The following is a 57,671-nucleotide window of genomic DNA, read 5'->3' on the forward strand; positions in this document are numbered from 1 at the left end:
GGAAAGCCGGATGCGGGAAATCTGCACGTCCGGTTTGACGAGGGGGTGGGGCTACGGCCCCACCCTACTCTACTGGTCACGATTCATTTTTGACCACGGAAGGGCACGGGATTTCACGGAAGAAGATGCGCTTGCGGTACTATGGTTGCTCCTCCTCTTCCCTATTCGCTTTGACAAACAGAGGTTGAGCCTTGTCCTACAGCCGTACATCCCTGATCGTCCTTGCATCGCTTTTGCTCTTGGCGCTGCTCCTCGCCGCCTTGCCCGGCACCGCGGATGTCAACGTGTGGAAGATGTGGGTCGATAATCTGAATCGGCTGGGCTTCGTGCAGGGCTTCACCACCGGCGAAGGACACATTCTCCAGCCGCCGCTGGGCATGCTGCTGCTGGTCCTCGCGCACAATGCTTCCGCCTGGATTGGACTGCCCGACCACGTGTGGCCCGCGTGGGGACTCACGAGCTTTGATTTGAGTCTGTGGCTGGCGCTGGTGGCCAGTGCGCTGGCCGTGCGCCACGTGACGCGAAGCCCCTGGCTCGCCGTGGCTTTCGTCGCGGCATTCCTGCTGAATGGCGTGGTCTATGGCTATTTCGACATCTACTGCGTGCCCTTCTGGCTCCTGGGCATGCACGCCAGCACCGAAGAAAAGCCGGGGCGCGCGGCCTTCCTGTTGCTCATCGCGGTGTTGATCAAATGGCAATTCCTGGTCTTCGTCCCCTTTGTTGGGCTGCATTTTCTGCGTGGGCTTTTCCAGTCGCCGATGGAGATCCGCGCCATCGCAAGACGCGCGATGCCGTACCTTCCCGCCGTGTTGCTGCTGGCCGTCGTGCTGCTCCTGCTCGGGCGCGGTTCCATGCTCTCCCTCGCGCGGGGCGCGGCCCACGACACCCTCAGCGGCTACGCCATGAACCTGGGCTGGCTCCTCACCTGGGCCATGCACGTCGTCTGGCCGGATAGCTACGGCCCGCTGCAAAACGGCTACATCGACGTGATTCGCACACAGGACACGCGGGTGCTGGGCCTGTTGAAGGTGCTTTTCTATTCGACCTTCGCGCTGGCCCTCTGGCGACAATGGCGCGCGCCTTCGACGCCGGAAAACTTGTGGCGTTTCATGCTCGCGGGTTATCTGTCCTATTTTCTCTTCAACAAAGGCGCCCACGAGAATCACCTCGTGCCCACGATGCTGGTGGCCGGCTACCTGGCCTGGCGGGAGAGGAAATGGCTTTCAGTAGCGGTTGCCTTCGCGGTGCTTACGAACCTGAACATGTACTTCTTCTATGGGCTGGATGGCGTGGATCGGGGGAATGCTCGGGTCGTGTGGGGTATGGACTGGTCGCTGCCGCTGGCGGTGGTGTATGTGGTCGTGGTGGGGCAGATCTATCTGAAACTGTTGGGGCCGTGGCCAGGGTTCCAGGGACGGCGGCGACGACATTAGTGCGCCCACACGGGCAGGCGGTAGATCGTGAACTGCGTTGACGCGAAGACCTCCTCCAGATCGCTGAATTCGGATTGGGCCGCCCAGTCCCGTTGTTCCCCTTCCGCGAGCACATAGGCCACGCGCCAGGCCTTCGCCGCTTCTTTGAAGGTCTTTTCATCTTTTTCCCGCAGTGCGGTCCACAAGAGCTCCCGGGCCTCCGCCCGTGGGGCATAAGGTACATAGAGGCTGGAAAAGTAGGGGTCATTCGCAACCACGCGTCTGCCCGCGGCGGCCACGCAGTAGAGCCCAGGCCGATCATTGCTGAGGAACACGGCGCCGGGTTTGGTGTTCTCCACGATCCAGTAGTAAGGCGCGAAACTGTCCAACTGATCCAGGCGACGCAGGGCCACGCCGTGATCCCGGGTGAAGCCGTGCCACACGCGAAAGTCTCTGTAGTTCGTTGCGAACAAGACGGCGGCAAGCGCGACGACGCCGAGCACGCGGACCAACGACATCATTTTCTTGCGCTCGCCCGAGAGCGAACCTGTCAGAATGCGTTCCACGATCCAGACGAGTCCCAGCGCAAAGAGAAGGTGCCCTATCGCGATGAGGTAGAGCACGTAGTGGTAGCCTGGATTGATCTGGGGCAGCGTCATGCCGTGCCGCGCGGCCCACTGGGCGAGCAGGCTGTACAGCAGAAAGGCGGAAGCGACGGCGAGCCATGTCGGGACAACCTCCTTGACGAAACGTGGTAGCGCGCGGAAGAAGATCGCGATCAGGCCGACGACCATGAAGGCGCTCTTGAAGCTGATCAGGTCTGTAAGAATGCTCGGCAGGTTTTCCAGCGCGGCGCCTTCCCAAACCCATTCGGTGGGCCTGGGATTGACGACGTGAAGGTGGTATCGATAGAGAATCGAGATGGTGAAGGGAAGACTGACAACGAAAGCGACAACCAATGCGACGCCGAGGCGGGTTGAGCGCGCCAGCGCGGAAGAGCGCTGTCCCGCGCGCGCTTCCCGCAGCGTGGACAAGGTCGCAGTGATGACCATAATCGCGCCGAGGAGCACGGCGGGCGCGGTGTGGCCCAGAAAGGTGAGTCCGAGGAGGCATCCCGCCGCGAGGGCGGAGCGCAGGGACGCGCTGCGCAGGTGAACGACCCAGGCGAGGAGGGTGGCGTAGAAAAGCGCCTGGGAAAGGTGGGGCGCGAGGAGCCAGGGGGAATAGCCGGCCGAAACGAAACTGGGCCTGTCCTGCGGCAGAAGGAACAGGAATGACACCAGAGCGAGCAGCGCGATCCACGCGTCGGTGAGATACCAGACCAGAACAAAGAACGCGATGGGTACGATGAGATTGAGCCAGGGGGCCATACGCACGTTGGCCAGGGGCGGCGGCACATCCGCGGCCCAGGCTCCCGCCGCGATGAGTGCGCCGGTGAGGGGGTTGTACCACAGCCATTCGTCCGCGTAGAGGTAGTCGGCCGGATAGTCGCCGTCGAGGATGATTTGGGCGAGGGCGATATCGCGATAGGCGTCGTTGCCGGGGTGCCACTGCAAGTCGCGGGTGGTGCGCAGCCCGTGAAACAGGGCCACGGCGAGAAAGAAACCCGCGATCGCGAGGGGCGCGAAAGGCGCGACGCGGGACATGCGGGGCGAAGTTTCTACTTGATCAGCGGGCATGCGCGCCACCTTACGTGGTGGCGCGAAGGGGATGCAACTTGCGTTGGAGATGCGGGGAAAGCCCCCGGTTGCACTTCCCCACCACCCCGCGCTGCTGGTCCGGTCCGTTTTTCAGCCGCCGAAGGCATCGCGGAAGAGGGTGATTGTGGGTGCGCCCTGGTCGGGCATGATCACGCTGACGATGTCGAAGCGGTAGTAGACTGTGGGGTCGTCGGCCTGGTCGATGTAGCGCTGGGCCGCGCTTCGGATGTGCTGTTGCTTGCGCGGGCCGACGGAATCCTCCGGGGGAAAATCGTCCAGCACTTTGCGTGTTCGAACCTCCACGAAAGCAATGGTGTCGCCCTCGCGGGCGATGATGTCGATTTCGTACTTGCCCAGGAAGCGGTTGCGCTCCAGGATGCGGTAGCCCTGCTTCTTCAGGAAGCGCGCGGCGGCGTCTTCCCCCCGCCGGCCGAGGGGCTTGGGCTCACGCCTCCACCACATCGGCCCCGGCTCTTGCTTCCTGCTCCTCGTCGTAGGAGTCCTCGCCATAATCCGCGTCGGTGCGCTCGCGCGCGAAGAGGCGGATTTCGCCATAGGTACTGTGCTGGTGGCAGCGGATGCGGCGCATGCGACACAGTTCCAGGATGGCCAGGAGGCAGCACACGAGATGGACCTTCTGGGTATTGTCCGCCTTCAGGTCGGCCCAGGACAGGCTCTCCCGATCCTGGAGCAACTCCTGGATATAGGCGATTTTTTCATCCACGGAAGCGCCTTCCAGTTCCACTTCGTGGAAGGGCTTGGCGGACACGTAGCGGAGGATCGCGCGGATGGCTTTCATGAGGTCGTAGAGGGTGATGTCCAGCAGACCGTCGTCCTCGTCGGGATCGGCCTCCACCTTGGGCTTGGCGGAGCGGGGGAAGTAGTCTTCGGCGATTTCACCGCGGCGCGCGAGGGCCAGGGACAGATCACGGTACTTCCGGTACTCCAGCAGCTTTTCGACCAGCTCGAGGCGCGGATCGTCCTCCTCGATCTCTTCCTCTTCCTCCTCCACCACGTCGACGGGAAGGATCATCTTCGATTTGATCTGGATCAGGGTGGCGGCCATCACCAGGAAATCGCCCGCCGCGTCCAGGTTGTCGTAGGTCATCATTTCCAGGAAGCGGAGGTACTGCTCCGTTACCTTGACGATGGGGATGTCGAAGATATCGATTTCCTGGGACTTAATCAGGTACAGGAGCACCTCGAAGGGCCCCTCGAACTTTTCCAGCTCCAGGCGCAGGACTTCATCGGGAATTTCGTCCTCGATGCCCTCGATGATGATGGGGCCGTCCTTCTCCAGATCATGGGGATCGGCGGCCTCGGGCTTGCTGCCCGCTTCTTTTTTGGGTGCTTTGCTCAAACGAAATGCCTGGGGTTGTATGAAACGACAACCCGCACCAGCGCTGGAAATGAGGGATGGCACGGGGAAGGCGGTCTAAGTGGGTTGTGTAGCGGCCTGACGACCACGGGCATGATCGTAGCGCGTTGGCCGGGCCGATAGCAACCGGGCGGGAAATGGACCTATTGGCCGTTTCGCGGTCTAAGCGCCCTTGCGCTGAGCGAATCGCCGTTCACGGCTTCTCGCCAGGCGGTAGGTGGATTCGAGATTCAGCCAGTAGTGTGCGTCCAAGCCGAGGGTCTCTTCGAGTTGAAGTGCGATGTCCGCGGTAAGCTGCGCCTTGCCGTGGAGGAGGCGGTTCAGGTTCTCTGGATCGCGGCCTATCGCGACGGCGAATTCGGCCAGGGACAGCCCTCGGGCGTCAAGCTCATCTTGGAGATACTCTCCCGGCGGAAAAGCCTCGGCGGGGATTCGCCTCGCCACGCCTGTCTCTTGTGCTCGCATTAGTGATAGTCCTCGATGGCCATTACGACAACGACTTTTTGCTCCAGGGAGCCTTCGAGCCGGAGGATCAGTCGAAACTGGCTGTTGAGTCGCATGGAATGCTGACCCTCGCGGTTGCCCTTAAGTTTTTCAAAGTGCAACCCCTTGCTCAACCGGAAGATCCGTTCGTCGGGGGCATTTCGAATCATGTTCAGGCATTTTCGAAAGGCTCTGACGACGCCGGGTGAGAGCCCCGCGTCGAATTCCGGATCCACTTCCAGGCGATCCAAGTCATCGTCCTCGAATTCCACATTCATCGTCGTTACAGTATATCCCATGATCCGGGAAGTGGCAACCGCCCGATTATTCCCCGTATTTGCCTTCTCCCAGGGGCTCCTGTTAGTATCAAAGCCAGATTACCATGGGATACATGCGGCGGGACCATTCGGACGCTGCGGGTTGGCCGTGAAATACAAGTGTCATTCGGTGCGCGGGCCGCCCGGATTGACTGGAGAATACTTGGATGGATTTGCGTAAGCGCATTGCCCTCATGGGCTTGTTGGTCCTCAGCCTTGGCAGCCTGGACGCTTTTGCCCAGTGGACCTGGACGCCCCAGACGGGCCGCTGGGTCAACTTGAAGCGCCTGCCGAAGGAAACGCCCCAGCTCCAGTTGGAGTATGCCCGCAGCCTCCTGCTGGAGGGAAAATACGACAACGCCTGGCGCGAGACCCGCAAGTTCACCCAGTTCTACGAGGACAGCGAGTTCCGGGACGACAACCAGTTCCTCCGGGGCGAGATCCGCGTGGCCCAGGGCAAGTGGCTGGAAGGGGCGAAGGAGTTTCAGACGCTGATCGCCACCTATCCGGAAACGGATCACTACGACGAAGCCATCGCCAAGCAATACGAGATCGGCGATTTATATTTCGAGCGCGGCCAGAGGAAAATGGACGAGAAGTGGACCCTGTGGAAGAAGCGCCCGCTGAAGCGCGCGGTGGAGGTCTACTCCATGGTGGTGGAAAACCAGCCCTTCACCTCGGAAGCCGCTCGGGCCCAGTACCAGATTGGCCTGTGCCGCTATACCACGGAAAACTATCTTGAAGCGGCCTTCGACTACCGCCGCGTGATCGAAGACTACGCCGGTTCCGACTGGGTGGACGAGGCGAGCTATGGTCTGGCCATGTGCTACTACGACATGTCCCTGCCGGCGGACTATGACCAGACCCCGAGCCAGCTCACCATCGACGCGGTGGAGAGTTTCGCCAGCCGCTACCCCGACGATGAGCGCCTGCCCGACCTGCGCGTGAAACAGGCGGAGATGCAGGAGCGCATCGCCCAGCAGCAACTGCTGACAGCGAAGTTCTACGAGAAGCGCCGCAAGTTCGGCTCGGCGAAGATCTACTATGAAGTGGTGGTGGACAAGTATCCGGACAGCGAAGCGGCCCAGACGGCCTCCGCCTGGCTGGAGGCCCACCAGGGCGTGGAACACATCGGCAGTCCCGCCGCCGCCACGGTAACGCTTCAATGAGCAGGTGGATTACACGTACCGCGATGACCCTGGTGGTTGGCGCGATTCTCGCGGGCTGTGGCTATACCACCCAAAGCTCGCTGGACCCCCAATATCAAACCATCGCCGTGTCGCCCTTTTATGACAAGACGCGGGAGTACGATCTCCAGGCGCCCCTGACCAACGCCGTGACCCGCAAGTTTATCAACGACAGCCGACTCGACGTGGTGGCGCCCGATCAGGCGGATCTGCTGCTGGAGGGCGTGATTCTCAACTACCAGCTCAAGGGTCTTACCTTCGATCAGAACGACGAAGTGACCCAGTACCTTCTCGTAATCACGGCGGGTGTGCGCTTGACCGATGTTCAGAAGGGCGAGGTGCTGTGGGAAGAGAAACTCATGGCCGGCGAGACCAGCTACTACACCCGCGCGGCGGGCCAGTCTTCCGATCGGCTCCGGGGCAATGCGGAGGTCTTCCTTCCGCCCGTCCGCTCTTTCGCCACCGACGAGGAAAACCGGGCCGCCGCCGAAGCGCTGGAGCAGTTGGCATCGGACATTTTCTACCGCACCGTCGAGCCCTGGCCGGAATCCTGAGAATATCCGGACCCGCGCACCTGACTTGAATTCACAGGGACATCAGGGACGGCAGAGACTGCAGAACCTCTTAACCTGCCGTCCCTGTCGTCCCTGATGTCCCTGCAACATTGTCGGCGCAACGTCGCCGCCCACAGGCCTTCGCCCCATGCACGCCAACGAACTGCTTGAACAAATCGGGAAGAAGCCTCTGCCGCCCGTGCTCCTGTTTGCGCCGGGCGCCGCGGCCTTTGGCAAGGAGCCCTGGGAACCGGCCCTGGCGGAGCGCGCCGTGGAGCGGATTATCGCCACCCACGTGGATCCGGGCATGCGCGACATGTGCCTGGGCGTGTACCACGCCGACGAAAGCAAGCCGGGCGAGATCGTGCTGGAGGCCCAGACGCTGCCTTTCCTGGTGGAGCGGCGCGTGCTCATCGTGCGCAACGCCGCGCGCTACAACGCCATGTCCGGCGAAAAGGGCTCCCCCCTTCTGCCCTTGATTGAATATATCGAGTCCCCCTCGGAAACCACGCTTCTCATCCTCATCGCGGAAACGGTGGACAAGCGCAAGAAGCTCTACAAGGCCTGCCAGAAGGGCGGGGCCATCGTGGAGTGCCCCCAACTCGATGATCGCGCCCTGACCATGTGGATCCGCGCCGAAGTCCAGAACCGCGGCAAGGATATCGACGGCGGCGCCATCAACGAACTGATCCACCGGGGCGGCAGCCGCCTGGGCGACATCAACAACGCCATCAACCTCGTCACCACTTACGTGGGCGAGGCGCCGAAAGTGACCCAGGACGATGTGGTCGCCGCCTGTGCCGATGTGGCCGAGGAGACGGTCTGGGCGCTGACCGACGCGATCGCGGCGTCGAACCCCGACAAGGCCCTGAGCACGCTGTTTCAACTGGAAGATATGGGCAAGTCGCCCGACGAAATCATGGGCCTGATCAACTGGCTCCTCGACAGCGCCTATCGCGCCATGCCGCAGACACAGGCGACCATCAAGAGTAATTTTCAAGCCCAGAAGGTGATGCCCCTGGCCAATAAGCTCGGGCTTGAAAAGCTCAAGCGGGCATTCGCATTGTGCACCGAAACCCACCTGGCCATCCGCAGCACGGGCACCGATCAGATGCTCGCGCTGGAGCTGCTGGTGATCAAACTCTCCGCACCCCGGGGCGGTGCGAAGCGACCCGTCGCCCGGGCGTAGAAGTCGCGGGTGGCGCTGGACTCCGGATTGCGAAGAAGATTTCCGGCAATCCTCGGGACTCCAAGTCGTGCCACGCGATTCGGTAACGCCGATTCGTGTGCTCAGTGAGACCAAGGCCCGATGCCGCAATCAAGAGTATGAAAGAGCGGCTCGATTCTCTTGTGGCGTCCAGAAGGTGTCGGCTGGAAGAGCGGTACCGGATCGGAATCCCGCCGTGCGGATCCGTAGTCGTTCATGGGCCGCACTTACTTGGTGACTGGCACACGAATCGGCGTTGCCAAATCGCGTGGCACGGCCCAGGGTGATCGGATTCGCGCGCCGTGTGCTTCGCGAATTTAGAACCCCGTCACCCACAACCTTGTTTGTTGCGCGGTTCCATTCGCGCTGGTACCCCGAGTTCAATTTTGATACCCTTGCTGTTCTCGGAAGAATCTGCAATCGCGGGGAGAAACCTCAGCATGGTAAAGCTCGACAAGCAGTTTGAATGCGGCCAGTGCGGCGCCTCGCTGGAATTCAACCCCGGCGCCAATCAGTTGACCTGCCCGTACTGCGGCCATGAGAATCCTATCGCCGCGCTCGACGTTGCCGTGGAAGAGCAGGACTACCACGCCGCGCTGGAAAACCTCGCCGTTACGGAGGATATGGAAGAGCGCATGGAGGTCAAGTGCGGCTCCTGCGGCGCCTCTTCCACGCTGGGGGCGAATGTGGCGGCCGACGAGTGTCCCTTCTGCGGCACGCCCATCGTGCAGGCGGCCGTAGCAAAGCGCGTATTCAAACCTCGGGGACTACTCTCGTTCAAAATTCGCCGGGAAGACGCCCAGACGGCCTTCCGCGACTGGATCCACAGCCTCTGGTTTGCCCCCAACGCGCTGAAGCAACGTGCAAAGCAGGTGGAGCGCCTTCAGGGTGTATACATGCCCTACTGGACCTTCGACTGCCAGGCTGACACGCAGTACACCGGTCAGCGCGGCGAGCACTACTGGGAAACCGAGACCTATACGGTCAATGTCAACGGCCGCAACCAGACCCAGACCCGCATGGTGCAGAAGACGCGCTGGTATCCCGCCAGTGGCCGCGTGCGCAACGGCTTCGACGATGTACTCGTCCTCGCGAGCGACTCCCTGCCCAAGGAAAAGACCGACGCCCTGGAGCCCTGGGACCTGTCCAATATTTCGCCCTACCAGGACGAGTACCTCAGTGGCTTCAAGGCCGAGAGCTACCACGTCACGCTGGAGTCGGGCTTCGAGTATGCCAAGTACCGGATGGACCCCGTCATCCGCGACACCATCCGCCACGATATTGGCGGTGACGTGCAGTTGATCCATCAGGTGTCCACGCAATACAGCCGCATCACCTTCAAGCACATCCTCCTGCCCATCTGGATCAGTGCCTACCGCTACCACAACAATATCTACCGCTTCCTCGTGAACGGACGCACCGGCGAGGTTCAGGGCGAACGTCCCTGGAGCTGGATCAAGATCACTTTCGCCGTGCTTTTCGCAGCCCTCGCCCTGGGTGGTATGTATTACGCCACGCAGATGTAACCGGTCCGTCCCGCGCTCTCAAAACGGGAGACGGTCCCGCACGCATGGGCGCGTTCCCCTGGTCCGGCGGTGATTGGTACCACCGATCCCTTGATCTGTTCTGGAGGCCTTCCGTGCAGGACAGTCCCCGTTCAGGGAACCTTTTCGACTCCCAGGGCATTCTACTCCTACGGTGCAGTGAAGCCGTGCCTACCACATATTGTGGCCGTGCGCGGCAAATCAACTACAAAGGAGAAGATCCAATGTTGCGTAAGTCACTGGCAATCATCGCCTTATCGGCCACCGCCGCCCTGCCCGCCCTCGCGGGTCCGCCCCAGCCCGAGTCCATCATTTCGGCCCTGGAAAATGCCTACAACGTCCCGAAAATTTTCTTTACGGCCAATACTACGGAAAATGTCACCCCGCTTGGCTCCGATGTGGCCGCCCAGCCCCAGAATTACGTCCAGCGCTATTGTCGCGACGGCAAAAAACTGGATGTGAGCGCAGGGGTCGCGCCGACGCTCGCCGCCGATGCCGCGATGCAATACGAGCGACTGGTGCTGACGCCCACGGCCCGGGTGGCGCTTCGCACGGGTGAAGAATCGGATTCGGTGCCCGTGGCCAAGCCTGCGGCGGAGCATGAAGCCCGCGCCTTTGCGCTGGACCTGCTCCATGGCGGCGAAGCGCTGGATGGTTACCTTGCGGGCGACCTGCAACCCCTGCCCCAGGTGCTGCGCGAAGCGAAGAGCGTAAAGGTGCGTCCGGAAACCGAAGTGGTGGGCGACACACCGTGCGTGGTGGTTGAGGCGACGTCGAAGCACGGTCTTTACACGCTGTGGCTCGATGAGAGCGACGACGCGACCCTGCGCAAAGCCGAAGTGGTGAAGAACAATGGCGACCAGTACAAGGATCTGCCGAAGCTGGGCAAAATGACCGTGGACGGCGCGCCGGTGCGGCGCACACACTTCACGATGGACAACGTGGCGGTGGAGAAGATCAACGGCAAGTCGGTGCCGGTGAGCGCGCGGATGGAAACGACCTACACCCTGAACGATGGTCGCACGCAGACAATCCGCCGCGAACACACGCGCAGCGGCATGGATCTGGATCCCGACTTTGTGGCCATCGGCGCCTTCGATCTGGAGCCCGGCGCGGGCCGGTGAATCACTTGCAACACGCCGGAAATATTATGCGCTCTCCCGCAAGGGGAACACAACACTACCTGGGTGTTATTAATATTGATACATGGAGCTGCCCCATCCGCCCACGAACGCGACCGCACTGTAACGTGAGTCGGTAGCTTCGCCCTTGATATCGCCCAGTTTCATGTAGGCCGGGCCACCCTTCACATCGGCAGCTTCCTGAACGTTCACTTCGGTTTCGTTGGTCAGATCGTTCAACGTAATCATGGCACTATCCTCCGCCCCTGCATGGGGCCTGCTCTCTCCTCACGCCGTCCACCGGCGCTTGAGCAAACGAAGCCGATTCCGTGCCAGAAATGGACGTTGCGCGTAAGATGTTGATTAAACACGCGTTTACGCGGGGAACGTATCGTAGAGTACATTCGATGGCATTCACGTGTTGGTGTAGAAACGAGACCGGGGCCTCGATTTGATGCCGTAATGCCCCAATCGCAGAAGTCCCTTTTCCAATTCCAAAAGAATAACGCCAGGATCGGGGTGCCCGATCCTGGCGTGTGAGTCTGCTCAACTTCAGGTTCGAATTTATGCGCCCTTCAGCGCCGCATACTGGCGCGCGTAGTATTCCTTGAACTCGCCGGACTTGATCTTGCGCCACCAGCCTTCGTTTTCCTGGTACCACTTTACGGTCGTGGCCATGCCGTCTTCCCAGGGCATGGCGGGCTGCCAGCCGAGGGCCTTGAGCTTGCTTGCGTCGATGGAGTAGCGGCGGTCGTGGCCGGGGCGATCGGGGACCCACTGAATGAGGGATTCGTCGCGGTCGGTGAGTTCGAGAATCTTGCGGGTGAGCTCGATGTTCTCGCGCTCGTTGCCACCGGCGACATTGTAGATTTCGCCGGGCTGACCGTTGCGCAGGGCGCAGTCGATGCCGGACGCGTGATCGTCGACGTAGAGCCAGTCGCGGACGTTGTGCTCGCCGCCTTTGTAAAGGGGGAGGGACTGGCGGTCGATGGCGTTGGTGGTGAAGAGGGGCAGGACCTTTTCAGGGTACTGGTGGGGACCGTAGGTGTTGGAGCCGCGGGTGATGATGACGGGCACGTCGAAGGTGTGGAAGTAGGACATGCCGATGAGTTCGCCGCCGGCCTTGGCCGCGCTGTAGGGGTTGCGCGGGGTGACGGGGTCGCTTTCCTTGAAGGAGCCCTCGGGGATGCTGCCATAGACTTCGTCGGTGGAGACGAAGACGACCCGGGCGGTGCCGAGCTGCTTGGCGCATTCGGCCAGGTTCCACACGCCATCCACATTGGTGCGGAGGAATTCCGCCGCACCGAGGATGCTTCGGTCCACGTGGGTCTCGGCGGCGAAATTCACCACCGCGTCGCAACCTTCCATCGCCTTCAGCATCGCGTCTTTATCGGCGATGTCGCCCTGGATGAAGGTGTGGCGCGCGGGGTCTACCCCGGCCACGTTCTCCAGATTGCCCGCATAGGTGAGCTTGTCCACGTTGACGACGTGGACATCGGGGTAATTCGCGAGCTGCCAGCGGACAAAAGCGGAGCCGATGAATCCGGCGCCGCCGGTGACCATAATGCGTTTCATGAATGGTGATTCCTTCGTTCCATGTAGTGGGCCAGGGCTTCGCGCCAGGGGCGCATGACATAGTTGGAGGCCGCGGTGAGGTCGGCCGTATCGAGGACAGAGTAGGCGGGCCGTGCGGCCTTCGAGGGGTAGTCGGCGGCCTTGCAGGGGCGCACGGGGATGGTGACCCCGGCCATTTCCAGGAAGGCCCGGGCAAATTCCAGGCGGTTGCAGGCGCCCGTGTTCACGGCGTGGTAGGTACCGTAGTTCTGGGTCTTCGCCAGGGCGAGGACGGCCTCCGCCAGATCCAGGGTGTGGGTGGGCGACCCGAATTCGTCGTCCACCACGCTGAGCTCGGGGCGGGTCTCCGCCGCACGGAGGACCTTCTCCACGAAGTTGTTGCCGCCGGGGCCATAGAGCCAGGCGGTGCGCAGGATGAAGTGGCGCGGATTGGCCACGATGGTGGCGTGCTCTCCGGCGGCCTTGGTCTTGCCATAAACACCCAGGGGCGCCATGGGATCCGAAGGCAGGTAGGGCGTTCCCTTGGTGCCATCGAAGACGTAGTCCGTACTGATATACACCACGGGGATCTGGTGGTAGGCCGCGAGTTCGGCCACGTTGCGCGCACCCGTCTCATTGGCCAGGAAAGCGGTGGCCACGTCGTCTTCCGCGCCGTCCACATTGGTATAGGCGGCGGCATTGACGAGGAGGTCGGGCCCGAAGGCTTCCACGATGGGCTGGAGCGCCACTTCGTCGGCGATGTCCACCTCGGGCAAATCATGGCCGACGACTTCACATTCCCGTTGAAACACGGAAATGAGGTCGCGTCCCAACTGGCCCTTGGCCCCGAAAATAAGTGTGCGCATGGCTGTATCCTTCCAGAGGGTTGGCTATTCTAGCAAGTAAACAGGCATGGTGCAAAAGTGGAACGGCCCGGGCTAAAGGATCGGTCACGGCTGCCGATAGATAAAGCACGAGGCCGAAACAAGGATGTTGAGGCGACGAGTAAGACACGGAAGTCACCCAAACGTGGAATGCGACAGTCCAAATGACCACGGTGTTTGTCCCAGCACCTGAAGTTATTGTCGCAGGACACAATTCCTCCAAGAGTGCGCCATGACGAGTCCCATTGTCGTGGCGTTTCTTCTTTTGCCCCGGCGAATACGAGAATCCGACCGGTCGCCTGCTATACTGCCCGAATGCCCTCACGCGTAATACTCTTTGATTTCGACGGCGTCATCGCCGATTCCCTCGCGGCGTACTTTCCCGTGTTCGTGGAGAGCTGTCGCGATCTGGGCTTTGAAGGTCCGACCACGCTGGAGGCCTTTCTGGATGTCTTCGATACCAACGCCATCAAAGGCCTGATCCAGGCCGGCGTGCCCATCCTCAAGCTCCGGCGCCTCGGCAAGACCCTGGCGCCCCGAGTCTCCGAGTTGAATCGCCAGGTGCTCCCTTTTCCCGGCATGCCCGAACTGGTCAACCGCCTCACCGCCCGATTCCCGGTCTACGTGGTCACATCCAATGTCACCTCGGCCACGGAGGAATTCCTGGCGCGCCACGGCATCGCCGGACTGAGCGGCGTGGTCGGTTCAGACCAGGAGGCCAGCAAGGTGAAAAAGATCCGGCGGATCCACCGGGCCCACCGAGGCGCGACGCCCTGGTACATCGGCGATACTCGGGGCGACATGATCGAGGGGCACGCGGCCCATGCGGTGACCGTGGCTGTCACCTGGGGCTGGCATGATCGGGCGCGGCTGGAATCGGGAAAGCCCGACCACATCGTGGAATCCGTGGACGCGCTGGCCCGGCTCCTCCACGGGGAAGACACTGCTTTTTAGTTGGCTATTCCCATGCCGTCCTGCTATAACGAAGGGGTGCCGGGCAAGGGATACGGGGTGGCCAGTCTGCAGCAACGAGGAACAAATCCATGGGAACCCAGGAACAGTATCAGATGTATGCCAAGAAGATCCGTATATTCAACGGACTTCAGCCCAGCGAGGTCGAGTTCATCCTCAAGAGCGGCACCATCGTCCACTTTCGCGAAGGCCAGACCGTCTTCCACGAGGGGATGCTCGGCAGCAACCTCTTTATCGTCCTGAGCGGGAAAGTATCCATCTACAATAAGAAGCGCCAGATCGCCATCTGCGACGTGGGCGACGCCTTCGGCGAGATGGCCGTGCTCAACCGCAAGCCCCGCTCGGCCACGGCGGCCGCCAAGAGCGACGTGAAACTCTTCACACTGGACGAGCGCCAGATTAACCAAATCCTGGACAAGGGCGTGGCGGCGAAGCTGCTGCTCAACGTGATTCACGTGCTCAGCGAGCGCCTGGAGCAGGCCAACGCGACGGTTGCGAAATTGCGCGACGCCACGAGCAAGTTCGAGTAGACTCTACGCGTCGCAAATCTGGACGGCATGGCGCAGGGAGGTCACGGGGTCGTTCTTCGGGATGAACTCCTGGGCAATGAAGCCCCTGTAGCCCGTTTCCACGATGGCCTGGCAGATCCGGGTATAGTTCAGTTCCTGCGATTCATCAATCTCCGCACGACCGGGCACGCCGCCCGTGTGGAAGTGGCCGATATGCTGGATGTTGCTCTGGATCGTGGCGATGATGTCCCCCTCCATGATTTGCATGTGGTAGATGTCGTAGAGCAGCTTGAAGCGCTCCGAACCCACCTCATTCACCAGGGCCACACCCCAGGCCGTCTTGTCGCACTGGTAGTCCTTGTGGTTCACCTTGCTGTTGAGCAGCTCCATGCAAATGGTCACACCGAGTTGCTCCGCCAGCGGCGTGATGCGCTTGAGGCCCGCCGCGCAGTTCTTGATGCCCTCCGCGTCCGGAAGGCCGTTTCGGTTGCCGGAAAACACGATCATGTTGGGCAGACCCGCCGCCGCGATGGCCGGCAGCATCTCCTCCGATTTCTTCACCAGATCATCGTGCAGGGCCGGGTTGTTCCACCCCTCCTTGATGCTGCCCGGACCCGCCGCCATGGGGCACGTGAGACCGTGCTTCTGAATGGTGGGCCAATCCTCCGCGCCCAGCAGATCGATGCCCAGAATGCCCATCGCCTTCGCCTGGACCGCAAGCTCGTCCAGCGTCATGTCCTTGTAGCACCACTTGCACACCGAATGCTTCAGGTTGCCCTTCAGGGGCTGAGGCGCGTCTTCCGCAACGGCGGACGCGCCCAGGAGCAAGCCCGTGGGCGCGGCGGCCAGGGCGCCAAGGGCGGATCGGCGGGTAAGGGAAGAAGAGGACATGGCGACATGCTCCATAGGGTTTGGGTTGAGCCGCCATGATGGAGGATTTCACCGGGGGTTTACAAGCGTGCGTGGAGGGACAGCGCCGCTACCTCACGTCCGTTCCCACCTGCGCCACCACATTCACAATACCCCGGCAACGCGGATAGCCCGAACAACCCCAGAACCGGCCGCCCGCATTCGCCCCCTGGCGCGCCGTGCGGATGACCATCACCCCGCCACACTTCGGGCACGCGGGCGTAAGCGTGTCGGGCGCAGCCACCGGCGTAACCACCGGGGCTACCGGACTTGCTGATGCCGTCGCCATCGTCGCTTGGGGCCTGCGCTGCACCGCGCGAATCATCAGCAGTAGCTCCTCGCCGTCCACCAGCCGGATGCCGCTCGCCCGCGCGAAATCCACCGCATCCCCGCTGAACTTGCCCGACGTCACCACGATGCCGCCATCCGCGCCCTCGCTCGACATCACACCCCGAAGCTCCCGCACAATCTTCACGCCCACCTTCCACACCTTCCAATGCTTGCACTGGACCAGAATCAACCGGCCCTCCCGAAACAAGCGAAGATCCACGCCGCCATCCGGCGCACTACCCCCGCCCGGTTCCACCCTATAACCCTCCCGACGAAAGGCTTCCGCCAGCAAGCGCTCAAACTCCAGCCAAGTCAACTCCCGCAAACTCTCCGCGCCGGTCTGGGTGTCGAGGGCGCGGCCGGTAGCCCAGCGCTTCAGCGGGGAGGCCGCACCCACGAGCAGGATTATCCCCGCGGCCAACGGCGCAACACTGACCGAGACCTTGGAGAAAACACCAAAGGGGAGCGAAGTTACCGGGGAATCAGTCGCATTTGCCATAAAGATCGCCGGTACGATCATGGCCAGGAAGACGTATACCAACGCGGCGACAAGCGGTCCGCCCCACCACGGAAGGACGGTGACGAGGGTGAGAATTTCTTCGAAAAGGGATTCGTTGTTTTTTCGACTGAGTCTTGGCATTTCTTTAAGCCCCTTGCCCTTGGCTCATGTGCTCAACTTTTTTGTAGTCGAGACCATCAAATTGTAGTCAAAAGTTAACCAAACGATCCGCGACGTGTTTGGCCAGTATTGATTACGAATGTTCCTAAGGTCATTATCTTTCGGCCATAGAAAATGGACATGCCCGAAACGGCGTGCGTGCGCCACTGCACCCTCACGATAACGCCTTTCGGCCCGAAGGGCCAGCGCAGCCTCCAGCCCTGGGCAACGCCCAGGGAAATTTCGCCCCGCAAATTTCAGCCCTGTAAGGGCGGCGCAGGAGCGTGTCTTATCTCATACAGGTCATTTCGCCCGATTCGAAGAGTCTCTTCGGCGAGTATTTATAGGTCGTCTGGCGTACCAGCGAAGGGTAGGACTCTAGTTTCCAGAAAAGCCGCAGGGACTTTCAAGCCCTTATGGATACATGTATCTAATGAACTGGAAGCACTTTCCTCTTAGGAACCGCTTGTCACGTCTTTAAAAGTCCAGTAAATGACGCAACAAGAAGCGTGGTTAAGACCCACCCGGCAGTAATCTGAAACCGCTGCCAAAGCCAAAGCCCCTGCCATTCAGTCCACCATATCGAAGCCCAATTCCTCACACCCGGCCATTTCCATTCCAACAGCCACTTCCACTGCCAAGGTGGAAGATTGCCACTTGCAGGTATCCAGTATGTGCTCTGCTGGAGGTCAATAATGGGCAGGAAGAGGTCGATAGAATAGACGAGCGAATTGTATCGGGGATAATATCGCGGAGACCCGCTCTTCAAAGAGTCCTCAAACGCTTGAGGGTCACTTGGCACCATTCTCCCCTTTTGGTGTCCAAATGAGAATATTAAAAGTCCAATCGCACATACCAACAAAGACCACCCCACGGAATTCCAAGGTTTATAGCCATAGGCGATAGCGCGATAAAGGAAACTGTCCCAAACCTTTCTGTACCACGATGAAGGTTGCCGACTTTGTTCTCGCTCTCGCTCAATTCGGACTTCACGTGCCTCTGAAGCCTGCCCTGTTTTCTCCAGGACCTCTGCAAGCTGTGTATATGGGCCCGGTTGAAAGCTCCCGTTGAGCTGTCCTCCTTTGAGCCAATGTAGCCTGCTTGCGACATCTCGTGGAGAGCTGCTTGCAATTCTATCATAAGAGAATTCTCCGAGGTCATACTTGCTGCAAACGGCCCAGCTTTCCATATCGTCACTCAATGTTCCGATGGACATATGTTGAAGGTCCAAGCTGAAATCATTGCGATCTCCACTCCTGCCCACGGAAAATATGAAGTGCTTTCTTACTACCGAGGCGAGTAGACTTACGTGGCCTTGGAACGAGGCATCTTTCCCAACAACCATGGACCCGTCAATTGTAGTCATTTCGGCACTGAGAGCTCTCCCATGAGGGTTGCTCAGATCGGCTTGCGATATTTTCACATCGCCGCCAACCGTTGCTGCGTTCAAGTCCACTTGTCCTTTCGATGAAAATCCGCCGATCAACAGAACCTCTCTACCAATATTCGCCCCTCCGACGTTCAATGCATGCCCTGATGGGTTGTCGAGAATTGCTCCGCCGCACTCAACATTTACCGCTATATTCGCCGCGAGAAATCGGACTTCACCCTCGGCATGAAATCCATCGATTAAGAATAAGGCTCCTCCGATTGTTGCGCTATCTGCTGCAAGGGCGGTGCCTCCTGGATTACTTAGCATAGCCCCAGGGCAAGCTAGGCTGCCATCAATTTTTGTTCCGTTTAGAGCGACCTCTCCTTTGGCCTGAAACCCCTTATTTAGGAACACCCAACCTTTCACTACGACCCCATTGGCACTCAATGCACGACTCCCGGAGTTATTTAGCGCAGCACTTCCGAACTCCAGATTCGCCCCAATCTCGGCATGGTTCAGACGGATCTCCCCATTACATGTGAATCCATTGTTTAGAAATACTGTGTCGCCTGCGTACAACCTGTCCCCGTCGATCGCGCAACCATTCGGAGCATCAATGTGAGCTCCACTACAATCAACTTTTCCACCTATCCGCGCATTCCGAAGTCGAACCTGTCCTTTCGCGGTAAAGCCTTTGCTGAGAACCAAATTTCCGGCCACCGTGGCGGATTCTGCGAGGAGCGAAAAGCCAGCAGAATTTTCAAGCGCAGAACCGAGGCACTCGAAATTCCCATCAATAGTAGCCCCGAAGAACCTGACCTCACCTTCGGCCCTAAATCCCTTCCGAAAGAAAACAGAACCGGAAACTGTTGAGCCTTCAACCACCAGAGCGAAACCGCCGGGATTGCGAAGCGTAGAGTCCATGCATTCGATATTGGACCCCACTTCTACGTTTGAAAGGATTATTGCGCCATCAACAAGCGAACGGTTCTTAATCGTGAAGGCCCCTTTTATATCCGCGCGCTCTGCGTTGAGTGCCTTACCATTCTTGCTGCTCATTGTTGCCGAGCTGCATTCCAAATTCCCTCCGATAGCCGCACCATGTAAGCGAATTGATCCCTCTGAAAGGAAGTTCTCCTTGAAGAATACACTTCCCGCTACCTCCAAGTTGTCGGCAACAATCGCATTCTCTTTTTCAGTTTTGAAGCTGGCTCCATCACAGTAGAGATTGCCACCGACTTTCGTACCGAGGAGCCTTACTTCCCCGTCTGCAACTATTCCATCGAAAAGCAAACTCGATCCGATTGTTGCCCCCTCCGCATCAAGCGCTCTACCCTCACTGTTTTTCAAAGTTGCCCCAGCGCAATTGAGGAAATTGCCCATTACTGTCCTTACCAACTGGACTTCGCCGTCCGCGGTAAAGCCAGCGTTCAGGAGTACAAGACCCTGAATCCTTGCCCCAGGAGCGCTTAACGCCTTACCGTTGGCGTTCGTCAATGAAGCGCCGGTGCAGCGCAACGAGCCGCCGATTTCCGCAGTAGCAAAGTCTACGGAACCGTTTGCAGCAAAGCCACTGTCTAAGAATACGCTACCTTTGATAGTCGCCTGAACCGCTTTCAAAGCTTCCTTGTTGCGGTTGCTTAGTGCTGTTCCAGTGCATACAAGATCACTGCCCAAACTGACGCCATCCAAATTTAGGTTCGCTTTTCCGTCTGCTATGGTGTCTACCTCGGGTGATTTGTTCTGATCGAGCTTTGCGTTATTGTCGCTTGGAGGGTGCTCTCCCGAAAACCTGAATGTTGATCGAATTGCCTCCAGCCTGTTTCCTATATACGCACCTACAAAGCGAACTTCACCATCGGCGTTGACGCCATTCAGAAAAGCGGCTCCCGCAATATTAGCCCGGTCTGCATTAAGGGCGAAGCCGGCAGGGTTACAGAATACGGATCCATCGCACATTAGGTCACCACCAATTCTTGACGCGCCAAGACAGACCTCACCTTTTGCGGCGAAGCCTCGATTCAGTTGAAGACTGTCTCGAATGGTAGTGCCTACTACCTTTAATGAGAGATTTGTTCCGGGTATCGGGCCGACATGCGACCCGGAAAGCGCTACTATTCTCAGGTCCGCGCTTGTTAAATCTACTCCTTCTGGAATTGAGCATGAGAGAATTACCACTGGAAAAGGCACGTTTGAGAAGGCCAGATTTAATGTCCCCTGAATTTGCGCTCCCTGAACTTGCACACCATGACGGGTAACCAGTTTGATGGCAGCAGGGTCGGTAAGAAGCCACTCCAAATGTTTCGCTGATAGTGTGTCGCTCGTACTCCAATTCGAGTCAGTAGAGGTTGCGCTTAGCTGTTCCCCGGTCCGATTGCTAAAGACCGCCATCTGGCTCTTCTCGACCTTACTGATGAGTTTCCGAAAAGGATGGTTAGAATCCAGCGAACCAAACTCATTTTCAGCAAGTTGAACTAAAGGCGACAATTCTTTCATCGATTGAGTGTCCTCTGCAAAGCCGTTAGGTATGGATACGGTGACGAGACCAAGAAGGAAGACAACAGTTGCCGCTATACGCATTGTAGTTGAACCTCTCTGTGCACCATAGTCGCTGATCGCGAAACCCGATTCTAGGTCATCAGTGAGTCGACTGCCATTGAAGTCCTAGATACTCAGCCACTGCTTTAACTCTACAATCCACTCCCAATGAATCCCAGTCTATGCGCGAACGGGAGATCTGTAAACCACTTCAGCCCTGAGTCATATACTCCGCAGGCTATACCAATATTCAATTGAACAGAATCCAAAATTGTTGAGGTCCGCTTCAATTCTAGAGACGGATCTATTGCCTTGACGGCATGTTCTTTTAGAAAAGTATACACGCCAAGTGCCGCATCACCCCTACCGGACAGTGCCGTAGCGGGCGGGCTGGGGGATTCTTCTTGGCATAGGGGGATGGAAGAGGAGGCCCCGAATTTTTACTGCCAGAATCGGAGCGCCACGCTCTTGGCGGTGGTCCCCTCATTGTTTTGGGGTGGCCACCATTCCCCCGGAACACCTCACCCGGATTGTAGGGGCATAATAGCGCAATGGCGGGATGAAGTCTACTGGATTATTTTGGTGGGGGAACTCGTGTTAACATGTGCAATCGGGGGAGAGTTCTTTGAGGCTGGGTCTCGCTTTTGGGGGCTTTTGAGTGGAGGATTATCGAGAGCTTGCTGGATTGTGGATGCCGCATTATTGTGTCGCCCTTACAGGGCTCTGCAGTGGGGGTGCCATTCCCTGGGCGTTGCCCAGGGCTGGAAGCTGTGATGGCCTTTCAGGCCGGAAGAGGGTTTGGCGTCCTTCGGTTTTCCCCCGTCGCGCCGGAGGCGCAATGCAGGCGGAGACGCCTGTCCGTCGCGGCGCATCTCCGACGCTCCCAGCCTTGCCGGGTTCCGATTCGAGCGCCAACGGGGGTTAGGCATTCCTGCCTGACCGGACGCCCGCTTGAGGCTGGAGATAACTTTTTTTATTGCGCATGTCGTTGGTCGTGAAAGGACGGTGAAGGGCCTGTCGGCGGCAAGCGCGTGCTTTGTGTCAGGCAGGAATGCCTAACCCCCTTTGGACCGCCTTAACAAGGGAAGTTCGTATACGCGGCGTGGTGCCGTTGGAGGACTTGGGCGTGCTTTGTGTCAGGCAGGAATGCCTAACCCCCTTTGGCCCGCCTTCATGAGGGAAGTTCGTATATTCGGCGTGGTGCCGTTGGAGGACTTGGGCTTGCTTTGTGTCAGGCAGGAATGCCTAACCCCCTTTGGCCCGCCTTCATAAGGGAAGTTCGTATACGCGGCGTGGTGCCGTTGGAGGACTTGGGCTTGCTTTTTGTCAGGCAGGAATGCCTAACCCCCTTTGGCCCGCCTTCATAAGGGAAGTTCGTATATGCGGCGTGGTGCCGTTGGAGGACTTGGGCGGGCTTTGCCGCAGACAGGAATGACTGCGCCCCTCGGGCCGACGATACGCCGAGGGGCTCAACAACAAAACGCGGCCCCGGAGGCATCCTCCGGGGCCGCGCTTTAACGTGCTTGTCTTGTTGTCTTACTTCGCCAGCGTCTTGATCTTGGCCAGGATGCTGTCGGGGTCGAGGCCCTGGTGGGCGATGTGTTCGGGGATGCCGCCTTCGCCGGGCTTGGTGACGGCCATGACGCCGAGTTTGGGGGCGAGGCCGCGTTCGAGGAGCCAGGTGCCGTAGCGGCTGCCGAGGCCGTTGTTGGCGTTTTGCGCTTCAACCACGAGGGCGAAGGGCGATCCACCGACTTTCTTCATCATGTCTTCGTCGATGACGTTGAGCGTGGGCTTGTTGATGAGGCCGACGTCGATGCCTTCGGCGCGGGCGCGGTCGACGGCGTCTATGGCGCGGTAGAGCATTTCGCCGTAGCTGACGACGTAGCCGGCTTTGCCTTCGCGGATGACTTCATCTTTGCCCGCGACGAACTGGTAGCTGTCGTCGTAGAACTTGGAGCCGTCTTCCTTCGCGATGAAGGGGACTTTGCTGCGGGTGGTGAAGACGTAGCGGATGCCGTTGTCGTTCCAGATGGTGTTGACGAGGCTCTTGAGCTGGCCGGCGTCGGCGGCGAAGTAGAGGCGGGTGGTGTCGCCTTCCTGGATGCCGCTGTGGGCGAGCCACACGTTGATGCCGTAGTGGCAGGTGTTGTCGGCGATTTCGTCCACGCCCGCGTGGGAGAAGTGGCAGATGACGTTGGCGTTGTTCAGGCGGGCCATGGTGGCCTCGGAGATGATCATCTCCAGGAAGGCGGAGAAGGTGCTGAAGATGCCCTGCTTGCCGGGGAGGGAGCCGAAGCCGGCGGCGGCGGAGAAGTTGCCGCGCTCCTGGACGCCGCCATTGATGCAGACGTTGGGATGGGCAACGCGGATGCCCTTGAGGCCCGTGGAGCCTTCGAGGTCGGAGTCGACCACGAGCACTTTGCTGGCGCGCTCGTCGGCGGGGATGGTGTCGAGGATGGCGTTGACGATGGTGCCGAATTCCGTGCGGTTGCTGGCGGATTCCTTGGTGGAGCCCACATAGGAAACGCTGGTGGCGGTCTTCGGGATGTTGTTGAGGTAGTCAATCGCCGCGGTGTGGCCCTTGAGGGTCAGGTAGTTGATGGCGGAGGCCTTGTCGATCACGTCGTGGCCGGCGTGGGTGCCTTCGATGCCCGGGATGCCGGGGGCCATCTTGCGCTTGTTGATGAGGGCGACCGGGCCGCTGGTGTTCACGGCCATGAGCATGCGGGCGTAGAGCGCGTCGAAGTCTTCGCCGTCGCCCGTGTCGACCGTGAGGCCGTGGCCGGCGAGGGTCTTGCCCACGTCATAGCCGGGAAGGTAGTCCGCTGGGTGGCCGGAAATGGTCACGTTGTTGTCGTCGACGGCGAGCTTCACGTTGAGCTGCTGGGCCACGGCCAGGCGCGCGGCCTCGGCGTCGTTGCCTTCCATCTGGGAGCCGTCGGAGCCAAACATGAAGACCACGCCGTTCGGGTGGGCCTTGGCGACGCCGTTGACGAAGGGCCACATGTGGCCCAGGCGACCGGAGGCGAATTTGATGCCCAGGTGGGGATCCACTTCGGGGTGGCCGTAGAGGCCCTCGCCCGCCGCGCGATACTGGAGGAGCTTCTCGAAGGGCATCTCGCCGTTGAAGGCGCTCATGGCGTACTGGATGGCAACGCGGTGGCCGCCTTCATCGAAGTAGGCCGGGTAAACGCGGTCGCTGCCCTTCATGAAGCTGTCGGCGATGAGCACTTCCGGGACGATGCTGTAGGCGCCGCCGGTGTGGCCGCCGAAGCCGCGCACGCCGGCCACCGCCGTGAAGAACACGATGGTGTCGCGCACGATTTCGATGTTGGCGAGGAGCTGGGCCTTCTGTTCCGGCGTCAGGGGCGCATTCTTGAAGGGGTCAATGGCAACCGGCTTGTAGTTGCTGGTGTCGATGGAAAAAGACATGGGTTCTCCTTTGTTTCCATGGCCGGGACTGCCCAGGCAGGGCGGCTCGCCGGTTGAGTCCAGACTTCGAATGTTGGGAAGGGCGTATGCGGCGCGGCCCCGGCGTAACGCCCGATCACGTTACGGTGGCCCTCAGCACCCGGCGGAATGGCGGGACGGGCTTGAGGACCGTGCCAGCAAGACGAGGCAGTATAGCAGAGCCCCGCAGGCAGTTGACAATTGACCGCTTACAATGGACAGCGAGAGGACGGATAAGTCGGACGGGTCCGATATAATGTATCGGTCCTATCGGCCCCAACGTGGTCCATTGTCCATTGTCAATTGCCAATTTGGATCTGTACAATGGCCCCTTGTCTCGATGAGGAGTATCAAGTGCTTCGGGGATTTCTCATAGTCGATGCTGACGGGCGCAAAGTGCCGGTCGACGATTCTCTGGTCATTGGCCGCACGGCGGACAGCGGCCTGATGATCGACGACAATGCGGCGTCGCGTCGTCACATGGAAATCAAGGCCCGACCGGACCGGTTTATCTGGAAGGATCTGGGCAGCACCAACGGCACGATCCTCAATGGGGCGAAAATGCTGGCGGGCGAGCTGAAGAACGGGGACAAGATCCAGATCGGCGAGACGACCCTCTCTTTCGTGGTGACGGGGCATGCGGAAAGCCGCGACGGCGCACCGGAACCCATCGTGGAAGAGGGGCGCCTGTTCACGGAAACCATCATGGATCATCAGGGGATGGTGAAGAAGCCCCATGAGGGCCCGTCCAAGACCACCAAGCTTCTGGAAGCGGTCTATTCCGTGGCCAACGAGATTGCCACGAACTACGACACCTGCAGCCTGATGGACGGGGTGCTCAAGAAGACCTTGAAGGCCATCAACGCCCAGCGCGGCGCCATTTTCCTCGCGAGTCTGGATGCCGAGCTCCTGCCCTGCTCCGAATGCGGTTTTGTGCACAGCATCGCCAACGGGCAACTGCGCCCGGCCCAGATCGGCGATATTCTCATCAGCAGCACGGTGGCCAGCCGCGTGATCCGCGACGGCGAGAGCGTGCTGTATCAGGATACCGACAGCGACATGGAGTTGAATGCTTCCGAGAGCATCATGTCGCTCCAGTTGCGTTCCATCATCTGCGTGCCGCTCCGCGCGAAGCACGGCATTCTGGGCATCCTGTATATCGACACGGATCGCCAGGATCAGAATTATTCTCATGACGACCTGCTGCTCGCGGCCTCGGTGGGCAACAGTGCGGGTTTGGCGCTGGAAAATGCCCAGATGCACCAGCAGATCCTGGAAAAACAGCGGATCGAGCAGGATCTGGCCACGGCCTGGACCATCCAGGAAGGCTTCCTGGTCAAGGAATGGCCGAACGACCCCCGATTCGAGGTCTATGGCGAGACGCGGCCCGCAAAGACCGTGGGGGGCGATTTCTACGACTATGTGCGGCGCGGGCGCGACAGCGTGGGCATTCTCATTGGCGATGTGAGCGGGAAGGGCGTGCCCGCGGCGCTGACCATGGCCCAGTTGCTGGCGCAATTTCGCCTGCTCTGCCGCGATCTGGAAAGTCCCCTGGAAGTGCTGCGGGAATTGAATCGCGGCCTGGTGAAGCGGAGCCAGCGGGGCATGTTCTGCACGATGTGCTATCTTATGATCGATTTAAACACCGGGCACGTGGTCTGCTGCAACGCGGGCCACCATCCCGTGGTCCAGATCGGGCGAAACGGCGTAACGACCTTTGGCGACGCCACGGGCCCGCCGGCGGGTATTTTGCCCGAGGGGCCCTGGGTGGAGACGCGCTCCATGATCGCGCCGGGGGACAGCCTGCTGCTGTACACCGATGGCATCGTGGAGGCCCGGTCTACGACGACCCTGCTGGAGGGGGCGACGCCATCGCCTCCGGTGGAGTACGAAGAGGAAGGATTGCGCCGGTGCACGGGGCGCCTTTACGGCGAATCGGCCCAGGCGCTCATCGAAGCGGTCATCTACGATGTGCAGCGTTTTACGGCGCCCGCCGCGCCCCACGACGACTGCACGATGATGGCGATGAGGTATATCGGTGCACGATAAAGACCTGTCCATAGTATTCCGGTCCTCCCCGAAACTCCTGTGCGATGTCCGGGCCATGATCCGCAGTTATCTCATCAACCAGGGGGTCCAGGACGACAAAGTGCAGGAATTGGTGCTGGCGGTGGACGAAGCCTGCACCAACGCCATCCGCCACGCCTACCGGGGCGCTCCGGACCAGTTTCTGGAACTTTCCATGGATTCGCGGGATGGATGGATAGAACTGGTGGTGCATGACGACGGGATTCCCGCGCCCTACGACCGGGTGCGGCGCAAGTCGGAGGAGGATATACTGGCGGAGGCGTTGACCCCCGGGGGGCTGGGGATGCATCTCATTTATAACGTCTTTGACGACGTGGAGTTTATGCCGGGCGATGGTCAGGGCAATACCATCGTAATGCGGCTGCGGAAAGTGTAACATGAGGGGGGAATTTTACTCGGGATCATCCGCCACGGCCGGCGGCGGGAGCGTATGGGAGCTTGCCCGCCCGGCGGTGGAGATACATAAAGGTCTAATCGCATGGCACTTGAGTTGAAACAGGTGGAGCAGGACGGCAACTGCATCGTGGAGGCGAAGGGCGAGATCGATCTGTATTCGTCGCCCCAGCTTCGCGAGGCAATTCTGAAGGCCTGCAAGAGCACCAAGCAGAAGGTGGGCGTCCGCCTGACGGACGTGGCCTATATGGACTCCTCCGGCGTGGCCACGCTGGTGGAGGGCCTGCAGGCGGCGGGCGGCGCGGCGTCTTTCCTGCTGCTGGCGCCTTCTCAATCGGTCATGAAAGTTCTCCAGCTTTCCCGCCTGGATTCCGTGTTCAGCATCGTGGAGCAGATGTAACCGGCCATGTCCGCCCTACTGGGACACACAGGCCGCGCCACGCTGAACGGCCTCTTTGCCGCGGCCACGGTCTGCGTGTTGATGGTGGACACCGTCAATTGGCTCCTGTGGCAGCCCCTGCGGGGCAAGGGCCTGCGCGTGCGGAGTACCGTGGAGCATTTCGTGGAGTTCGGCGTGCGCTCCCTGCCCATCGTGGGGCTCATCTGCGGGCTGATCGGCATCATCATGGCCCTGCAGGCGGCCTACACGCTGGAGAAGTGGGGGGCGACCCAGCTCATCGCCGATCTGGTGGGCATTTCGGCCCTGCGGGAGCTGGCGCCGCTCATGACCGCCATCCTGATTACCGGCCGCTGCGGCTCGGCGATCACGGCCGAAATCGGCACCATGAAGGTGTCCGAAGAGATCGATGCCCTCAACGTCATGGGTCTCAATCCCACCAAGTTTCTGATCGTTCCCAAGTTCCTGGCCATGATGATCGCGGTGCCCTGCGTGACGGTGCTGGCCATGCTCATCATGATCCTGGGCGGCTTCTTTGCCGGCGTGGTGCTGGTGGGCGTGGACCCCGGCATCTACTTCCGCCAGACGGCCGAAGCCCTGACCCGCATGGATCTCGTCTCCGGCCTGGTCAAGAGTTTCTTCTTCGGCATTACCATCTGCTGGGTGGGCGTGTATCGCGGATTTCGCGTGGACGGCGGCGCCGAGGGCGTGGGCCGTGAAACCACCTCGTCCGTGGTGACGTCCATTCTGATCATTATCGTCGTGGACCTGGTCTGGACGGCCCTGTTCTTCTCCTGAGGACCCCATGAGCGTCGAACCCGACAATATCATCGAAGTGCACGATCTCCGCGTGAAATACGGCGATCGCACCGTGCTCGATGGCGTGAACCTCACCGTGAAGCGCGGCGAGGTCTTCGTCATACTCGGGGGATCCGGTTGCGGCAAGAGCACGCTGCTCAGGAATCTTGTGGGCCTGATGCGGCCCCATTCGGGGAAGATTCTGTTCAAGGGGCAGGATTTTACCGCCATGAACGACGAGGAGCGGGTGGAGGCGCGCAAGCAGATGGGCATGTGCTTCCAGGGTTCGGCCCTGTTCAATTCCCTCACCATCGGCGAAAACGTGGCCCTGCCGCTCAAAGAGCACACGCGCCTTGAGTCGTCCACAATTGATATCATGACCAAGATCAAACTGGAGTTGGTGGGTCTGGGTGGTTTCGAGCGATTCATGCCCTCGGAATTGAGCGGCGGCATGAAAAAGCGCGCGGGCCTGGCCCGGGCCATGGCGATGGATCCGGAGATCATCTTTTACGACGAGCCCTCCGCCGGCCTGGACCCCATCGTGGGCGCGGGCCTGGACATGCTCATCCGCAAGATGCAGAGCACCTTCAACCTGACCAGTGTGGTGGTGACCCACGAGATGGAGAGCGTGAAACTCATTGCCGATCGTGTGGTCATGCTTGACAAGGGCAAGGTCATCGGCCTGGGCACGCTGGAAGAAATACAGAGAATCGATCACCCTTTTATTGAACAGTTTTTCGCGCGACGACCCGATGCGGAAGGCGAAGACACGGCGAAGTACCTCCAGTCGCTCACGAGCACGGAGTAGCGGAAAGCGCCGTTGTCCGCGCGATCGAAATGAAGCGGAGCGAACAGGCTATGGCCAGTAAGAAGTACAATTTCACCCGGACCGAGTTCACGGCGGGCCTGATGGTGATTGCCAGCGTGGCGGTGCTCGCGGGCTTCGTGGTGGTGATAGAGAATCTCCGCGCCGAGCCGGAATATAAGACGCTCTATGCGCGCTTTACCAGCACGGTGGGGCTGAACGCCAACGCGATGATCCGCTTCGGCGGCCTGGAAGTGGGCACGGTCGCATCGGTGACCTATGATCCGGAGGACCAGTCCCAGATCCTGCTGGAATTGAAAGTGGACCCCAAGACTCCGGTGAACGAATCGAGCCGGGCGACCATCGAGCAGACCACGCTCACCGCGGAGAAGCATCTGGAAATCTCCACGGGCACGAAAGATGCCGCGCTGGTTCCGGCGGGTGGCGATGTGCAGGTAATCAACAGCGGCTATGGTTTCATTGATATCCCCAATGTGGATGGTCTCGTGGGCGGCAGCGAAATGCTCATCGCGGATCTGCGCGATTTCATCGGCGTGGAAGCGGCCAAGAAGGGCGAGGCCGAGGGCAAGGGCGAGCTCGCCAGCATCGAGCGCCTTGCCGGCGATGTTCGCGCGCTGCTCGGTGTGCGGGAGGCCCTCGAGCGGCACAAGGCCGACGGCTCCGAGCCGATTAATGTGGCGAAACTCACCGAAGACCTCGCCAAGCTGCTCGGAGTGGAAGAGGCGGAGAAAGAAGCGGCGGCCGGGGGCGATCCCCTGCCCAGCGTCACGCGGATCACGGGGGATGTGCGCGATCTTCTCGGTGTGAAACAGGCGAAGGCGGAAGCGGTGGCGGGCGGCGCGGACCCGGCCAATGTGGAAAACATCATCGGCAATGTGGATGGCATGCTGGAGAAGTACGATCCCCAGATCGGGACCATACTGGAGAAGGTTCCGCCGCTTCAGGATTCGGCGACCCGCGTGATGACGGGCGTGGCCACCACGCTGGAAGACAACAAGGAAAACATCGACAAGATCGCGACGGACGTGAGCGGTGTTACCGCCACGTTGAATCAGGAGTTGGAGAAAACCATTGCGGCGCTCACCGCCACGCTGGAACATGTCCAGTCGCTCAGCGGCGAGACCGAGGAGCTGGTGCACCAGAACCGGCCTGCGATTGAAGATCTGATGGGCGATCTGGGCCACCTGATACAGAATTTGAACGTGCTGCTGGAGGACCTGAAGGCCCATCCGCAGGCGATAATCTTTGGCAAGCCCGAAAGCGGGCGGAAATAACAGTACGGGCATGATGCCGCAACACCGAATGGGCCTTACGGGTCGCAAGAGCCGCCCAGGGTCGCACCAGGAATACTGAAATGAACGTCACTCACTTCAAGCATATTTGCCTCGCGCTGGCTGTGGTGGGCCTCGCGGCGGGTTGCGCCACGGCCCCCGGCCCCAATCTGTACACGCTGAACATGACCCCCGCGTCGGGAGACAGCGGCGGGGTCCAGATCGCCGTAGGTCGCCTGCGCATTTCGGAAGCGCTGCAGAACAAGCGTATCCTGATCAAGAAAAGCCCGACCGAGATTGAGTACTACGCGGCGGCGCAATGGGCCGCCGGACTCGATGAACTGCTCGCGGAGAAGCTCGGCGCGGAATTTGGTCAGCCGGACCCCGCTGGAGCCACCTGCGTGCTCTCCGGCACCTTGCTGGCCTTCGAGCAGATCGACGGGGCCACCGGGGCCGAGGCCCACGTGCGCTTCGCGGTCGAGATCCGCAAAGAGGGCACCAGCTACTATTCGCCGCCCGCGCTGGCGAAGACCTATGACGTGCGGCTGCCCGTGGCGGAGCCCACGGCGGGCGGCGTGGTGCGGTCCCTCTCCGAATGTCTGGAGCAAGTCGCGCGGGAAATCGTGGCGGACACGTCCGCCCTCGGATAACGGGCCTGGCCCAGGGAACAGAGGATGACGGCAAACGGCAAGCTGCAGGAACACCTCTCCGACTACGAGCGGGTCGTGTGTTACCACACCCTTCCGCGGACGAATCATCCGCTGACGCTGGGTCTTATCGTTGCCTATGCGGTTTGCCTGCTCGAGGCGGTGGCGGCGATTGGGGTGGGCGTGTATCTTGAACGCCCGAACTGGCTGCGTATAGGCTCCATTTGCTTTGTCGGCCTTATCCTCTTTGGCATCGTGGTCTTCACCATCCGCGCCTTTCTCAATGAGCTCCGCTCGCGCAAAGCGCTGGCGGCGGCGGAAGGCGTGCCCGACGCCCGGGAATCCGCCCAGGATTTTCCCGATCCCTTCGAAAGTCATATCCTCCTGCACCATCCCTCCCATACCCGGGGTACGCTGTTCAGCCTGACGGACAATCACGACACGAGCGGCTATATCGTGGAGATCGCGCCGAGCCATAAGGGCTGGAAGATACGCGACATGGAGTCGGGACATCAGATCCGCGTCCAGATGGAAAAGGGGGGGCGGAGCTTCCGCTTTGGCGGCGTTCTGCCGGCCGTGGCCCGGGTCTTCCGCGAGGGGGAGGAGGTGGCCATTCTCCGGCGCCCCTTCACCCTGAGCGATCTGGAGGTGCAGATTGAATCCACGCGACCTTCCGGCCCCGTGCTCCAGTTGCGAAACAAAGGCTTTTTCGCCGATAATCGGCTGGTGGGCCGCGTGTATAACCTTCGGGGTTCCTGCTACCTCGATATCGATCAGGCCTATTTCAATGAGGGCGTGCTCGCCTATTTTGTGACGATGTCCTGACCGCGCGGTACCGTAGGCGGGTAGGCGCGAAAGGTACGGATTCGGATCGTATTCGCAATGGCAACATGAGACAGGGGAGTTTCCCGCACAATGAAATGTTCTTTTTTTCTTTCGATGATGGTCGCGGGCGCGGCGCTGCTGCTGTCCGCAACTCCCGCCAGCGCCGGCCTCGATATGAAATCGGGCATGTGGCGCCTGGAATTGAACAACGACTTTGGCGTCCACCAGGGCAGCCAGGATCGCTCCGGCGACTACACGATTAACGGTATCGTGGAGTATGAGGTGCCCGCAACGCCCCGAACCACGCTCGGGTTGCGCATGATGCCTCTCTTCGTTTATTCCCAGGATGGGGACGACGACTACCGCCGCTTTCGGGAGATTTTCGAAGATGACAACGACGATGACGGCGACACGGTCTGGGGCGGCGGATTCGGGCTTGCCGGTCGTGTCTATCAGGTGAAGGACGAGTACCGCGGCTGGTACGGGGAGGCCAGTGTGAGCACCCTGATACACAGCAATGAGTTTAACGGGAACAACTCCAACATCAACTTTGTCACGGGCCTGGGCGTGGGCTATCAGTTCAAATCGGACTGGCACGTGCAACTCCACTATCAGCACATCTCCAATGCCAGCCTGGGCACGAAGAACTCCGGCGCCAATTCCCTGGGCATCGGCGTGGGCTACCGCTTCTAGCCATCGCGCACGGATAGGGCGCGCCGCGCTCGGCGTTGATTCTCCTTGTGACGCGTTCTTCAGTTCACGTTGCGCACCCACCCGTCGTTACGTGCCCGGCCCCGGTAGCCTTTTTGCAGCGGTCCGCACATAAAGCATCCGTGTCGTGCATTAATCGATTTTCACATAAAGCGGACTGCGGGCGTATTTCGTGGCATTTGACCACTAAATACCCATATGTTGTGGTTGGCACTTTTGGGCTAAGTTACATTTAGTGTTTTTGGCCGGATCAAGCACAATATTTAGTTGCAAGACCACAGGTTCTCTGTTACCATAGCCCTACATTAATGCTGACTGTGATCGGATTTCCGCTGTGGCCTCTTCCATGAACCTTCCCGTCGAACGAAAATCGGAATATATGGGGATTGTGGTCCTCGCGCTGACAGGATTGCTCTTCCTGGCCCTGGTCAGCGATGGGTATCAGGTCCGCGATCAGGTCACCCGGCCATTTGATGAGATCCTGAGTGTTTCCAATGGGTTAGGGGCTCCAGGGGCCTTGGTGGCCGGCATATTCGCCATTCTGGTCGGCGATGCGCGGCATGTAACCTACTCGCTCACGTTCATCTGGGCACTGATGTTGATCAGTCGCCATCCTCTGGGGCACTTGTTACCCCGCATGCTCGGCGCCGGTCTGGCCATTGTGGCGGTCGCCGGCTTTCTCCAGCTCAATTTCCGGGCGGGCACCTCCAATATTTATCCGGGCGGCGCCATTGGCGCCTTCGTGGTGGACAAGCTCAACTACTACCACTTCGGTTATGCGGGCTCCAACGTAATCATCTGCTCCCTGATTCTGGTGGGGCTGCTCCTGGCCACGGAGTATATGTTCCTCTACCTCTACGTCGTGGTCCGACATGTCAGTGTATTTGCCTACCGCACGTTTGTCATGGTGCGTGAGGCCCGTGCACGCGCCGCGCTCGAATCGCCGGCGACGCAGCTTCCGAAGTCCCGCCGGGTCGGCCGGATACCCCGGCAGGAGTCCCTGCCCCTGGTGGAAGCCGCGCCCGCGCCGCTGGGCTACGAGTCCACCGATCCCGGGTTTGATGAAGAGGAAGAGGTGGAGCCCGTGGCGGTTCCCACGCCGGATCGCCATGCCCGGATTAACGTGCGCGTCGCGCCGGAAGTCCCGGTTGCCGTGGACGATGAAGCGCCCTTTGATGCGGTGCCGGATATTACCGATGACGGCTACGACGACGAGGAAGACGAGGTCTTTGCGGGCGAATCGCTGGCTTTCGACCTGGATCCGCTGGAAGACGACGTGGTTGCTCCGGATTCAACAGACGACGAATACGGCTACGAAGAGGAGGAGACGGAGGATTCCGCTCCCTTCGATCTGGAAGAGGAAGAAGAAGCCGAAGAAGAGGCGCCCGTGGTGCTTGCGCCTCCCGCCCGGGTTGCCCGGGCCGCCGCTGCAACCCCTGCGGCCACGGAGAGCGCCGCACCGGCCCCGAAGGTGCGCCGCCCCCGCCGGAAGGTGGTGGAGAACGAAGAACTGCCTCCCGGATACGAGTATCCGCGCCACTACACGCGCCCGCCCATGGACCTGCTGGACGAGCCCGAGGAGCGGGTGGTGGAGAATCTGGCCGAGACCCTCCGGGCCACCAGCATTCTATTGGAAGACACCCTCCAGACCTTTGGGATTGAGGCCCGCGTGACCGATGTGACCCGTGGCCCGACCATTACGCGCTACGAGCTGGAGCCCGCGCCGGGCATCAAAGTGGCCCGTTTCCTGGCCCTGGCCGACGATATTGCGCTGGCGCTGAAGGCCCACCGCATTCGCGTGGAGGCGCCCATCCCCGGCAAGGGCCGCGTGGGTATTGAAGCGCCGAATACGGAGCGCGATCAGGTGCTGATCCGTGAGTTGCTGGAATCCCAGGGCTTCAAGCGGGGCAAGGGCAAGCTTAACCTTGTGCTGGGCAAGGACATCACGGGCGAAGTGAAGATCGCCGATCTGGCGACCATGCCCCATCTGCTGGTGGCGGGCGCCACGGGCGCGGGCAAGACGGTCTGCGTGAAGGCGCTGCTGGCCAGCCTGCTCTTCAAGCATACGCCGGACGATCTCCAGCTTATCCTCATCGATCCGAAAATGGTGGAATTGTCCATCTTCAACGACATTCCCCACCTCATCACGCCCGTAGTGATCGATCCGAAGAAGGCCTCGCTCGCGCTGACCTGGCTGATCAACGAAATGGAAGAGCGCTATCGCCTCTTTGCCGATCTGCGGGTCCGCAATATCGAAGTATACAACCAGAGCGTGGAGAACGGTGAAATCGAGCTGGACGGCGACGAGGACGACAACGACGCCCAGTCGCTCCACATCGTGCGCCGCCTGCCCTATATTGTTTGTGTAATCGACGAGCTGGCCGACCTCATGATGCTGGCCCGTTCCGAGGTGGAAGACTGCATCGCGCGCCTGGCCCAGTTGGCCCGGGCCGTGGGCATCCACCTGATCATCGCGACGCAGCGCCCCTCTGTGGACGTGCTGACCGGTGTGATCAAGGCCAACTTCCCATCGCGCATCTCCTTCCAGGTGTCGTCCCGGGTGGACTCGCGCTGTATTCTGGATGAAATCGGCGCGGAACGGCTCATCGGCATGGGCGACATGCTGTATCTGCCGGCGGGCCAGTCCAAGCCCACACGCATTCAGGGCGCCTTCGTGAGCGACGAAGAGATGAACGGTCTAATCAATTACTTGAAGCGGCAAGCGCCGCCTCAGTATAAGGATGAAATAGAGAATTTCGGGAAAAGTAAGGAAAAAGCGGACGATATCACCGACGAGCCCGATGATCTTTTTGAAGATGCCGTACAGGTGGTGATGGATACCGGACAGGCCTCCATTTCCATGGTGCAACGGCGCCTTCGAGTAGGGTACACTAGGGCTGCGCGGTTGATTGACATGATGGAACGCAAGGGCATTGTGGGGCCCCATACGGGGAGCAAGGCCCGCGAAATCTTGGTTGATGCGGTGCATATAGAAGAAAGCTCATGAACCAGTACGATTTTCCAGGACATAGGCTACGGGAACAGCGGGAAGCATTGGGACTTTCCCTGCTGGACGCGTACCATGAGACTCACGTGCCGATCGAGTACCTGACCCATCTCGAAAACGGGCGACTCAACGAGTTGCCCGCGACGACGTATACGGTCGGGTTCCTGAACACCTATTGCCAGGTGCTTCAGCTTTCGGCGGAACCCTTCATTGTCGCCCTGCGGTCCTGCCGCGCGGCGGCGCCGGAGCCGGTGTATTTCAGCCGGGGCGGCCTTGTGAGTCCGCCCGGGGCGCGCCCGCTCTGGGTGAGCGACGCCCTGACCTGGGGGGCCATCTGCGCCATCCTCTTGCTGGGCTGGGTTTCGTACTCGGTGGTGGTCAAACCTTTCGCCGAAAGTGGCGAAAAGCGCGTGGACGCCGGCACCATCGCCGTCGAGCCGCCCGCCCGTTTCGACGCGGAATAAGTTCTCACTTCTGGTCGCTCGCGCCGTTCCGGTGCGGGAGACGTTTTCCCTTTTTTCCCCCTTCCAAGTCTGTCGCCGGGTTTCCATGCGCGCTCACCATCGCAAGGACATCGGCGATGGGAGGGACGGCAGAAAAACACGTCCCTGTAGTCGCTGTCGTCCCTGATGTCCCGCTAATCCGCAGGGGTCACGCCTGAACAGACGCCCCGCCCGGCAGGTGAATCCCGCGCTTCGGGATGGTACAATGCGGGGGCTATGAATCTTCCCAACCAACTTACCGTGGCGCGGTGCATCATGACCGCGTTCTTTGTCGCGCTGTTTTCCTTCGACAACGTCGTGTGCTATGCCGTCGGCTACGTTATTTTCGTGGTTGCCGCCATTACCGATTACTACGACGGCAAGATCGCCCGCGAGCGAAACCTGGTCACCAATTTCGGCAAGCTGCTGGATCCCGTGGCGGACAAGGTGCTGGTCGTTTCGGCCTTTGTCATGTTGCTGGGGATCCCGGCCATGAACGTGCCCGCGTGGAGCGTGGTGATGATACTGGCGCGCGAGTTTCTGGTGACCGGCGCGCGGGCCCTGGCGGCGGCCGACGGCACGGTTATCGCCGCAAACAAGCAGGGCAAGACGAAGACACTCCTTCAGATGATCTACGTGTGCACCTTCCTCTTCTTCGCCGTGGTCCTTCAGGGGCTGACCCAGTTTCCTGCGGCGCTCTCCGTGTTGCCGGGCGGCGTGGACCCCTGGATCCGCGGAATCGGCGTGGCGTCCCAGTGGTCGATAATATTTGTGGCCGTGTACACGGTCTACTCCGGCATCGTCTTCGCCCGTGAAAACTGGAAGGTGCTGGGACTCGACGAAGTGTCATGAGCGCGGGCATCCACGCATCGCGCGCGATAGTCGATCTGGGCGCGTATGCCCATAATCTTGGCGTGGCGCGACGATATGCGGGAGCCCGTCGCGCGTTCATGGCGGTAATCAAGGCCAACGGCTATGGCCTGGGCGCCCTTCCGCTGGCCCGCCGCGCGCTGGACGCGGGCGCGTCGATGCTCGGCGTGGCCACCCTGGACGAAGGGGTCGAACTGCGCCAGGGCGGCATAGAAGAGCCCATCCTCATACTGATGCAGCCCGCCCCCGAGACCCTCCACGTGGCGGTATCCCACGCCCTCACGCTCACGCTATGCGACGTCGAGGCCGGTCGGCTGCTCGGCGATCTGGCGCGGAAGGCGGGGCGTGTGGTGCCCGTCCACTGCATGGTGGATACCGGCATGAACCGCCAGGGCTTCTCCCTCGAATCCGCCGTGCGTGATATTCCCGTGCTGGCCCGCATCGCCCATTTGAATATTGAAGGCATCGCCACCCACTTTCCCATCGCGGAGCGGGCGCAAGATCCCTTTACGCTGGGCCAGGTCGAGGCGCTCCGGGGTGTGCTGGCGCGATTGGACGAGGCGGGCGTCCCCTATGACATGGTGCACGGCGCCAACAGCGCCGGCGTGATTAACTACGGCGACAGCCTGTTTACACTGGTTCGCCCCGGCATCATGAGCTACGGAGTTTGGCCCACCGATGCGCGCCCGGAAAATAATCCCCTGCGCCCGGTACTGCGCTGGATCACGCAGGTGTCCCAGATTCGCACGATGGAGCCCGGCGCCACGGTGAGCTATGGCCGGACCTATACCGCCGAAGAGGGTATGGTCGCGGCCATGCTGCCGGTGGGTTATGCGGACGGCTATCGGCTGGCCCTGTCGAACAAGGCGGAGGTGTTGATTCGCGGTCGACGCTGTCCCGTTCGCGGGCGCGTTTGCATGGATCAGATGGTGGTGGATGTGAGTCATGTCCCCGGTGTGGTCTCGGGCGACGAGGCGGTGCTGGTGGGGAAGCAGGGCGAAGACGAGGTCACGGTGGAGGCGCTGGCGGAATGGGCCGGCACGATCCCCTATGAGATATTGACTGGGATAGGCCGGCGCGTGCATCGAGAGTATGTCGGGTAGGGACAGCGTTGCTTGATCGCGGTGGCGCCCGACGTCACTGATTCAGGTCCGCATAGATTCTCTCGTTCTTGTGCCCTGCAATTTGGAGACTACCAACCATGGCGGAAGTACATCTGGTGGACGGCTACAACGTCCTGCACCAGTCGCAGAAGCTGCTTCACCTGGTTCGCCAGGACATGGAGACGGCGCGGGAAGCCTTTATCGACAAGGTGGCCCATTTTTGTATCCAGACGGGAAAACACGTGGTGGTGGTCTTTGATGGCCGGGGGCCGCAGGTTATTCAGAAGGTGGCCCACAACCGCAGCGTGCCGTCGCTGGAGGTTTTGTATTCGCCGGGGCACCTGACGGCGGACGCGGTCATCGAGCGGATGGTGTACAAGACACCGAGAAAGATGGACGTGGTGGTGGTAACGAGTGACCGGGGCGTGCGGGATCTCTGCCGGGGCATGGGCGCTCTGGTGATGGACGCGTCGCATTTTCTAAGCAGCCTGGACGAGACGAAGTCGTCCATACGCGAAACGGTAACGCAGACGCGCAAGCCCGCACCCGCCCATCTGGAAGAGCGTCTCGATGCGGACTCGATAGCCCGGCTCCAAGCGCTGCGCAAAAAACTTTAAACCCCCGCCGGGGGCATCGAGTTGCCCCGGCGAGGGCGGAAAACAAGCCGTAAGGGCGGCGAGCATCACGGCGGGCAGTTGCCCAGCGGGGCGGTGTTGCAGTACTCGTCCAGCATTCCAATGCATTGCCCGGGCGCAATGCAGATGAGGTTGTTCACCTTTTTCATCAGGGTGAGCTTCGCCTCGTGCTGGCGAATTCGCGTGGCGAGATCGGCGCGGGAGGCGGGAGAGCCTTCGGGCTCCGGCGGCGCGGTGTACAGGCCCTTCAGGTCCAGGTGCCCGTAGCGCTCGAGGAATACGTCGATGGCGTCGGCGGCGGCGGCATGATCGAAGTCGTGGAGCATGAAGGGGAGGCAGATCTCGGGCTTTACATCGAGTATGCGTTGGAAAGGCACGAGCACCTCCGGGGGTATGCCGGGATCCGAATAGACTTCCCGAAAACTGAGCGCCGAGGACGCCGGGTCCCGCAGCGCATCCAGAATCTGGTCGAGAGCGGCCACGATTCGATCCCGCTCCAGGGGGGTGAACCAGTAGTCCCGGTCGGCCAGCACCCGCGCCCGGAAGTGGGGCAGGACTTTTGGATTGGTCATCGGCAGATCGAAGAAATCCCCGTAATTGAGGCCCGCCATGAGAAAAGCCATGGTGTTGATCTTGACGTGAACATCCTTGAATAGGAAGGCGTTTTCCGGCGGAACACAGGAGCGCACATCCCAGCGGTCATCGGCGGGATCGCTCACGTAGCCGGGGGCGGCGGGTTTGCAGATTCCCACCAGATCGATCAGGAGTCCCGCGCGTTTGGCGCGCACCATGACGCGGTTGAAGTTGGACTTAATCGCCGGGGCGGGGGACCGCTCGTAGAGGTCCGCGAGGGTATAGGTTGGTCCGATCAGGGCGAGGAGCTCGTCGAGACACGCCTTCGCCAGGGCGGGGTCGAAGCCGGGCTGTACAAAGGGAACGCAGATCCGCGGGGACACGGAATCCAGCTCCCTGAAAAGGGGAATCAAGGTCGGAAAATCGTCGCCGGGCCGCGTGCTCAGGTCGTGGAGTGTGACCGGATCGGGCAGGGCCTCAATCGCCCGCAGTACCTGATCCAGCGCGCCCAGACAGGCGCCCTGTTCTCCTTTCGACAGGAGTTTTTCCGATACCATGGCCGGGCGCGCCAGATGGCCCAGCACGTCGGACAACACGTCCAGCGCGGGCCGCCGATAAAGGGCTTCAAAGGTCATTCCGGCCGTGGCATTGGCCAGGACCGCCACCTTTCGATACGTGTCGCGAAAGCGGGTGTAGTGTCCTTCTCCCATGCGCAGGAGGGCGGGCTCGATATCCCAAACATCGTTTGCAGAAAAACAGGTTCCCATGGTTCAGACCTTTCTTGGTTGCTCCCCTCCGCCCGCATACGTTGGACTGGTCCGTCACGAGATGGACCAGGTCAAGTCCAGTATTTGAAAGCGATCCCGAATCACCCGGACGCGTACTTCCCCGGTGAATCCCTTTTCCAGTGCTCCGGTTGCGCGCTCAACCCCCTCAAGCAACCGGGTATAGCTGGTGACGCCTTCGCCATTGATGGTCGCGATGCAGTCGCCCACGCCCAATCCAAGAGCCGCCAGGTCCCGCGTTTCTTGAAGGGTATCCGTCTCGGGCAGCCAGATGCCCTCCAGCGTATCCGGCCCGTCCAGGCCGGCGCCCAGGCCGTTGCTCAGTTGCTGGTTGTACAGCGACAGGAATTTCTGTTGACTGCGCAGCAGTTTGGCCGTGTTGGTCAATGCGGTGAGGGCGCGATCCCGAGTCACCTCGATGGTTCTGGCAAAGGATACCACCTCCGTCCACCAGTGCTCGATATTGATCTCGGCTCCCGCCCGCGCGAGGGACAGCGTAAGGGAGTCTCCGGTGGATCCGGCGAAAGCGTGGAGCCCCGCCATGAGGACATTGGCATTGGCGCAGGGCGCGCCGTTAAGTTTTGTGACGGAATCGCCGGGGAGCAGCCCCAGCCGAGCCAGGGGGTTGGTGCTCCTTTCAATATAGATCTCGCCGTCGCTGTTTCCCCCGCCCTTCGCGAGGCGCTGAATCGCTTCTTCCACAACGTGGGCGGGTGTGAAGGCGATGATGGGCTGCTGGTGAAGCGAGTAGTCCCACGTGGTCTGGGAACGGGAGCGCTTGTATCGGTTCAGGACTTCAGCGGGCACACCGTCGGAGGCCGAGATAGATTTCGGGAAAACCGGCAGCGCCGATATGGCGTCCACCTGATTGCCAACGAGAATGCGGTTGTGGTCCGGGTCCAGAAGCAGGGATGCCGTTCGGTAGTCTTCCGACGGTGAAGGCGCGGCAATTTGCTGTCCGGATTCCGTATCCCACATCATGAACCCGCCCGACCTCGCGAGACCGAGCAAGCGTTTACCGTCCCGGCCAAAGCCAAGCGAGGTCAGCGTCACGTTGGACGCACTCAAGGGAAGGGAGTCCGGTGGCGTCTTTACGGCGAAAATCGCGGCGGATTCACCCTCAAGAGACGCGGCCACCAATTCGCCATCGGGACTGCAGACCAGCGCGGCAACGGGGGAGCCCGCCGTGCGAATTTCCCGCTGGATGGAGCCGGAGCGGCTGTCCCAGAGAAGGATTCGGCCCGCGCGATCCCCGGTGGCGATCATGGCGCCCTCCGGCATGACGGCGAGGGCCAGAACACGCTCCGCATGGCCGTCGAATCGCAATACCTCCCGGCCCGAGGCGCTGTCCCAGAGATATACCGATGAATCGCCGCCCAGCGCCGCCACCACCTTTCCGTCCCGGCAGTATTCAAGTGCGCGGATAGGGCCCGGGCTACCCGTCCACTGCGTCAGTACTGCCCCATCGGGTAAATGGAGCACCCTGGCCGTTTTCGGGCCCAATGTCGCCACAGCCTTATCGCCCGCCGGGCTGATGGCGAGCTCCATGCCGAGGTTGGGCTCGAAGGACGCCACGGTCAATATGGGCTCCAGGGAAGAGGCATCCAGAAAGCGCGCCATACCGTTCGAACTGCCCGCCCCGATGAGGGGAAGCGCTTCGGAGCGGGCCAGATCCACAATTCGGTGCGGGGACGCGCCCACCGCCGCGCCGCCCGGCGCGGGGACCTGCCATGCCTTGACCGCCGCTTCGCCCGCGCAGGAATAGAACATCGCGCCGTCTTCGTCGAAGACCCCGGCGCGCACCCAGTGCGAATGGCCTCTCAGTGCGGCTACCGTCACCCCGTCTTTCGTCTGGTAAATCCGTATCTCATTGGGCGTGGCGGCGAGGGCAATCCGCTCGCTGTCCGGGCTGAAGGCCAGAATGCGGGAAAGGGAACTGTCTTGCACCGTGGCCACCGGCCTGCCCGTCGCTACATCGAAGACCCGCAGTACCCCATCTTCCGCGAGCGCGGCGACGTGCCGGCCGGCGGGGCTGAGGACGGGTTGCCCGGGTTCGGCTGGAAGTTCGGGGCTCTCGAAGAGGAGCGCGCCCGACTCCAGTTCGCGTACTTCGATCACCCGCCCGCTCCGCAGGGCGAAACGCTCGCGGTCTTTGCTGAGGGAAGGTCCGTAACCGATGAACTCCTGTTTCGCCTGGCCATTGGTCACGTCCCACAGGACGGTACGTCCGCCCCGGTCCGAAGTGATGGCCAGGTTGCCGCTGCGACTCATCCCGAAAACCTGACACGCGGCGTCGTGGGCCTCAATCCGCCGTACCAGGGCGCCGCTACCGCAATTCCAGACCAGCAGGGCCCCCTCACTGGTGCCCGAGGCCAGCAGGGTGCTGTCGCCGCTGAACACCACACTGTCGAAAGAGGCCCCGGTCAGGGTGAATTCCTGGGCGAGACGGTAATTCTGAAAATCATATAGCTGCAACACGCCGTCCACCCGCCCTATGGCCAGCCAGGCGCCGTCCGGGGAGACCGCCGCCGTGGCGCCCATCACGTTGGTGAGGGGGATGCGGTGCAAAGGATTGAGGTCGGGACGCGCCCGAACCACCAGCTCATCCTGGATGCTCAACGTGAGGAGTCGCCCGCCCGGCGCGGCCCACAGACGGTCCACATCTTCTTCCTGATCCACATTGGTGGCGTAGTCCTGGTTGCACTGCTCGAAAAGCAGGCCCCACTCCAGATTGCGCTGGGCGGCGGGCTGTTCGAGCAGCAGGTCCGCCGCCATATCGAAGGCCTGGCTCTCGATATAGTTTGCCGCAAGCTGAATACTGGCGCGGTAGGCGCTCTGCTCCGCTTCCGCGCGGGCGCTTTCCGCGGCCACGCGCTGCAGCCGCTCCCGGTGGTTTGCCTCGAGTATATTGATATAGGCGGCAATCGCAACGACCAGCGTGACGGCGGCGGCCGTCATGGCCGTGTTGCAGAGGGCCCGGTTCCGCCGGTAGTAGTGGCGTATCAGTTCTCCGGTGGTATATTCGTAGCCCTGGACGAGCGCGCCGGTGGTGAATCGGGTGAGCTCGTCCGCCAGTTCACCGGCGGAGGCATAGCGCCGGGCGGGATCGCGGGCCATGGCTTTGGAGCAGATTGCGGCGAGGGCGCGGGGAATATCGGGCTCGTGGGTGTGCACGCTCGGGGGGGTGTCCGTGCGTACTTTCTGGAGCACCACGCGGCTGGTGGTGCCGGTGAAGGGCGTCTTCCCGGTGATTACCTCATAGAGAACGACGCCGAGGGAATACACGTCCGAAGGGGGCCCCACATCGTTCATGCGCCCCTCGGCCTGCTCCGGGGCCATATAGTGGGGCGTTCCGACGGGCACGCCCGCCGCGGTCAGGCGTGGGTCTTCGGGCCGGGCCGCAAGCTGCGCCTCGGTGAAGGTCGCCAGGTCGGCGGCGAAGGGGTCTTCCTGATTGAGGACCCGGGCGAGCCCCCAGTCGATGACGACGGTTTCGCCGAAGGCGCCCACCATGACATTGGAGGGTTTGATGTCCCGGTGGATGATTCCCTTGTCGTGGGCGTAGGCGATGGCCTGGCACAAATTGATGACATGGGGCAGGAGCTTGAGGCGCTCGCCGAGGTGTCGACATTCGCGGATCGCGTGATACAGCGACTGACCGCGCACGAGCTTCATGGTGTAGTAGTGAGCGCCGTCCGCGCGGCGGCCGAGCTCATAGACGGGCACGATGGAGGGATGTTCCAGACTGCCCGTGATCCGCGCTTCCCGCAGGAAGCGCTGCACATCGAACGCCGAGATTTGCCGGTCCCTTCCGCCCGGCACGGTCGCGTCGCCCGTGCCGAGGGCCGGCGCGAGTTCTTTCATGGCGATGGTGCGATTCATGCGCTCATCGCGCACGATAAGGATGCGGCCCATTCCGCCGCGATCATGTTCCACCGGATCGACATAGCGCGCCGCCGCATCCTCGGAGTCCAGATCCACGGATTCCGACAGGGTGCGCCACGCCGCCGGGGGGCCGGCCAGCGTGTCCATCTGGTGGAGTTCGGTGTCCTCCCCGCCGCCGCGTCCTTCGAGCTCCGCCAGGGCGCTCGCGGCGTCTCCGTCGTGGCTTTCGAGGAGGCGTGCTACGACGGCGCGTATGCGGGCGGAGTCGAGTTCGGAGAGGAGGTCGGCCCGAACGAGGGCTCGTGCGAATTCTTCCTCGGAGGTATCGCGGTGATGCTGGAGTATGGGATCCACGACGTCGCCGGCCACGAGTTGGAGGTCCACCGCGACGCGTCCGAACAAGAAATTGATACCATTGGCCATGCGTTTATCCCGATCGGTCGCACCCGACGGCTGCCAGTGAGGCCCCGAGTATTCACCGGCGCACCCACCGGAGGCGTCCAAGGGGTTTCATGGACACGCATGGGATGGGCGGGCCGACCGCGCCTTCATTGCGCACTGTAGTACCCGGTATGCCTTATTATAGTGGGCGTGTCATGCGGCTGGCAATCATGACGGGCGGGAATCAAGAACTTTCGGCGGCATGGAGGGTTGGCGTGGGCAGCTTGAGGGCCATCACCAGGGGGACGAGGACAAACAGTCCGCCCAGGCAATAGGCGAAGACGGGCCCGAGCCACCAGTAGAGCGCGGCCGCGAAAAGGGGGCCGATGGCCCGGGCGAGGGCCCCGAGGGAGCGGAAGATACCGAGGACGCGCCCCTGCTCCTCGGCGGGGGCATAAGCGCTGGCCAGGGCAGTGAGGCAGGGGGTGGCCTGGGCCGAGCCGGCGGCCAGCAGGGCCAGGCCGAAGTAGAGGACGAGCTGGCTGCGCATGCCGCCGGCGGCGCCAATGACGAAGAGGGCGGGCACGACCATGACCAGCCCGTGGAGCGTCATGCGGCGTGGCCCCACCGTGTTGGAGCGCCTGCGCACATAGCCGCCCTGGATGAGCACCAGGATGCCCCCGACAAAGAGGAACATGAGGGCGTTCTGCTTCGGGCCGTAGTCCAGCCGCTCGTGGGCGAGGAAGGTGAGGGAAAACTCCATGCCGGAGAAGGCGAGGAGAAAGAGGAAATAGGTGAGGTTGGTGCGGGTCACGCCGGGGTAATCCACGGTGCGCAGCAGCGCAAAGGGATTGGCGCTCCGCTCGGGCCGGGGTCCTGTGGCCAGGCGGCGGGTTTCGGGAAGGCGCAGCCCCGCGAAGACCAGGTTGAATGCGGTGAGGACCAGGGCGATAAGGGCCGGCATGGAGAAGGGGTTTACGCCGTAGTCCGCCAGGGCGGGGTACATGGCGGAGAGGTCGATAGAGGCCGAAATACCGCCCACGGCCGGTCCGATGACAAAGCCGAGGCCGAAGGCAATGCCGATCACCGCCATGCCCCGGGAACGCTCCTTGAGGTCGGTGATATCGGCCACGATGGCGGTGGCGGTGCTGATATTGGCGCTCATTATGCCGCCCAGGAGCCGCGCGGCCACCAGGAGCTCGAAGCTGCCCGCGAGGAACCATATTACGTAGGACACGAGGATCCCGACGAGGGAAATGATGAGGACGGGGCGGCGCCCGATCTTATCCGACAGGGCGCCGAAGAGTGGGGCGCCCAGGAATTGGAGGAGCGAATAGAGAGAGCCCAGCAGCCCGCCGAAGAGGACGATGATCCCCCAGTGTCCGCCGCCCAGCCCGATGTAGTCGGTGATGGACTGCAATGAACCATAGAAGGCGGCGAATAGAGGAGACGGGGGAGACTGGGTGCTGTAGTACTCAAGCATACCCGGGAAGAGGGGGAAAATGATGGAGAAACCGATGAGATCGACGAAAAGCGTCACGAAGACGATCTGGAGCGTCGATTTCCGGTTTAACGGCGCCATGGGCGTGGAATCAGAATGAGCGGTCATGGAAAAAGCACTTCAGGGCCTGGGGGAAGTCGCTGATCGGGCCGGCGCCCGGAGCGCGTGATCATACTCCCACGTCGGCGGACTTCGCAAAGGCGCATCCGGGGCCCGGCGAACTTACATTGTTTGGGTCGGTTGCCTGTGTTATGATGAGAATTGAGTTCAAGTGGTTGAACCTGTGGAAGTTGCCCACTACGCTGCCGGGTGCTGGTCTTTGGCGTGTGTCCCCGGCCCCGGCCGAATCCGTAGATCTCTTTCTTGTTTCGTAGCGGGCACGAAACGGCTGCCAATTGCCTAAGATAAGGTATTTGACTTACTTATGAATGGTTTGTTCAAGCAAGTTTCCCTGTGGATCGTCCTGGGCATCATTGTTGTGCTCGTGCTCACGCGATTCTCCGATCTGAACCCGAAACCCGCCATGAAGGGCCAGGCGGACTTCGTCGAGCAGATGGAGGCCAACAATATCGCCGATCCGGTGAAGGTTTCCATCGGCGAGAAGAGTGTCCGGATCTACGCCAAGTTCAAAGAGCCCGTCGGCGAGGCCAAGCAGACCGATTTTACCTTTACCGTTCCGGAGTTTCGCCCCGAATGGGAGAAGAAACTCGATGAGCAGAAGGTTAAGGTCGATTTCTCGGAAGAGAACAACATGTTTGTCAACATGGTGTTCCAGATTGTACTTCTCCTTTTGATTATTGGCGCGTTCTGGTTTTTCATGATCCGCCAGATGCAGGGCGGCAACAACAAAGCCATGTCTTTCGGCAAGAGCCGCGCCCGCATGGTCAATCAGGGCGACAAGACGGTCACCTTTGCGGACGTGGCCGGTGTGGATGAGGCCAAAGAGGAGCTTCACGAGATTATCGAGTTCCTGAAGGAACCGAAGAAGTTCACCCGCCTGGGCGGCAAGATCCCCCGGGGTGTTCTCCTCGTGGGCCCTCCCGGATCGGGCAAGACCCTGCTGGCCCGTGCGGTGGCGGGTGAGGCGAGCGTACCTTTTTTCAGCATCAGCGGTTCTGATTTCGTGGAGATGTTTGTCGGCGTGGGCGCGAGCCGTGTGCGCGATCTGTTCCAGCAGGGCCACAAGCACGCGCCGTGCATCATCTTTATCGACGAAATCGATGCGGTGGGTCGGCAGCGCGGCGCCGGTCTGGGTGGCGGTCACGATGAACGCGAACAGACGCTGAACCAGCTCCTGGTGGAGATGGACGGGTTTAACACGAACGATGGCGTGATTCTGATCGCGGCGACGAACCGTCCCGACGTTCTGGATCGCGCGCTGCTTCGTCCGGGGCGTTTTGACCGGCAGGTGGTGGTGGCGAACCCCGACATAAACGGGCGCAAACAGATATTGGATATTCACATCAAGAACCAGAAAGTGCCCATGGATCCCGACGTGGACACGTCGATCCTGGCGCGGGGTACCCCCGGTTTCTCCGGCGCGGACCTGGCCAACATGGTGAACGAGTCCGCTCTGCTGGCGGCCCGGCGCAATCAGGACAAGGTCACGATGATTGACTTTGAGGACGCGAAGGATCGGGTCATGATGGGCCCGGCGCGCAACAGCCTGGTGATGAGTCCGGAGCAGAAACTTGCGACGGCCTACCACGAAGCGGGCCACGCCCTGCTGTGCCAGCTTCTGCCGGATGCGGATCCCATGCACAAGGTGACGGTTATTCCGCGCGGGCCCGCGCTGGGCGTAACCAGCAGCCTGCCCACGGAGGACAAGTACTGCGTGAGCAAGAAGTGGTGCCTGGCAAACATGATCATGACCATGGGCGGTCGCGCGGCCGAAGAGATTATCTACGGTGAGTTTAACAGCGGCGCGTCCAACGACCTGAAGCAGGCCACGCACCGTGCCCACGCCATGGTGTGCGACTGGGGCATGAGCGAGCTCGGGCCCATCAGTTTCAGCAGCAGCGACGAGATTTTTCTGGGCCGCGACTTCAGCAAGACGCGCGATTACAGCGACGAGACCGCGGCGGCCGTGGATCGTGAAGTGCACCGCCTGCTGGAGGAGGCCTACAGCGCCGCGAAGAGTCTGCTCCTGAAGCATGTGGACGTGCTCAAGGCGCTGGGCGACGCGTTGTACGAGCGTGAAACGCTGGATGCGAAGGAGGTGAACGCCATCATCCGCAAGGTGGGCGGCCCCGACTTGATTCCGCCGGATCCCGAGCCCAAGTCGTCGGCGAAGGAAGGGGTGGACATCGCCCCGGAGTCGACGGACGCGCTGCAGGAAGCGAAGCCGGAAGAGGAGAAGTCATCCGACTCGGTTTCTCCGGGCGGGATCCTTCCGGACACCATCTGATTTCGGCGTGTTCTCTGATTGTATTGAGATGCGTGTTGAGCGCGTCTTTTGCGCAGCATTATTGCAGGGACAGCAGGGACGGCAGGGACTTCAGGCGAGCGCGTTGTCGCCGTCTCTGGAGGCCCTGATGTCCCTGCGGTCATAAGCGCCGACTAAGCAGTCTTAAATTTTGCCCTGGCGCGCAACGTTTCCGAGAGTCTTCCCGCCCCCTATGAATCGTTATTCACCGCTCTATGCCTCCTCCGTGCTCAACCGGGGTTCCGCTCTGATCATGGGCATCGTGAACCTGACACCCGATTCGTTCTACGACGGCGGGCGGCTGGGCGACGTGGCGGCGGCGCGGGATCATGCCCTGTCGCTGGTGGCCGATGGCGCGGATATCCTCGATCTGGGTGCGGAATCGGCACGGCCCGGCGCGGAGCCTGTGACGGCCGCAGAGGAGCTGGCCCGGCTCCTGCCGGTGCTGGAGGCGCTTTCGGAATGCCCGGTGCCCATCTCGGTGGACACCTACCACGCGGCTACGGCCCGGGCGGCGCTGGCGCGGGGCGCGGCCATGATCAACGATATCAGCGCGTTGCGCCATGATCCGGCAATGGCCGAGGTCATTGCGGAGTCGGGCTGTCCCTGTGTGCTGATGCACATGCAGGGGACGCCGCGGAACATGCAACAGAATCCGCGCTACGGCAATGTGGTGGAGGAGATAGGTGCTTTTTTCGAGGAGCGCCTGGCGGCGGCGATGGCGGCGGGGATCACCCGTGAGCAGATTTGGCTGGATCCCGGTTTTGGATTCGGCAAGACGGTGGCGCATAATCTGACCTTGTTGAAGGAACTCGCCGCGTTCCGCCGTTTTGGATTGCCCGTACTGATCGGCACGTCGAACAAGTCGACCATCGGCGCGGTGCTGGGCGCGGAGGTGCATGATCGAAGCGAGGGAACCGCGGCCACCGTGGCGGTATCCATCGTGGCGGGCGCCCACTGTGTTCGGGTTCACGATGTGCGGGCCATGGGCCGGGTGGTGCGGATGACCGAGGCGATACAGCGGGCGTAGGTCCCCGCCCGGCGCGGTTTTAGAGCAGGAACTTAAGGAGAGAGAGGCATGCCCGATCGATTGTTTGGCACCGATGGAATCCGCGGGAAGGCGAATATCCACCCGATGACGGCGGAGATGGCGCTCAAGGTGGGCCGCGCGGCGGGTCACCTGTTCCAGAACGGCAGCGGCCGCCACACCATACTTATCGGCAAGGACACGCGCCGCTCCTGCTACATGCTTGAAAACGCCCTCACGGCGGGATTGTGCTCCGTCGGCATCAACGTGCTCTTGACGGGTCCTCTGCCCACGCCGGGTGTTTCGTACATCATGCGGAGCCTTCGCTGCGACGGGGCCATCATGATTTCCGCCTCCCACAATCACTACGCCGACAACGGCATCAAACTTTTTGGCCGGGACGGCTACAAGATCCCCGACGAAGCCGAAGACGAGATCGAGCGCCTGATCGTCACAGGCGAAGTGGACAAACTCCGACCGACGGGCAATGACATTGGCGTGGCCCGGCGTATTGATGACGCGGTGGGCCGCTACATCGAATTTGTGAAGGCCTCCTTTCCGAAGGGCATGCGGCTGGACGGTCTCCGCATCGTGGTGGACTGTTCCAACGGCGCGACCTACAAGGCGGGCCCGAACACCCTGCGCGAGCTGGGCGCGGAAGTGATTGCCATCGGCGATCGCCCGGACGGCAGCAATATCAACGAGGACGTGGGATCGGTGCACCCCGAAGAAATGCGCGCCACGGTGATCCGCGAACGGGCCGATCTCGGCATTGCCTTTGACGGCGATGGGGATCGCCTGGTTATGGCCGATGGGAATGGCAGGCTGCTTGATGGCAATGCCTTGTTGGCGATTCTGGGAATTGATCGCCTGGAGCGCGACGAACTGCCCGAGAAGACCATTGCCACGACGATCATGGCCAACGGCGGGCTGGCCCGGGCGCTGGCGCCGCTGGGCGGTCGGGTGGTCCACACGCAGGTGGGTGATCGCTATGTGGTGGAGGCCATGCGCGAGCAGGGCCTCGCTATTGGCGGCGAGTCTTCCGGCCACATGATTATTCTGGACCACAACACCACGGGCGACGCCATCATCGCGGCGTTGCAGGTGCTGGCGATCATCGTGCGCAAGGAGCAGCCCCTCACGGACCTGGCCCACGCCTATCAGGAAATGCCGGAGAGCCACCAGAAGATTCCGCTCAATGGCCGTCCGAAACCCTCGCAGGAATCGCTGGACGCCCTGGTGGAAGAAATCCGCGACGAACTCGAAGGCAAGGGCCGGGTGGTGATCCGGCCTTCGGGGACGGAGCCCATCGTGCGTATCATGGTGCAGCACCAGGACGCCCGCGCCGCCCAGACTTTGACGAAGCAACTGGCCGACCGCGTCGCGGCGATGTAACGATGCGCATGGCGGTGGGGGACTGCATCGGTGTGGACTTGGTGGACTGAGCGCGGCCTTTGGCTGCAACCAGGATCACCACGGACGTGCCCCGCGATCCGGCAACGCCGGTTCGTGTGCCCATGGCGAGGTTTTCCTGGAGTCGTAGCGATAACTTGACCGGCCCTTTTGCGCCACTTCCCAACATGCCGAAGTCGAGCATCGCTCGTCAGCCCCAGGTAGACCAGCCGCCCGGTCATGACATGTATTATTGCCCTTGCGTGCGAGGCTCTTGGCACACGAACCGGCGTTGCCGGATCGCGTGGCACGCCCGTCGTTTTCTTGTACAACAAAAAGTGTTGAGGGATCGTGTCCAGGACCCCTCCTGCAGATGACTGATAGGTAGCAGCAATAAAGGAGTGCCTCTCTTGATCGAACTCGGTGTCAATATTGACCATATCGCCACGCTCCGCGAGGCGCGCAAGGGCGTCGTTCCCAGTGTGCTGGAAGCGGCGGCCATTTGCGAGGCGGCCGGCGCGCATCAGATCACGGTCCATCTCCGGCAGGACCGGCGCCATATCCAGGATCACGATGTCCATGCCCTTGCCGAGTCGCTCACGACGCGCATGAATTTTGAAATGGCCGCGGTGGACGAGATCATCGCCATTGCCCACGAGGTGAGGCCCTACACCGTGTGCCTGGTGCCGGAAAGCCGGGAAGAAATCACGACCGAGGGCGGGCTGGATGTGTTCGCTCAGCAGGCCTGGCTCACGGAAGTGGTGGCGGGCATGCATGAACACGGTATTAAAGTGAGCCTTTTCATCGATCCCGAAATTCCCCAGATCGAGGCGAGTGCGGCCACGGGCGCGGACTTCGTGGAGTTGCATACGGGGGCCTACGCCAATGCGCGTGACGTGGCGAAAGAGATTCGCCGCCTCCAAGTATCGGCCGAGGCCATCGCCCAGACCAACCTGCGCTTCCATGCGGGGCACGGACTTACCGCGCGAAACCTGGCGCCCGTCGCGGCGCTGCCGGGCCTGCGCGAGGTGAATATCGGCCACGACATTGTGGCGCGCGCGCTGTTCATCGGGTTGGACGCCGCCGTGAAGGAAATATTGGAAGCGCTGAAGCCCGCGGGGATGTGAGGACGTGAGCAGGTTTTCGAGACGTTGGGACTGACGCGCGCAGGCGGACCTTCTCCGAGCGGAGTTTGCTAAAGTTGAACAGGACTTGGCGAAATCAACAGGCGCGCCAATGCGCGTGGCTGTCCCGTCGCAAGGGAAGTGCACGGGATGTGCCAACACTTACCCAGTCCGCAACACTGGCCCGGAATACGAGCCTTGTGATTTCAGCTAGTGCGCTCGGACCACGACGGGACAGCCACGGACCTTACAATCCGCCTCGCTCAAATACGGGCACTTTCAAATTAAGAGTGCTTCAGCTACCTTGGCACACGGGTCCGCGTCAGTCCCTGTGTGATTCCGTGAATGGTCAGTGATTTAAAGGTCATGCACCCGGAACGCCAATGACAACCCTGATCGACACCTTCAAGAAATCCATCGCCGCACTCAACCCCACAGGCGGTCCCGTGCTCGCCGCCGTGTCGGGCGGGGCCGATTCCGTGGCCCTCATGCACCTGTTCCATCGCGCAGCGGCGCCTTGCGCGGTCGCCTGTTTCGATCATCAGACGCGGCAGGGGGAAAGCGCCGAGGACGGGCGCTTCGTTGCAGCGGCCGCACAGGCGCTGGGGTTGAAGTTCTATCTGGGTGGCGACAACGTTGCGGCGCTTGCGGAGGCCTCGGGCGAGAGTTTTGAAATGGCCGCCCGTCGCGCGCGCTATGCTTTTCTCCTCGACACCGCGCGAGCGCAAGGCTACACGGCCATCGCCACTGGACATCACGCCGACGACCAGGCGGAAACGGTGCTGTTGCGCCTGCTTCGGGGGGCGAGTCCCGCCGGACTTGGCGGCATCCCGCCCCGGCGGGAGGAAGGCGGCATTCAGATTATCCGGCCGCTCCTCGACGTCACCCGCCGGGAGATTCGCGCCTGGCTGGAATCTGAGAGAATTTCCTGGCGCGAGGACGCCACCAACGCCGAAGTTGATGTCCTGCGCAACCGCGTCCGCCACGAATTGCTGCCGATTCTCGTGCGGGATTTCAACCCCGGTATTCAGGAGGCACTCAAGCGCCTGGCCACGCTGCAACGCCAGGACAGTGCGTTGCTCGACCGGCTTGCCGCAGCGGCACTGGATGAAACGGCGGACAAATCGGGCCGTCTCATCCGCGCCGTGTTTCGCACCCTCGATCCCGCCCTGCAATTTCGTTGTATGACGGACCAACTCCGTCGCGCCGCGGCCGAAGCGAACTTTGAAACGGTCAGTCGGGCCGTCGTGTTTGTCGCCGAGGGCCCCGCGGGCAAACAGATCGATCTGGGCAACGGTGTGGCACTCTACCTGAGCGCGGAGCATGCCGTTTTTGCCGCGCTGGCGATGGAAGAGCCGGTTGACGAAATCCACCTGACTATTCCCGGCGTCGCAATGGGCTTTGACAAGCGCTTCGAGGCGCGCCGACCGGACGCTCTGCCCCCTGGACCCCTCGCAGTTTATTGCCATGCCGGGCGCCAGATTTTTGATGGCGACGCCCTCGGGGATACTTTTGTCATCCGGCGGCGGAGTGCGGGGGACCGGTTTCGTCCGCTCGGCATGGAAGGTACCCGGAAGCTCAAGGATGTATTCAACGATCAGGGCCTGACGCGGCCCGAGCGGGATCGGCAGCTTGTGGTGGAGAGCAGCGGACGGATCGTGTGGATTCCGGGGCACACGGTGAGCCGGGATGCCGCGGTGACGGAGCACACCCGGCGCTATGTGGAGCTGTGCGTCGAGATTCGGGCATAGTGCCGGCGTCTCCCTGCGAGTTCAGGGGTGGTAAAGGAGATTGACCACGGAGGGGCTCAGGGCAGACGTTGGCCGCAACCAAGAGAGTTGAACCTAAAATTTGCGCAAATTCTCGCAAATTGAATTTGAAGAAAACGAAAGAGATTTGAAGCGCGAATGGACGCGAATTTACAGTTACCCTGAACGAATACGCATGGGCCATCCTTTCAACGCATTGAACGCGTTCGTTTCCTTGTCCTTCCGTTTTCAATCCTCTTCTGTTGACCACGGAAGGACACGGAATTTCACGGACGCTTCTCGCGCGGTGGTCGCGTCGCCAACTCCAGGGCAGCAAATTGTCTGCGAGTCTACTGGACGAGAGGTAGTATCGAAAGAACACGCGCTTGTGGCTAATTGTCGGACGCGACCTATGGTATGGATGGTCACCAATAGCGGAATACACAATCGCAACGAAGCACGGAAGTTTCTCATGGACTTGAAATTGAGCGAGACGCCCCTGATAGACAGTGACCGCCTCTGTGCCCGAATCGGGGAGTTGGCGGAGGAGATGAACCGGCATTACGGGGATGCGTCCCTGCTGGTGCTGGTGGTGTTGAAGGGGGCGGTGCCGTTCAGCGTGGATCTGCTGCGCCAATTGAAGATGCCGGTGGAGGTGGACTATATCCGTGCAAAAAGCTACGCGGGCACGGAGCGCGGGGGCGAGGTGGTTTTCTCCCACCTGCCGGAGGAGCCTATCCACGGGCGGCGGGTCCTGATCCTGGAGGATATTCTGGATACGGGGCACACGGTGGAGCGAATCCTGGAGGTGGTGCGGGCGCAGCATCCGGAATCGGTCGACCTGGCGGTGCTCCTGGACAAGCCCTCGCGGCGTCTTCGACCGGTGGACGCCGATTTTACCGGATTTGTGATCGACGACCATTTTGTAGTGGGCTATGGGCTCGACTTCAACGAGCGATTCAGGGAGCTGGGGGCCATCCATACACTGGGCGCGGGGTGAGCCAGCGTTGAGGCGGGGGCATTGTGGCTGATTGGCGACCTTTCCCCGAGTCTGTTACAATGCCCGTCCCAGTAGAGAGAGAGCGGCCACTGCGGCGCGTGCCGGCGGTGATGCTTCTCCCTTTCTTGTGACACCAACCAAGGACCGGGTCTGCCATGGGCCTAATGACCGCCGAGATATCCGCCAAACATCTGGTGCCGCTGTGCCGCCAGATGGCCACCAGCTATGATGCGGGACTCCCCATCATTCGCACGCTGGAAATGATGTCGGACAACGCGAAGGATTCCCGCGCCAAGCAGGTTTTTCGCGCCATGGCGGAAGATGCGAAGCAGGGCGCCACGCTGGGCGAGGCGGCGCGCCGCCAGAAGAAGTACCTGCCGAAGTTCTTTATTGAGTTGCTTCACTCGGGCGAGCTGGGCGGGCGGCTCGATGTGATGCTGCACGACCTGGCGAGCTACTACGAAGATCGTCTGGCCATGCAGCGGAAAATCGTGGGCGCGCTGGTGTACCCGGCGATCCAGCTTGGCGCGGCCTGGTATCTGGGCACCTTCTCCCTGGGGCTCATCGGGCGCATGAATCTCAACTCGGCCGAGCCGTTCAATCTTGGCGACTACTTCAACCAGTACTTCCTGTTTCAGGGGTTTGCCACGGGCACCTTCGCGCTGGCGATCATTGCGACGATAGTGCTGTCGCGACTGGGCCTGATCAACTGGAGCTGGGGCCTGATTCTGAACTATATCTGGCCGCTGAACACGGTAAACAGGAAATTCGGTCTGGCCCGCTTTTTTCGGAGTTTCTCACTGCTCGTTGGCAGCGGCATGAATATCCAATCCTGTATTGCGAATGCGGCAGCGATTTCGGGCAATCCCTGGATCGAGAAAGACCTGAAAAAGGCGATTCCCATGGTTGCCGCGGGCCACAGCCTCGTGGAGTCCTTTGCGGGCTGCAAGAGCCTGACCCCGCTGGCGCGGGAAATGCTGGAAGTCGGGGAGCGCTCGGGCAATCTGGAAGTGAGCCTGCGCAAGGTGTCCGACTACCACCTCGAAGAGGGACGCCATGCCGTGGGCATCGCCACGAAGATTCTGGGCGTGCTGATCGTACTCGGGGTGGGTGCCGTGGTCGGCTATATTGTTATCTCTTTTTACACCGGTTTGTTCCATCTTGGCGACGGTATTATCTAAACATTCATCCGCACTTAATTGGAGGAAAAGCAGTATGGCCCAAGTGAACGACGAGAATATCAACGAGCCGAAGGATTTTGCCCCCTATCTCTGGTGGGGCATTCTGGTCGTGGTGCTCATCATGGTCGGCCTGATCCTGGCCATGGGCAAGCGCACGCCGGGCCGTTCGGAAGTTCGGGCGAAGCATATCCTGGTGAAATTCGATCAGGGCGACCCGGCGGACCGCTCCCGGGCGTTGCAGCTTATTCAGGAGATCCGCGGCCGGATTGAGAAGGGCGAGAGCTTCGAGAAGCTTGCCAAGGAATATTCGAACGACCCCGCCAGCGCCACCCGTGGCGGCGACATGGGCCCCATGGCCAAAGGACAGTACCAGGAACAGTTCGAGAATTATGTCTGGTCGGCTCCCCTGAATGAACTGAGCAACGTCGTGCAGACGAGCTACGGTTACCATCTCATTGTGGTGACCGAGCGCCATGTATCCGCCGGCGACGCTTATGAGCTGGAACTCGAACGGCGCGTCACCGAAGTGGGCAACGGAGGGGACTCGGCCACGCCGCCGCCGGCTCCCCCGGAGGGGATCGCCGCTCCCCCGGCCGCGCCTGAAGCCGCCCCGGCTCCGGCGGCCGCACCCGCAAATTAAGGGGCGAACAAGGCATTATCCGACCGGCACGCCGACATTCGGTTGGCGTGCCGGTCGTTTTTTTCAGGCTCAGTCGGGGGTTTTCGCGTAGAACGCGGAGAGATTCTGGATGACGGTCGGGCCGTTGGTCCAGGAACTGAAGAAGATGGTCAGAAAAGTAAGGATGGCCGATTCCAGGGGGGTGGTTACGCCCTGGGCCACCTGGGGGCGGCGGCTGATGGATTTGAGATGGTTCATAGTGAAGCTCCTGTGTGGCGCGTGGGCCGAATTCGATCATTCCAGACCTGATTTTAGCCGTTGCGATGGGGTACAATCCATCCGCCCGTGGCGCATTCCGGCCTGGGCGTAACAAAGCAACGAGGATCCGGGTAGTATCATGGCACGCATAACGATTGATGGAAAGTACAGGGATTTGGAGGCGGGGGAGCCCATTCTGGCGGCGTGCGAAGAACTGGGGGTGCCCTTCGGCTGCCAGGCCGGAAGTTGCGGCACCTGCGTGATCATCGTGGAATCGGGATTGGAAAATCTTCACGAACCGAACCATCTCGAAGAGGACCTGGGATTGCGTACCAACGAGCGACTGGCCTGTCAGGCCCGGATCCGATCGGGCGAAGTGGTCGCGAGCTGGTAATAGTGCGTATTTCCCACGTGACGCCGTGAAATTGTATGCCATGGCGGGAACCTTTAGAATATCCGGGGGGATGAAACCCTTACGGGCATTTTCATGCCTCAACATCAGCGTCGCACCCCCGGTGTGACCTTGTAACCGACGAGCCCCAGCAGGCGCCCCCGGGCGTCCGCCCCGGCTCCTCCCAGCCACAACAGGCCAGCCTTTTGAAGGGATGTTTTTCATGGGACCTGTCAACGCACTTCAACCACTCCGCGCGGCCCTGCGCACCCTCACTCTGCCGATGTTTGCGGCCACGCTCATCGCCCCGCCGGCGCCGGCGCAACCGGCGGATTTTGATTTTGGTGACGGGCGCCATGGGTCCTTTACGGTGCCCGCGGGCGAGACCACGATCCAGGATCTCTGGGCGCAGGTGCGCACGGCGTCGGATCTGCTGGCCTACGATCCCGAGCATGGGGACCAGGTGCCTCAACTGGAGAACTTGACGATTTCCTCGGGCGGCACCCTCACGGTGAGCCCCTACACGGGCAACGCCAGCGGTGCGGTGGACCCGACGCAGGGGGGAGTGCTTCGGCTGAAGGTGCGGGGCACGTTGACGATTCAAAACGGCGGCGCGATCTCGGCGACGGGCCGGGGCTATCGTGGCGGCACGCTGGAAGGCGGCAGTCCCGGCTTCATCGGCCAGCAGGGCGATAGTTGGGGCAACACGGGTGCGATCAGCAGCGCGGCCAATCGAGGTGGTGGTGGCGGCGGCTTCGGCGAGATCAACGGGAATGCGAATCCGGGCAGCGGCGGCGGCGGCGGTCACCGCGAGGCGGGCGCGCGCGGCGCGACGGGCCAGGGCACGCAGACGGGCGGTCTGGGCGGCGAAGCCTTTGACACGGTGGCTACGGCGGCAGGCCAGGGCTTTCGCGACACCTATCTTTTCCCGCGTTTCGGCAGCGGCGGCGGTCGCGGCGGCCAGACATCGAACTTTGCGAACATAGGCGCCTACGGCGGTAATGGCGGCGGTGTGATTATCATCGAAGCGGAGCGGATTGTAAATAACGGTACGATTTCCGCCGATGGCGCCGTGGGCGGATCGGATCTTTCGGGCGGCGGCGGCGGCGCGGGTGGCAGCATCCTGATCCAGACCCTGTCCGAGTCAAACGGCACGGTGACGGTGGCCGGCGGCGCGGGCGGCGTGGGCACGGTGCTGGGGAACGTCGGCGGCACGGGCGCCTCGGGCATCCTGCTCTGGGATGGC

The 57,671-nt window shown here is 61.3% G+C and carries 48 protein-coding genes (1 of these 48 running past the window's edge); 32 read left to right on the forward strand and 16 right to left on the reverse strand.

Annotated features, from left to right (window positions below; all coding sequences use genetic code 11):
- Nucleotides 1-191: 191 nt before the first annotated feature.
- A complete protein-coding gene (locus JNK74_21175) occupies nucleotides 192-1,433 on the forward strand; it encodes a hypothetical protein (GenBank protein ID MBL7648696.1) in 1,242 nt (413 codons plus the stop codon).
- Here JNK74_21175 and JNK74_21180 read toward each other — a convergent pair.
- The 5 genes from JNK74_21180 to JNK74_21200 all read right to left on the reverse strand — a co-directional run bounded on the left by JNK74_21180 (nucleotide 1,430) and on the right by JNK74_21200 (nucleotide 5,251).
- On the reverse strand, nucleotides 1,430-3,091 hold the full coding sequence (locus JNK74_21180; protein ID MBL7648697.1) for a hypothetical protein: 1,662 nt from the start codon (nucleotides 3,089-3,091) through the stop codon (nucleotides 1,430-1,432). The two genes, JNK74_21175 and JNK74_21180, sit on opposite strands and share 4 nt — an antisense overlap.
- A gap of 111 nt (nucleotides 3,092-3,202) precedes the next feature.
- Nucleotides 3,203-3,667: a YraN family protein gene (locus JNK74_21185; protein MBL7648698.1), complete on the reverse strand. Its 465-nt coding sequence runs from the start codon at nucleotides 3,665-3,667 to the stop codon at nucleotides 3,203-3,205.
- Nucleotides 3,558-4,472 (reverse strand): segregation/condensation protein A, encoded by a 915-nt coding sequence (locus tag JNK74_21190; GenBank protein MBL7648699.1) that lies wholly within the window; start codon nucleotides 4,470-4,472, stop codon nucleotides 3,558-3,560. Before JNK74_21190 ends, JNK74_21185 begins: the two co-directional genes overlap by 110 nt.
- 180 nt (nucleotides 4,473-4,652) lie before the next feature.
- The gene (locus JNK74_21195) at nucleotides 4,653-4,934 is read right to left on the reverse strand and encodes a HigA family addiction module antidote protein (protein MBL7648700.1); all 282 of its coding nucleotides are present in this window, start codon (nucleotides 4,932-4,934) and stop codon (nucleotides 4,653-4,655) included.
- A 20-nt stretch (nucleotides 4,935-4,954) separates the two neighbouring features.
- Nucleotides 4,955-5,251, reverse strand: a complete 297-nt coding sequence (locus tag JNK74_21200) for a type II toxin-antitoxin system RelE/ParE family toxin (GenBank protein ID MBL7648701.1) — start codon at nucleotides 5,249-5,251, stop codon at nucleotides 4,955-4,957.
- A gap of 206 nt (nucleotides 5,252-5,457) precedes the next feature.
- Here JNK74_21200 and bamD point away from each other — a divergent pair, with 206 nt between their 5' ends.
- From bamD to JNK74_21225, 5 genes are all read left to right on the forward strand, one after another.
- Nucleotides 5,458-6,459: an outer membrane protein assembly factor BamD gene (bamD, locus tag JNK74_21205; protein ID MBL7648702.1), complete on the forward strand. Its 1,002-nt coding sequence runs from the start codon at nucleotides 5,458-5,460 to the stop codon at nucleotides 6,457-6,459.
- Complete coding sequence (locus JNK74_21210) at nucleotides 6,456-7,031, forward strand: LptE family protein (protein MBL7648703.1); 576 nt, start codon at nucleotides 6,456-6,458, stop codon at nucleotides 7,029-7,031. Before bamD ends, JNK74_21210 begins: the two co-directional genes overlap by 4 nt.
- A gap of 148 nt (nucleotides 7,032-7,179) precedes the next feature.
- Nucleotides 7,180-8,220 carry a DNA polymerase III subunit delta gene (holA, locus tag JNK74_21215; protein ID MBL7648704.1) on the forward strand — a complete coding sequence of 347 codons (1,041 nt, stop codon included), beginning with the start codon at nucleotides 7,180-7,182 and terminating at the stop codon, nucleotides 8,218-8,220.
- A gap of 458 nt (nucleotides 8,221-8,678) precedes the next feature.
- A complete protein-coding gene (locus JNK74_21220) occupies nucleotides 8,679-9,764 on the forward strand; it encodes a hypothetical protein (protein MBL7648705.1) in 1,086 nt (361 codons plus the stop codon).
- A 242-nt stretch (nucleotides 9,765-10,006) separates the two neighbouring features.
- Nucleotides 10,007-10,906 carry a hypothetical protein gene (locus JNK74_21225; GenBank protein ID MBL7648706.1) on the forward strand — a complete coding sequence of 300 codons (900 nt, stop codon included), beginning with the start codon at nucleotides 10,007-10,009 and terminating at the stop codon, nucleotides 10,904-10,906.
- 69 nt (nucleotides 10,907-10,975) lie between these two features.
- Here the strand turns inward: JNK74_21225 and JNK74_21230 are convergent, their stop codons facing one another.
- The 3 genes from JNK74_21230 to rfbD form a co-directional block, all read right to left on the reverse strand.
- A complete protein-coding gene (locus JNK74_21230; GenBank protein ID MBL7648707.1) occupies nucleotides 10,976-11,152 on the reverse strand; it encodes a hypothetical protein in 177 nt (58 codons plus the stop codon).
- A gap of 315 nt (nucleotides 11,153-11,467) precedes the next feature.
- Entirely contained in the window at nucleotides 11,468-12,478 is a 1,011-nt protein-coding gene (gene rfbB / locus JNK74_21235) for a dTDP-glucose 4,6-dehydratase (protein MBL7648708.1), read from the reverse strand.
- Complete coding sequence (gene rfbD, locus JNK74_21240; protein ID MBL7648709.1) at nucleotides 12,475-13,323, reverse strand: dTDP-4-dehydrorhamnose reductase; 849 nt, start codon at nucleotides 13,321-13,323, stop codon at nucleotides 12,475-12,477. The genes rfbB and rfbD overlap by 4 nt, the downstream gene beginning before the upstream one ends.
- A gap of 333 nt (nucleotides 13,324-13,656) precedes the next feature.
- On the opposite strand from rfbD, the gene JNK74_21245 reads away from it, so the two are divergent.
- Both JNK74_21245 and JNK74_21250 read left to right on the forward strand, forming a co-directional pair.
- Nucleotides 13,657-14,295, forward strand: coding sequence for an HAD family hydrolase (locus JNK74_21245; protein MBL7648710.1), 639 nt, complete (start codon nucleotides 13,657-13,659; stop codon nucleotides 14,293-14,295).
- Nucleotides 14,296-14,384: 89 nt separating this feature from the next.
- Nucleotides 14,385-14,843, forward strand: a complete 459-nt coding sequence (locus JNK74_21250; protein ID MBL7648711.1) for a cyclic nucleotide-binding domain-containing protein — start codon at nucleotides 14,385-14,387, stop codon at nucleotides 14,841-14,843.
- Between the two features lie 3 nt (nucleotides 14,844-14,846).
- Here the strand turns inward: JNK74_21250 and JNK74_21255 are convergent, their stop codons facing one another.
- The 4 genes from JNK74_21255 to JNK74_21270 form a co-directional block, all read right to left on the reverse strand.
- Complete coding sequence (locus JNK74_21255; protein ID MBL7648712.1) at nucleotides 14,847-15,713, reverse strand: TIM barrel protein; 867 nt, start codon at nucleotides 15,711-15,713, stop codon at nucleotides 14,847-14,849.
- A gap of 88 nt (nucleotides 15,714-15,801) precedes the next feature.
- A complete protein-coding gene (locus JNK74_21260; GenBank protein MBL7648713.1) occupies nucleotides 15,802-16,701 on the reverse strand; it encodes a restriction endonuclease in 900 nt (299 codons plus the stop codon).
- A gap of 487 nt (nucleotides 16,702-17,188) precedes the next feature.
- On the reverse strand, nucleotides 17,189-20,671 hold the full coding sequence (locus JNK74_21265; GenBank protein ID MBL7648714.1) for a hypothetical protein: 3,483 nt from the start codon (nucleotides 20,669-20,671) through the stop codon (nucleotides 17,189-17,191).
- A gap of 1,494 nt (nucleotides 20,672-22,165) precedes the next feature.
- A complete protein-coding gene (locus JNK74_21270; protein ID MBL7648715.1) occupies nucleotides 22,166-24,064 on the reverse strand; it encodes a transketolase in 1,899 nt (632 codons plus the stop codon).
- A gap of 342 nt (nucleotides 24,065-24,406) precedes the next feature.
- On the opposite strand from JNK74_21270, the gene JNK74_21275 reads away from it, so the two are divergent.
- The 14 genes from JNK74_21275 to JNK74_21340 all read left to right on the forward strand — a co-directional run bounded on the left by JNK74_21275 (nucleotide 24,407) and on the right by JNK74_21340 (nucleotide 38,117).
- On the forward strand, nucleotides 24,407-26,131 hold the full coding sequence (locus tag JNK74_21275) for a SpoIIE family protein phosphatase (GenBank protein ID MBL7648716.1): 1,725 nt from the start codon (nucleotides 24,407-24,409) through the stop codon (nucleotides 26,129-26,131).
- Nucleotides 26,121-26,546 carry an ATP-binding protein gene (locus tag JNK74_21280; GenBank protein ID MBL7648717.1) on the forward strand — a complete coding sequence of 142 codons (426 nt, stop codon included), beginning with the start codon at nucleotides 26,121-26,123 and terminating at the stop codon, nucleotides 26,544-26,546. The genes JNK74_21275 and JNK74_21280 overlap by 11 nt, the downstream gene beginning before the upstream one ends.
- Before the next feature lie 102 nt (nucleotides 26,547-26,648).
- Nucleotides 26,649-26,963, forward strand: coding sequence for an STAS domain-containing protein (locus JNK74_21285; protein ID MBL7648718.1), 315 nt, complete (start codon nucleotides 26,649-26,651; stop codon nucleotides 26,961-26,963).
- Nucleotides 26,964-26,969: 6 nt separating this feature from the next.
- Nucleotides 26,970-27,758, forward strand: coding sequence for an ABC transporter permease (locus tag JNK74_21290; protein ID MBL7648719.1), 789 nt, complete (start codon nucleotides 26,970-26,972; stop codon nucleotides 27,756-27,758).
- 7 nt (nucleotides 27,759-27,765) lie between these two features.
- The gene (locus JNK74_21295; GenBank protein MBL7648720.1) at nucleotides 27,766-28,566 is read left to right on the forward strand and encodes an ABC transporter ATP-binding protein; all 801 of its coding nucleotides are present in this window, start codon (nucleotides 27,766-27,768) and stop codon (nucleotides 28,564-28,566) included.
- Between the two features lie 50 nt (nucleotides 28,567-28,616).
- A complete protein-coding gene (locus JNK74_21300; protein ID MBL7648721.1) occupies nucleotides 28,617-29,858 on the forward strand; it encodes an MCE family protein in 1,242 nt (413 codons plus the stop codon).
- Between the two features lie 80 nt (nucleotides 29,859-29,938).
- Entirely contained in the window at nucleotides 29,939-30,505 is a 567-nt protein-coding gene (locus JNK74_21305) for a membrane integrity-associated transporter subunit PqiC (protein ID MBL7648722.1), read from the forward strand.
- Nucleotides 30,506-30,529: 24 nt separating this feature from the next.
- Nucleotides 30,530-31,327, forward strand: a complete 798-nt coding sequence (locus tag JNK74_21310; protein MBL7648723.1) for a hypothetical protein — start codon at nucleotides 30,530-30,532, stop codon at nucleotides 31,325-31,327.
- 90 nt (nucleotides 31,328-31,417) lie between these two features.
- On the forward strand, nucleotides 31,418-32,020 hold the full coding sequence (locus tag JNK74_21315) for an acyloxyacyl hydrolase (protein ID MBL7648724.1): 603 nt from the start codon (nucleotides 31,418-31,420) through the stop codon (nucleotides 32,018-32,020).
- 352 nt (nucleotides 32,021-32,372) lie between these two features.
- Nucleotides 32,373-35,045: a DNA translocase FtsK 4TM domain-containing protein gene (locus tag JNK74_21320; GenBank protein ID MBL7648725.1), complete on the forward strand. Its 2,673-nt coding sequence runs from the start codon at nucleotides 32,373-32,375 to the stop codon at nucleotides 35,043-35,045.
- A complete protein-coding gene (locus tag JNK74_21325) occupies nucleotides 35,042-35,509 on the forward strand; it encodes a helix-turn-helix domain-containing protein (protein ID MBL7648726.1) in 468 nt (155 codons plus the stop codon). Before JNK74_21320 ends, JNK74_21325 begins: the two co-directional genes overlap by 4 nt.
- A gap of 255 nt (nucleotides 35,510-35,764) precedes the next feature.
- Nucleotides 35,765-36,379 carry a CDP-diacylglycerol--glycerol-3-phosphate 3-phosphatidyltransferase gene (pgsA, locus tag JNK74_21330; protein MBL7648727.1) on the forward strand — a complete coding sequence of 205 codons (615 nt, stop codon included), beginning with the start codon at nucleotides 35,765-35,767 and terminating at the stop codon, nucleotides 36,377-36,379.
- Complete coding sequence (gene alr, locus JNK74_21335; GenBank protein MBL7648728.1) at nucleotides 36,376-37,500, forward strand: alanine racemase; 1,125 nt, start codon at nucleotides 36,376-36,378, stop codon at nucleotides 37,498-37,500. Before pgsA ends, alr begins: the two co-directional genes overlap by 4 nt.
- Nucleotides 37,501-37,598: 98 nt before the next feature.
- Nucleotides 37,599-38,117, forward strand: a complete 519-nt coding sequence (locus JNK74_21340) for an NYN domain-containing protein (protein ID MBL7648729.1) — start codon at nucleotides 37,599-37,601, stop codon at nucleotides 38,115-38,117.
- Between the two features lie 65 nt (nucleotides 38,118-38,182).
- Here JNK74_21340 and JNK74_21345 read toward each other — a convergent pair whose 3' ends face one another.
- The 3 genes from JNK74_21345 to JNK74_21355 all read right to left on the reverse strand — a co-directional run bounded on the left by JNK74_21345 (nucleotide 38,183) and on the right by JNK74_21355 (nucleotide 45,368).
- Nucleotides 38,183-39,475, reverse strand: a complete 1,293-nt coding sequence (locus JNK74_21345; protein ID MBL7648730.1) for a hypothetical protein — start codon at nucleotides 39,473-39,475, stop codon at nucleotides 38,183-38,185.
- 54 nt (nucleotides 39,476-39,529) lie between these two features.
- Nucleotides 39,530-43,801 carry a protein kinase gene (locus tag JNK74_21350; GenBank protein ID MBL7648731.1) on the reverse strand — a complete coding sequence of 1,424 codons (4,272 nt, stop codon included), beginning with the start codon at nucleotides 43,799-43,801 and terminating at the stop codon, nucleotides 39,530-39,532.
- Nucleotides 43,802-44,003: 202 nt separating this feature from the next.
- Nucleotides 44,004-45,368 carry an MFS transporter gene (locus tag JNK74_21355; GenBank protein MBL7648732.1) on the reverse strand — a complete coding sequence of 455 codons (1,365 nt, stop codon included), beginning with the start codon at nucleotides 45,366-45,368 and terminating at the stop codon, nucleotides 44,004-44,006.
- Between the two features lie 316 nt (nucleotides 45,369-45,684).
- Here JNK74_21355 and ftsH point away from each other — a divergent pair, with 316 nt between their 5' ends.
- From ftsH to JNK74_21395, 8 genes are all read left to right on the forward strand, one after another.
- Nucleotides 45,685-47,667 carry an ATP-dependent zinc metalloprotease FtsH gene (ftsH, locus tag JNK74_21360; GenBank protein MBL7648733.1) on the forward strand — a complete coding sequence of 661 codons (1,983 nt, stop codon included), beginning with the start codon at nucleotides 45,685-45,687 and terminating at the stop codon, nucleotides 47,665-47,667.
- A 211-nt stretch (nucleotides 47,668-47,878) separates the two neighbouring features.
- A complete protein-coding gene (folP, locus tag JNK74_21365; protein MBL7648734.1) occupies nucleotides 47,879-48,715 on the forward strand; it encodes a dihydropteroate synthase in 837 nt (278 codons plus the stop codon).
- Between the two features lie 48 nt (nucleotides 48,716-48,763).
- On the forward strand, nucleotides 48,764-50,107 hold the full coding sequence (locus JNK74_21370; GenBank protein MBL7648735.1) for a phosphoglucosamine mutase: 1,344 nt from the start codon (nucleotides 48,764-48,766) through the stop codon (nucleotides 50,105-50,107).
- A gap of 407 nt (nucleotides 50,108-50,514) precedes the next feature.
- Nucleotides 50,515-51,231: a pyridoxine 5'-phosphate synthase gene (locus JNK74_21375; GenBank protein ID MBL7648736.1), complete on the forward strand. Its 717-nt coding sequence runs from the start codon at nucleotides 50,515-50,517 to the stop codon at nucleotides 51,229-51,231.
- A gap of 380 nt (nucleotides 51,232-51,611) precedes the next feature.
- Entirely contained in the window at nucleotides 51,612-52,979 is a 1,368-nt protein-coding gene (gene tilS / locus JNK74_21380; protein MBL7648737.1) for a tRNA lysidine(34) synthetase TilS, read from the forward strand.
- Between the two features lie 469 nt (nucleotides 52,980-53,448).
- The gene (gene hpt / locus JNK74_21385; protein ID MBL7648738.1) at nucleotides 53,449-53,976 is read left to right on the forward strand and encodes a hypoxanthine phosphoribosyltransferase; all 528 of its coding nucleotides are present in this window, start codon (nucleotides 53,449-53,451) and stop codon (nucleotides 53,974-53,976) included.
- Nucleotides 53,977-54,131: 155 nt separating this feature from the next.
- Complete coding sequence (locus tag JNK74_21390) at nucleotides 54,132-55,157, forward strand: type II secretion system F family protein (protein MBL7648739.1); 1,026 nt, start codon at nucleotides 54,132-54,134, stop codon at nucleotides 55,155-55,157.
- 34 nt (nucleotides 55,158-55,191) lie between these two features.
- Nucleotides 55,192-55,797, forward strand: coding sequence for a peptidyl-prolyl cis-trans isomerase (locus JNK74_21395; protein MBL7648740.1), 606 nt, complete (start codon nucleotides 55,192-55,194; stop codon nucleotides 55,795-55,797).
- A gap of 69 nt (nucleotides 55,798-55,866) precedes the next feature.
- Here JNK74_21395 and JNK74_21400 read toward each other — a convergent pair whose 3' ends face one another.
- Nucleotides 55,867-56,034: a hypothetical protein gene (locus JNK74_21400; GenBank protein ID MBL7648741.1), complete on the reverse strand. Its 168-nt coding sequence runs from the start codon at nucleotides 56,032-56,034 to the stop codon at nucleotides 55,867-55,869.
- Between the two features lie 139 nt (nucleotides 56,035-56,173).
- Between JNK74_21400 and JNK74_21405 the strand changes: the two genes are divergently transcribed.
- The gene (locus JNK74_21405) at nucleotides 56,174-56,428 is read left to right on the forward strand and encodes a (2Fe-2S)-binding protein (GenBank protein MBL7648742.1); all 255 of its coding nucleotides are present in this window, start codon (nucleotides 56,174-56,176) and stop codon (nucleotides 56,426-56,428) included.
- 220 nt (nucleotides 56,429-56,648) lie between these two features.
- A protein-coding gene (locus JNK74_21410; protein ID MBL7648743.1) for a BACON domain-containing protein crosses the window boundary here: on the forward strand, nucleotides 56,649-57,671 show its 5' end (the start). The gene runs 2,823 nt beyond the window's last position; 1,023 of the gene's 3,846 nt are visible here — the first part of the coding sequence; it begins with the start codon at nucleotides 56,649-56,651; its stop codon lies beyond the right edge, outside the window.

It is taken from the genome of Candidatus Hydrogenedentota bacterium (assembly GCA_016791475.1).
Lineage (GTDB): Bacteria > Hydrogenedentota > Hydrogenedentia > Hydrogenedentales > JAEUWI01 > JAEUWI01.

Coding starts and splice junctions, on each gene's coding strand:
- holA (MBL7648704.1), top strand. CDS start 7,180: ATGCACGCCAACGAACTGCTTGAACAAATCGGGAAGAAGCCTCTGCCG.
- JNK74_21275 (MBL7648716.1), top strand. CDS start 24,407: ATGGCCCCTTGTCTCGATGAGGAGTATCAAGTGCTTCGGGGATTTCTC.
- JNK74_21220 (MBL7648705.1), top strand. CDS start 8,679: ATGGTAAAGCTCGACAAGCAGTTTGAATGCGGCCAGTGCGGCGCCTCG.
- JNK74_21250 (MBL7648711.1), top strand. CDS start 14,385: ATGGGAACCCAGGAACAGTATCAGATGTATGCCAAGAAGATCCGTATA.
- JNK74_21270 (MBL7648715.1), bottom strand. CDS start 24,064: ATGTCTTTTTCCATCGACACCAGCAACTACAAGCCGGTTGCCATTGAC.
- JNK74_21285 (MBL7648718.1), top strand. CDS start 26,649: ATGGCACTTGAGTTGAAACAGGTGGAGCAGGACGGCAACTGCATCGTG.
- JNK74_21405 (MBL7648742.1), top strand. CDS start 56,174: ATGGCACGCATAACGATTGATGGAAAGTACAGGGATTTGGAGGCGGGG.
- hpt (MBL7648738.1), top strand. CDS start 53,449: ATGGACTTGAAATTGAGCGAGACGCCCCTGATAGACAGTGACCGCCTC.
- JNK74_21395 (MBL7648740.1), top strand. CDS start 55,192: ATGGCCCAAGTGAACGACGAGAATATCAACGAGCCGAAGGATTTTGCC.
- JNK74_21345 (MBL7648730.1), bottom strand. CDS start 39,475: ATGGGAACCTGTTTTTCTGCAAACGATGTTTGGGATATCGAGCCCGCC.
- pgsA (MBL7648727.1), top strand. CDS start 35,765: ATGAATCTTCCCAACCAACTTACCGTGGCGCGGTGCATCATGACCGCG.
- JNK74_21390 (MBL7648739.1), top strand. CDS start 54,132: ATGGGCCTAATGACCGCCGAGATATCCGCCAAACATCTGGTGCCGCTG.
- JNK74_21295 (MBL7648720.1), top strand. CDS start 27,766: ATGAGCGTCGAACCCGACAATATCATCGAAGTGCACGATCTCCGCGTG.
- rfbD (MBL7648709.1), bottom strand. CDS start 13,323: ATGCGCACACTTATTTTCGGGGCCAAGGGCCAGTTGGGACGCGACCTC.
- JNK74_21305 (MBL7648722.1), top strand. CDS start 29,939: ATGAACGTCACTCACTTCAAGCATATTTGCCTCGCGCTGGCTGTGGTG.
- JNK74_21400 (MBL7648741.1), bottom strand. CDS start 56,034: ATGAACCATCTCAAATCCATCAGCCGCCGCCCCCAGGTGGCCCAGGGC.
- JNK74_21230 (MBL7648707.1), bottom strand. CDS start 11,152: ATGATTACGTTGAACGATCTGACCAACGAAACCGAAGTGAACGTTCAG.
- JNK74_21370 (MBL7648735.1), top strand. CDS start 48,764: ATGCCCGATCGATTGTTTGGCACCGATGGAATCCGCGGGAAGGCGAAT.
- JNK74_21185 (MBL7648698.1), bottom strand. CDS start 3,667: ATGGCGAAATCCGCCTCTTCGCGCGCGAGCGCACCGACGCGGATTATG.
- JNK74_21350 (MBL7648731.1), bottom strand. CDS start 43,801: ATGGCCAATGGTATCAATTTCTTGTTCGGACGCGTCGCGGTGGACCTC.
- JNK74_21290 (MBL7648719.1), top strand. CDS start 26,970: ATGTCCGCCCTACTGGGACACACAGGCCGCGCCACGCTGAACGGCCTC.
- JNK74_21340 (MBL7648729.1), top strand. CDS start 37,599: ATGGCGGAAGTACATCTGGTGGACGGCTACAACGTCCTGCACCAGTCG.
- rfbB (MBL7648708.1), bottom strand. CDS start 12,478: ATGAAACGCATTATGGTCACCGGCGGCGCCGGATTCATCGGCTCCGCT.
- JNK74_21310 (MBL7648723.1), top strand. CDS start 30,530: ATGACGGCAAACGGCAAGCTGCAGGAACACCTCTCCGACTACGAGCGG.
- JNK74_21180 (MBL7648697.1), bottom strand. CDS start 3,091: ATGCCCGCTGATCAAGTAGAAACTTCGCCCCGCATGTCCCGCGTCGCG.
- JNK74_21245 (MBL7648710.1), top strand. CDS start 13,657: ATGCCCTCACGCGTAATACTCTTTGATTTCGACGGCGTCATCGCCGAT.
- JNK74_21225 (MBL7648706.1), top strand. CDS start 10,007: ATGTTGCGTAAGTCACTGGCAATCATCGCCTTATCGGCCACCGCCGCC.
- tilS (MBL7648737.1), top strand. CDS start 51,612: ATGACAACCCTGATCGACACCTTCAAGAAATCCATCGCCGCACTCAAC.
- JNK74_21260 (MBL7648713.1), bottom strand. CDS start 16,701: ATGCCAAGACTCAGTCGAAAAAACAACGAATCCCTTTTCGAAGAAATT.
- JNK74_21255 (MBL7648712.1), bottom strand. CDS start 15,713: ATGTCCTCTTCTTCCCTTACCCGCCGATCCGCCCTTGGCGCCCTGGCC.
- JNK74_21265 (MBL7648714.1), bottom strand. CDS start 20,671: ATGCGTATAGCGGCAACTGTTGTCTTCCTTCTTGGTCTCGTCACCGTA.
- folP (MBL7648734.1), top strand. CDS start 47,879: ATGAATCGTTATTCACCGCTCTATGCCTCCTCCGTGCTCAACCGGGGT.
- JNK74_21200 (MBL7648701.1), bottom strand. CDS start 5,251: ATGAATGTGGAATTCGAGGACGATGACTTGGATCGCCTGGAAGTGGAT.
- JNK74_21300 (MBL7648721.1), top strand. CDS start 28,617: ATGGCCAGTAAGAAGTACAATTTCACCCGGACCGAGTTCACGGCGGGC.
- ftsH (MBL7648733.1), top strand. CDS start 45,685: ATGAATGGTTTGTTCAAGCAAGTTTCCCTGTGGATCGTCCTGGGCATC.
- bamD (MBL7648702.1), top strand. CDS start 5,458: ATGGATTTGCGTAAGCGCATTGCCCTCATGGGCTTGTTGGTCCTCAGC.
- JNK74_21315 (MBL7648724.1), top strand. CDS start 31,418: ATGAAATGTTCTTTTTTTCTTTCGATGATGGTCGCGGGCGCGGCGCTG.
- JNK74_21325 (MBL7648726.1), top strand. CDS start 35,042: ATGAACCAGTACGATTTTCCAGGACATAGGCTACGGGAACAGCGGGAA.
- alr (MBL7648728.1), top strand. CDS start 36,376: ATGAGCGCGGGCATCCACGCATCGCGCGCGATAGTCGATCTGGGCGCG.
- JNK74_21355 (MBL7648732.1), bottom strand. CDS start 45,368: ATGACCGCTCATTCTGATTCCACGCCCATGGCGCCGTTAAACCGGAAA.
- JNK74_21210 (MBL7648703.1), top strand. CDS start 6,456: ATGAGCAGGTGGATTACACGTACCGCGATGACCCTGGTGGTTGGCGCG.